At 71.6% G+C, this 49,298-nt stretch carries 41 protein-coding genes and 3 rRNA genes; 14 read left to right on the top strand and 30 right to left on the bottom strand.

The window, feature by feature from the left end:
• Positions 1–6 precede the first annotated feature (6 nt).
• The 5 genes from rrf to RB614_RS40995 all read right to left on the bottom strand — a co-directional run bounded on the left by rrf (position 7) and on the right by RB614_RS40995 (position 8,000).
• Positions 7–123, bottom strand: a 5S ribosomal RNA gene (gene rrf, locus RB614_RS41015).
• A gap of 94 nt (positions 124–217) precedes the next feature.
• Positions 218–3,337: ribosomal RNA gene (locus RB614_RS41010) — 23S ribosomal RNA — on the bottom strand.
• Positions 3,338–3,722: 385 nt separating this feature from the next.
• Positions 3,723–5,237: ribosomal RNA gene (locus RB614_RS41005) — 16S ribosomal RNA — on the bottom strand.
• The 16S, 23S and 5S rRNA genes sit together here, the layout of an rRNA operon.
• Positions 5,238–5,751: 514 nt before the next feature.
• The gene (tyrS, locus tag RB614_RS41000) at positions 5,752–7,011 is read right to left on the bottom strand and encodes a tyrosine--tRNA ligase (RefSeq protein ID WP_308718131.1); all 1,260 of its coding nucleotides are present in this window, start codon (positions 7,009–7,011) and stop codon (positions 5,752–5,754) included.
• 44 nt (positions 7,012–7,055) lie between these two features.
• Entirely contained in the window at positions 7,056–8,000 is a 945-nt protein-coding gene (locus tag RB614_RS40995) for an alpha/beta hydrolase (protein WP_308718130.1), read from the bottom strand.
• A gap of 160 nt (positions 8,001–8,160) precedes the next feature.
• Here RB614_RS40995 and RB614_RS40990 point away from each other — a divergent pair, with 160 nt between their 5' ends.
• Both RB614_RS40990 and RB614_RS40985 read left to right on the top strand, forming a co-directional pair.
• Positions 8,161–9,390: an aminotransferase-like domain-containing protein gene (locus RB614_RS40990; protein WP_308718134.1), complete on the top strand. Its 1,230-nt coding sequence runs from the start codon at positions 8,161–8,163 to the stop codon at positions 9,388–9,390.
• 72 nt (positions 9,391–9,462) lie between these two features.
• Complete coding sequence (locus RB614_RS40985) at positions 9,463–10,617, top strand: right-handed parallel beta-helix repeat-containing protein (RefSeq protein ID WP_308718129.1); 1,155 nt, start codon at positions 9,463–9,465, stop codon at positions 10,615–10,617.
• A gap of 62 nt (positions 10,618–10,679) precedes the next feature.
• Here the strand turns inward: RB614_RS40985 and RB614_RS40980 are convergent, their stop codons facing one another.
• Positions 10,680–11,750 (bottom strand): alpha-hydroxy acid oxidase, encoded by a 1,071-nt coding sequence (locus RB614_RS40980; protein ID WP_308718128.1) that lies wholly within the window; start codon positions 11,748–11,750, stop codon positions 10,680–10,682.
• Positions 11,751–11,796: 46 nt separating this feature from the next.
• On the opposite strand from RB614_RS40980, the gene RB614_RS40975 reads away from it, so the two are divergent.
• Positions 11,797–12,432, top strand: coding sequence for a 4'-phosphopantetheinyl transferase family protein (locus RB614_RS40975; protein WP_308718127.1), 636 nt, complete (start codon positions 11,797–11,799; stop codon positions 12,430–12,432).
• Here the strand turns inward: RB614_RS40975 and RB614_RS40970 are convergent.
• The gene (locus RB614_RS40970; RefSeq protein WP_308718126.1) at positions 12,418–13,368 is read right to left on the bottom strand and encodes an ATP-binding cassette domain-containing protein; all 951 of its coding nucleotides are present in this window, start codon (positions 13,366–13,368) and stop codon (positions 12,418–12,420) included. The two genes, RB614_RS40975 and RB614_RS40970, sit on opposite strands and share 15 nt — an antisense overlap.
• Before the next feature lie 94 nt (positions 13,369–13,462).
• Between RB614_RS40970 and RB614_RS40965 the strand changes: the two genes are divergently transcribed.
• Positions 13,463–13,717 carry a hypothetical protein gene (locus RB614_RS40965; RefSeq protein ID WP_308718125.1) on the top strand — a complete coding sequence of 85 codons (255 nt, stop codon included), beginning with the start codon at positions 13,463–13,465 and terminating at the stop codon, positions 13,715–13,717.
• Positions 13,714–14,910 carry a glycosyltransferase gene (locus RB614_RS40960; RefSeq protein ID WP_308718124.1) on the top strand — a complete coding sequence of 399 codons (1,197 nt, stop codon included), beginning with the start codon at positions 13,714–13,716 and terminating at the stop codon, positions 14,908–14,910. The genes RB614_RS40965 and RB614_RS40960 overlap by 4 nt, the downstream gene beginning before the upstream one ends.
• An 82-nt stretch (positions 14,911–14,992) precedes the next feature.
• On the opposite strand, the gene RB614_RS40955 is transcribed toward RB614_RS40960, so the two are convergent.
• From RB614_RS40955 to RB614_RS40905, 11 genes are all read right to left on the bottom strand, one after another.
• A complete protein-coding gene (locus RB614_RS40955; RefSeq protein ID WP_308718123.1) occupies positions 14,993–15,961 on the bottom strand; it encodes an alpha-ketoacid dehydrogenase subunit beta in 969 nt (322 codons plus the stop codon).
• Positions 15,954–16,994, bottom strand: a complete 1,041-nt coding sequence (locus RB614_RS40950; RefSeq protein WP_308718122.1) for a thiamine pyrophosphate-dependent dehydrogenase E1 component subunit alpha — start codon at positions 16,992–16,994, stop codon at positions 15,954–15,956. The genes RB614_RS40955 and RB614_RS40950 overlap by 8 nt, the downstream gene beginning before the upstream one ends.
• Positions 16,995–16,999: 5 nt before the next feature.
• Complete coding sequence (locus RB614_RS40945) at positions 17,000–17,788, bottom strand: DUF3050 domain-containing protein (RefSeq protein ID WP_308718121.1); 789 nt, start codon at positions 17,786–17,788, stop codon at positions 17,000–17,002.
• A 12-nt stretch (positions 17,789–17,800) separates the two neighbouring features.
• Positions 17,801–18,697 carry a phytanoyl-CoA dioxygenase family protein gene (locus tag RB614_RS40940; protein WP_308718120.1) on the bottom strand — a complete coding sequence of 299 codons (897 nt, stop codon included), beginning with the start codon at positions 18,695–18,697 and terminating at the stop codon, positions 17,801–17,803.
• 18 nt (positions 18,698–18,715) lie between these two features.
• Positions 18,716–19,780 carry a 4-hydroxyphenylpyruvate dioxygenase gene (gene hppD, locus RB614_RS40935; RefSeq protein WP_308718119.1) on the bottom strand — a complete coding sequence of 355 codons (1,065 nt, stop codon included), beginning with the start codon at positions 19,778–19,780 and terminating at the stop codon, positions 18,716–18,718.
• Positions 19,781–19,827: 47 nt separating this feature from the next.
• Positions 19,828–21,093 (bottom strand): beta-ketoacyl-[acyl-carrier-protein] synthase family protein, encoded by a 1,266-nt coding sequence (locus tag RB614_RS40930; RefSeq protein WP_308718118.1) that lies wholly within the window; start codon positions 21,091–21,093, stop codon positions 19,828–19,830.
• Entirely contained in the window at positions 21,090–21,365 is a 276-nt protein-coding gene (locus RB614_RS40925) for a phosphopantetheine-binding protein (protein ID WP_308718117.1), read from the bottom strand. Before RB614_RS40925 ends, RB614_RS40930 begins: the two co-directional genes overlap by 4 nt.
• Positions 21,366–21,380: 15 nt before the next feature.
• Positions 21,381–22,802, bottom strand: a complete 1,422-nt coding sequence (locus tag RB614_RS40920) for a class I adenylate-forming enzyme family protein (protein ID WP_428983211.1) — start codon at positions 22,800–22,802, stop codon at positions 21,381–21,383.
• Positions 22,803–23,128: 326 nt separating this feature from the next.
• Entirely contained in the window at positions 23,129–23,968 is an 840-nt protein-coding gene (locus RB614_RS40915) for an AfsR/SARP family transcriptional regulator (protein ID WP_308718116.1), read from the bottom strand.
• A 345-nt stretch (positions 23,969–24,313) separates the two neighbouring features.
• Positions 24,314–25,942: a class I adenylate-forming enzyme family protein gene (locus RB614_RS40910; protein ID WP_308718115.1), complete on the bottom strand. Its 1,629-nt coding sequence runs from the start codon at positions 25,940–25,942 to the stop codon at positions 24,314–24,316.
• A 142-nt stretch (positions 25,943–26,084) separates the two neighbouring features.
• The gene (locus RB614_RS40905) at positions 26,085–26,849 is read right to left on the bottom strand and encodes an ABC transporter permease (protein ID WP_308718114.1); all 765 of its coding nucleotides are present in this window, start codon (positions 26,847–26,849) and stop codon (positions 26,085–26,087) included.
• A 116-nt stretch (positions 26,850–26,965) separates the two neighbouring features.
• Between RB614_RS40905 and RB614_RS40900 the strand changes: the two genes are divergently transcribed.
• The 9 genes from RB614_RS40900 (at position 26,966) to RB614_RS40860 (ending at position 35,164) form a co-directional block, all read left to right on the top strand.
• Positions 26,966–27,109, top strand: coding sequence for a hypothetical protein (locus RB614_RS40900; protein ID WP_308718113.1), 144 nt, complete (start codon positions 26,966–26,968; stop codon positions 27,107–27,109).
• Between the two features lie 17 nt (positions 27,110–27,126).
• A complete protein-coding gene (locus tag RB614_RS40895) occupies positions 27,127–28,473 on the top strand; it encodes a condensation domain-containing protein (RefSeq protein WP_308718112.1) in 1,347 nt (448 codons plus the stop codon).
• Positions 28,470–29,813: a condensation domain-containing protein gene (locus RB614_RS40890; protein WP_308718111.1), complete on the top strand. Its 1,344-nt coding sequence runs from the start codon at positions 28,470–28,472 to the stop codon at positions 29,811–29,813. Before RB614_RS40895 ends, RB614_RS40890 begins: the two co-directional genes overlap by 4 nt.
• Positions 29,810–30,736, top strand: coding sequence for a 3-oxoacyl-[acyl-carrier-protein] synthase III C-terminal domain-containing protein (locus RB614_RS40885; protein ID WP_308718110.1), 927 nt, complete (start codon positions 29,810–29,812; stop codon positions 30,734–30,736). The genes RB614_RS40890 and RB614_RS40885 overlap by 4 nt, the downstream gene beginning before the upstream one ends.
• Before the next feature lie 20 nt (positions 30,737–30,756).
• The gene (locus RB614_RS40880; RefSeq protein ID WP_308718109.1) at positions 30,757–31,032 is read left to right on the top strand and encodes a phosphopantetheine-binding protein; all 276 of its coding nucleotides are present in this window, start codon (positions 30,757–30,759) and stop codon (positions 31,030–31,032) included.
• A gap of 3 nt (positions 31,033–31,035) precedes the next feature.
• Positions 31,036–31,782: a hypothetical protein gene (locus RB614_RS40875; RefSeq protein ID WP_308718108.1), complete on the top strand. Its 747-nt coding sequence runs from the start codon at positions 31,036–31,038 to the stop codon at positions 31,780–31,782.
• Positions 31,754–32,515, top strand: coding sequence for a class I SAM-dependent methyltransferase (locus tag RB614_RS40870; protein WP_308718107.1), 762 nt, complete (start codon positions 31,754–31,756; stop codon positions 32,513–32,515). Before RB614_RS40875 ends, RB614_RS40870 begins: the two co-directional genes overlap by 29 nt.
• Positions 32,512–32,994 (top strand): cupin domain-containing protein, encoded by a 483-nt coding sequence (locus tag RB614_RS40865; RefSeq protein WP_308718106.1) that lies wholly within the window; start codon positions 32,512–32,514, stop codon positions 32,992–32,994. Before RB614_RS40870 ends, RB614_RS40865 begins: the two co-directional genes overlap by 4 nt.
• 1,615 nt (positions 32,995–34,609) lie before the next feature.
• Complete coding sequence (locus tag RB614_RS40860) at positions 34,610–35,164, top strand: hypothetical protein (RefSeq protein WP_308718105.1); 555 nt, start codon at positions 34,610–34,612, stop codon at positions 35,162–35,164.
• Between the two features lie 386 nt (positions 35,165–35,550).
• On the opposite strand, the gene RB614_RS40855 is transcribed toward RB614_RS40860, so the two are convergent.
• The 12 genes from RB614_RS40855 to RB614_RS40800 form a co-directional block, all read right to left on the bottom strand.
• Positions 35,551–36,189, bottom strand: coding sequence for a DNA-3-methyladenine glycosylase (locus tag RB614_RS40855; RefSeq protein WP_308718104.1), 639 nt, complete (start codon positions 36,187–36,189; stop codon positions 35,551–35,553).
• A complete protein-coding gene (gene argH / locus RB614_RS40850; protein WP_308718103.1) occupies positions 36,150–37,568 on the bottom strand; it encodes an argininosuccinate lyase in 1,419 nt (472 codons plus the stop codon). Before argH ends, RB614_RS40855 begins: the two co-directional genes overlap by 40 nt.
• Positions 37,569–37,574: 6 nt before the next feature.
• Entirely contained in the window at positions 37,575–38,774 is a 1,200-nt protein-coding gene (locus RB614_RS40845; RefSeq protein ID WP_308718102.1) for an argininosuccinate synthase, read from the bottom strand.
• Positions 38,771–39,283 carry an arginine repressor gene (locus tag RB614_RS40840; RefSeq protein ID WP_308718101.1) on the bottom strand — a complete coding sequence of 171 codons (513 nt, stop codon included), beginning with the start codon at positions 39,281–39,283 and terminating at the stop codon, positions 38,771–38,773. The genes RB614_RS40845 and RB614_RS40840 overlap by 4 nt, the downstream gene beginning before the upstream one ends.
• On the bottom strand, positions 39,280–40,215 hold the full coding sequence (argF, locus tag RB614_RS40835) for an ornithine carbamoyltransferase (protein WP_308718100.1): 936 nt from the start codon (positions 40,213–40,215) through the stop codon (positions 39,280–39,282). Before argF ends, RB614_RS40840 begins: the two co-directional genes overlap by 4 nt.
• Positions 40,212–41,453, bottom strand: coding sequence for an acetylornithine transaminase (locus tag RB614_RS40830; protein WP_308718099.1), 1,242 nt, complete (start codon positions 41,451–41,453; stop codon positions 40,212–40,214). The genes argF and RB614_RS40830 overlap by 4 nt, the downstream gene beginning before the upstream one ends.
• A gap of 76 nt (positions 41,454–41,529) precedes the next feature.
• Positions 41,530–42,420 carry an acetylglutamate kinase gene (gene argB / locus RB614_RS40825; protein ID WP_308718098.1) on the bottom strand — a complete coding sequence of 297 codons (891 nt, stop codon included), beginning with the start codon at positions 42,418–42,420 and terminating at the stop codon, positions 41,530–41,532.
• On the bottom strand, positions 42,417–43,550 hold the full coding sequence (argJ, locus tag RB614_RS40820; RefSeq protein WP_308718132.1) for a bifunctional glutamate N-acetyltransferase/amino-acid acetyltransferase ArgJ: 1,134 nt from the start codon (positions 43,548–43,550) through the stop codon (positions 42,417–42,419). Before argJ ends, argB begins: the two co-directional genes overlap by 4 nt.
• Before the next feature lie 113 nt (positions 43,551–43,663).
• The gene (gene argC, locus RB614_RS40815) at positions 43,664–44,665 is read right to left on the bottom strand and encodes an N-acetyl-gamma-glutamyl-phosphate reductase (RefSeq protein ID WP_308718097.1); all 1,002 of its coding nucleotides are present in this window, start codon (positions 44,663–44,665) and stop codon (positions 43,664–43,666) included.
• A 101-nt stretch (positions 44,666–44,766) separates the two neighbouring features.
• The gene (locus tag RB614_RS40810) at positions 44,767–45,993 is read right to left on the bottom strand and encodes a metal-dependent hydrolase family protein (RefSeq protein ID WP_308718096.1); all 1,227 of its coding nucleotides are present in this window, start codon (positions 45,991–45,993) and stop codon (positions 44,767–44,769) included.
• Between the two features lie 849 nt (positions 45,994–46,842).
• The gene (locus RB614_RS40805; protein WP_308718095.1) at positions 46,843–48,282 is read right to left on the bottom strand and encodes a hypothetical protein; all 1,440 of its coding nucleotides are present in this window, start codon (positions 48,280–48,282) and stop codon (positions 46,843–46,845) included.
• The coding region (locus tag RB614_RS40800; protein WP_308716901.1) for an NAD-dependent epimerase/dehydratase family protein at positions 48,279–49,298 on the bottom strand (1,020 nt) is incomplete at its 5' end. The genes RB614_RS40800 and RB614_RS40805, both read right to left, overlap by 4 nt.

Here is a 49,298-nt window from a genome sequence, read left to right as displayed (position 1 = left end):
TAAGAAGTCCGGCGGTGTCCTACTCTCCCACACCCTCCCGAGTGCAGTACCATCGGCGCTGGAAGGCTTAGCTTCCGGGTTCGGAATGTGACCGGGCGTTTCCCCTCCGCCATGACCGCCGTAACACTATAAACCTATCAACCCCGCACCCGACCCCGAACCATCCGGGTGGCTGGTTGTTGGTTCAGATTCGCATAGTGGACGCGTAGCAGCTTTGTAGGTCAAGTCCTCGGCCTATTAGTACCAGTCACCTCAACCAGTTACCTGGCTTACAGCTCTGGCCTATCAACCCAATCGTCTATTGGGGGCCTTAACCCACAAGGGTGGGATACCTCATCTCGAAGCAGGCTTCCCGCTTAGATGCTTTCAGCGGTTATCCCTTCCGAACGTAGCCAACCAGCCGTGCCCCTGGCGGGACAACTGGCACACCAGAGGTTCGTCCGTCCCGGTCCTCTCGTACTAGGGACAGCCCTTCTCAAGTATCCTACGCGCACGGCGGATAGGGACCGAACTGTCTCACGACGTTCTAAACCCAGCTCGCGTACCGCTTTAATGGGCGAACAGCCCAACCCTTGGGACCTGCTACAGCCCCAGGATGCGACGAGCCGACATCGAGGTGCCAAACCATCCCGTCGATATGGACTCTTGGGGAAGATCAGCCTGTTATCCCCGGGGTACCTTTTATCCGTTGAGCGACACCGCTTCCACACGCAAGTGCCGGATCACTAGTCCCGACTTTCGTCCCTGCTCGACCCGTCAGTCTCACAGTCAAGCTCCCTTGTGCACTTACACTCAACACCTGATTGCCAACCAGGCTGAGGGAACCTTTGGGCGCCTCCGTTACCCTTTAGGAGGCAACCGCCCCAGTTAAACTACCCACCAGACACTGTCCCCGACCCCGATCAGGAGCCCGGGTTAGATACCCAAACCCAACAGAGTGGTATTTCAACAACGACTCCACCAACACTGGCGTGCCAGCTTCACAGTCTCCCACCTATCCTACACAATCAAGTCCGAATACCAATGTCAAGCTATAGTAAAGGTCCCGGGGTCTTTCCGTCCTGCCGCGCGTAACGAGCATCTTTACTCGTAATGCAATTTCGCCGGGCCTGTGGTTGAGACAGTGGGGAAGTCGTTACGCCATTCGTGCAGGTCGGAACTTACCCGACAAGGAATTTCGCTACCTTAGGATGGTTATAGTTACCACCGCCGTTTACTGGCGCTTAAGTTCTCAGCCTCGCCCCCGAAAGAGCTAACCGGTCCCCTTAACGTTCCAGCACCGGGCAGGCGTCAGTCCATATACAGCGTCTTACGACTTCGCATGGACCTGTGTTTTTAGTAAACAGTCGCTTCCCCCTGCTCTCTGCGGCCATACCACGCTCCACCCGCAAAAGGGGCTTCACGCGTCCGGCCCCCCTTCTCCCTAAGTTACGGGGGCAATTTGCCGAGTTCCTTAACCACAGTTCACCCGAACGCCTCGGTATTCTCTACCTGACCACCTGTGTCGGTTTAGGGTACGGGCCGCTCGAAACTCGCTAGAGGCTTTTCTCGGCAGCATAGGATCACTGACTTCACCTGAATCGGCTCGGCATCACGCCTCACCCACATGCGCCACGGATTTACCTATGGCACGGGCTACACGCTTACCCCGGCACAACCACCGGCCGGGCTCAGCTACCTTCCTGCGTCACCCCATCGCTTGACTACTACCACCCAGGTTCCCACGCTCCCCACCTCAACCCGAAGGTCTCAGCGGCTCGGGCGGTTAGCACAGATAGGTTCATCATGGTCGCTCCTTCGCGGGTACGGGAATATCAACCCGTTATCCATCGACTACGCCTCTCGGCCTCGCCTTAGGCCCCGACTCACCCAGGGCGGAATAACCTGGCCCTGGAACCCTTGGTCATCCGGCGGAAGGGTTTCTCACCCTTCTCTCGCTACTCATGCCTGCATTCTCACTCGTACCACGTCCACGACTCCCTCACAGGGCCGCTTCACCCGTGGCACGACGCTCCCCTACCCATCCACACACCTGCACCCAAACCCATAAAGAATCCAGGCGAAGTCAAAATGTGAATGCCACAGCTTCGGCGGTGTACTTGAGCCCCGCTACATTGTCGGCGCGGAACCACTTGACCAGTGAGCTATTACGCACTCTTTAAAGGATGGCTGCTTCTAAGCCAACCTCCTGGTTGTCTAAGCGACCCCACATCCTTTTCCACTTAGCACACGCTTAGGGGCCTTAGCTGGTGATCTGGGCTGTTTCCCTCTCGACTACGAAGCTTATCCCCCGCAGTCTCACTGCCACGCTCTCACTTACCGGCATTCGGAGTTTAGCTGATTTCGGTAACCTTGTAGGGCCCCTAGACCATCCAGTGCTCTACCTCCGGCAAGAAACACGCAACGCTGCACCTAAATGCATTTCGGGGAGAACCAGCTATCACGGAGTTTGATTGGCCTTTCACCCCTAACCACAGGTCATCCCCCAACTTTTCAACGTTGGTGGGTTCGGCCCTCCACACGGTCTTACCCGCGCTTCAGCCTGCCCATGGCTAGATCACCCCGCTTCGGGTCTAGAACACGCGACTCAACGCCCTCTTCAGACTCGCTTTCGCTACGGCTACCCCACCCGGGTTAACCTCGCCACATGCCACTAACTCGCAGGCTCATTCTTCAAAAGGCACGCCGTCACCCCACACCCAAAAGATGCAAAGCTCCGACGGATTGTAGGCGAACGGTTTCAGGTACTATTTCACTCCCCTCCCGGGGTACTTTTCACCATTCCCTCACGGTACTCGTCCGCTATCGGTCACCAGGGAGTATTCAGGCTTACCAGGTGGTCCTGGCAGATTCACGGCACATTCCACGAGTGCGCCGCTACTCGGGAAAACCCACAGAAGGTTTGCTGCTTTCGCCTACCGGACTATCACCGTCTACGGTCAGCCTTTCCAGACCATTCAACTAGCAACAAACTTTGTAACTCCTCCGCCGTGTGTCAGCACGACAAGCGGGCTCCCACAACCCCGACCACGCAACCCCTGACAGGTATCACACGCAACCGGTTTAGCCTACATCCGCTTTCGCTCGCCACTACTCACGGAATCACAATTGTTTTCTCTTCCTGCAGGTACTGAGATGTTTCACTTCCCCACGTTCCCCCCTACACCCTATGCATTCAGATGCAGGTGACACCACACAACTAGTGCCGGGTTACCCCATTCGGACACCCTGGGATCACAGCTCGGTTGACAGCTCCCCCAGGCCTATCGCGGCCTCCCACGTCCTTCATCGGCTCCTGGTGCCAAGGCATCCACCGTCCGCCCTTGACAACTTGACCACAAAGATGCTCGCGTCCACTATGCAAATCTCAACAAACAACCAACCCACAACCCCACACCCCAACACCTCGCCACCACCGTGACCGGTATGTCAGAGCAGGCCATGCCTGGCACTTCTCCACCAAGAAAACCAAACCCCACCCCCAACCTTCCCGGGGGGCCGCAGTTTGTTCTCTCAGGACTCAACAGGGTGTCATGTGCCATCCCCCACCAGCCGCACCAACCCCAAACCGTTCCACGCGTGTCTTGCGACCGCAGTACTAGGTATGATCGGCCGTTGCCAGCAGAACATGTTCGCCAGTGTCTCCGCCAAATGAGCACCCCAACCCGACACTCGCGGGCCACGGGCTCCATACCGCCATTACAGCGAATGGTGCTCCTTAGAAAGGAGGTGATCCAGCCGCACCTTCCGGTACGGCTACCTTGTTACGACTTCGTCCCAATCGCCAGCCCCACCTTCGACGGCTCCCTCCACAAGGGTTGGGCCACCGGCTTCGGGTGTTGCCGACTTTCGTGACGTGACGGGCGGTGTGTACAAGGCCCGGGAACGTATTCACCGCAGCGTTGCTGATCTGCGATTACTAGCGACTCCGACTTCACGGGGTCGAGTTGCAGACCCCGATCCGAACTGAGACCGGCTTTTTGGGATTCGCTCCACCTCACGGTATCGCAGCCCTTTGTACCGGCCATTGTAGCATGCGTGAAGCCCTGGACATAAGGGGCATGATGACTTGACGTCATCCCCACCTTCCTCCGAGTTGACCCCGGCAGTCTTCGATGAGTCCCCGGCCGAACCGCTGGCAACATCGAACGAGGGTTGCGCTCGTTGCGGGACTTAACCCAACATCTCACGACACGAGCTGACGACAGCCATGCACCACCTGTCACCGCCCCCGAAGGACCCCGCATCTCTGCGAGATTTGCGATGATGTCAAACCCAGGTAAGGTTCTTCGCGTTGCATCGAATTAATCCGCATGCTCCGCCGCTTGTGCGGGCCCCCGTCAATTCCTTTGAGTTTTAGCCTTGCGGCCGTACTCCCCAGGCGGGGCGCTTAATGCGTTAGCTGCGGCACAGAGAACCGGAGAGGCCCCCCACACCTAGCGCCCAACGTTTACAGCGTGGACTACCAGGGTATCTAATCCTGTTCGCTCCCCACGCTTTCGCTCCTCAGCGTCAGTATCGGCCCAGAGACCCGCCTTCGCCACCGGTGTTCCTCCTGATATCTGCGCATTTCACCGCTACACCAGGAATTCCAGTCTCCCCTACCGAACTCTAGCCTGCCCGTATCGACTGCAGACCCGCAGTTGAGCCACGGGATTTCACAGTCGACGCGACAAGCCGCCTACGAGCTCTTTACGCCCAATAAATCCGGACAACGCTCGCGCCCTACGTCTTACCGCGGCTGCTGGCACGTAGTTGGCCGGCGCTTCTTCTGCAGGTACCGTCACTTACGCTTCGTCCCTGCTGAAAGAGGTTTACAACCCGAAGGCCGTCATCCCTCACGCGGCGTCGCTGCATCAGGCTTCCGCCCATTGTGCAATATTCCCCACTGCTGCCTCCCGTAGGAGTCTGGGCCGTGTCTCAGTCCCAGTGTGGCCGGTCGCCCTCTCAGGCCGGCTACCCGTCGTCGCCTTGGTAGGCCATCACCCCACCAACAAGCTGATAGGCCGCGAGCCCATCCCCAGCCGAAAAACTTTCCACACCCCACCATGCGACAGAATGTGAATATCCGGTATTAGCCCCCGTTTCCGAGGGTTATCCCAAAGCCAGAGGCAGGTTACTCACGTGTTACTCACCCGTTCGCCGCTCGAGTACCCCAAAGGGCCTTTCCGCTCGACTTGCATGTGTTAAGCACGCCGCCAGCGTTCGTCCTGAGCCAGGATCAAACTCTCCAACAAAAACTTGAAAAGCATCCCAGCAACAAAAGTTGCCAAAGGAACCATCACCCCAAAAAAAGGGGCAACGAGGTATAAACCAAACTTGGCACTGGCATATACAAACACCCTGTTGAGTTCTCAAAGAACAAACACACACCGCGACTTGGATCTCCTCCGAGGAGCTCCCCGCCGTGGGGCACTTGTTTTACTTTACCTGAGCGCTTCGTCCCCGTCAAACCGGTGTGTCCCGGTCTGTGGAGCTAACGACAGGTTTGTCCCGAAGTTACGCACAGCAAAGGATCACCGTGCCTGGCTCCTGGATTTGGCAGAACCGGCCGCTCGCGAGTGGTCTCGCGGCTCGCCCGGTGCCCTGCCGGTCGTCTACCTTACCCGGTCGGTTTCGCCTCGCCAAATCGGCGCCGCACCGCCCGTGGGCAGGGAGAAAGTTACGTGCGTGGAGGGGACGGCGTCAAATCGGCGCGCCTTGTTCCACGTCACACTGCGCAGAGTCACCGGACCGACGCAACTTGCCCGGTCACGCCTCGACCTCGACGCCGGCGAACGTGCGCTTGCCCCGCCGCAGCACCAGGTACCGCCCGTGCAGCAGCGCGTCCGCCGGCACGGTGGCCTCGGCGTCGGTCACCCGCTCGTTGTTGACGTAGGCACCGCCCTCGGCGATCGCCCGCCGGGCCTCGTTGAGGCTGCCCACCAGCCCCGCGTCGCGAAGCAGCGCCGCTACCGGGGGCAACTCACCGCGTACCCGATGCATGCCGGCCTCGACCAGGGCGGCCTGGAGGGTCGCCGGCATGAGTGAGTCCAGCGAACCTCGCCCGAACAGTGCCTGGCTCGCGGCGATGACGTCGTCGGTGACCTCGGGCCCGTGGACCAGGGTGGTGAGCTCGGCCGCCAGCGCGCGCTGCCCCGCCCGCGCGGCCGGGCGCTCGGCGATCTCCTTCTCCAGCGCGAGCAGCTCCTCGTGCGGCTTGAAGGAGAAGTACCGCAGGTAGCGGGCGATGTCCCGGTCGTCGGTGTTGAACCAGAACTGGTAGAACGCGTACGGGCTGGTCATCTCGGGGTCGAGCCAGATCGCCCCGCCCTCGCTCTTGCCGAACTTCGTGCCGTCGCTCTTGGTCACCAGCGGCGTGGTGAACGCGTGCACCGGCCCGGCCCCGCGGCGGCGGATGTAGTCGACGCCGGCGGTGATGTTGCCCCACTGGTCGGAGCCGCCGAACTGGAGCGCGCACCCGTACCGCCGGTGCAGCTCGAAGTAGTCGTTGGCCTGGAGCAGCTGGTAGCTGAACTCGGTGAAGCTGATGCCGGTCTCCAGCCGCGCCTTGACCACCTCGCGGGCGAGCATCCGGTTGACCGGGAAGTGCTTGCCGACGTCGCGGAGGAACTCGACCACCGACATCGGGCTGGTCCAGTCCAGGTTGTTGACGAGGGTGGCGGCGTTGTCGCCGGTGTACGTGACGAAGGGGGCGAGCTGGTCGCGGATCCGCTCGACCCAGCCGGCGACCACCTCGGGCGGGTTGAGCGTGCGCTCGCTGCTCTCCTTGGGGTCGCCGATCTGGCCGGTCGCGCCGCCGACGAGCAGCAGCGGGCGGTGCCCGGCCAGCTGCCAGCGGCGCGCGGTCAGCACCTGCATGAGGTGACCGACGTGCAGGCTGGCCGCGGTGGGGTCGAAGCCGACATAGTACGTCATCGGTCCGGCGGCCACGCGAGCGCGCAGCTCGTCGAGGTCGGTGGAGTCCTGGATGAGGCCCCGCCACTGCAGGTCGTCGATCAGATCCGTCACGGTCGGTATTGTCCCCCATCGCCCAGGGACCCCCGCCACCGGTTTCAGCTGGCGACGCTGAGGGCCTTGCGCAGGTACTCGGCGACCCGCGCGGTCGCCCCGCGGGCCGCGGCGAGCGTGCCGGTCATCGTGAGGAAGCCGTGCGCCATGCCGTCGTACCGGGCCAGCTCGACGGGTACCTCGGCGGCGCGGAGCCGCTCGGCGTACCGCTCGCCCTCGTCGCGCAGCGGGTCGTACTCGGCGGTGACCACCAGGGCCGGCGGGAGGCCGCTGAGGTCGGCGGCGCGCAGCGGGGAGGCGAGCGGGTCGGCGCCGTCGGCCGGGTCGGCGAGGTAGTGGCCCCAGTACCAGGCGACGGAGGTGCGGTTGAAGAAGTACGGATCGGTGTTGTCACGCATCGAGGGGGTGTCGGCGCCGTACGCGACGTTGGGGTAGACGAGCACCTGGGCGGCGAGCGGCGGACCGGACTCGCGGGCCTGGAGGGTGACCGCGGCGGCGAGGTTGCCGCCCGCGCTGTCGCCGGCCACGGCCAGCCGGGACGGGTCGCCGCCGAGCTCGGCCGCGTGCGCCGCCAGCCAGGTCACGGCGGCGTGGCAGTCGCGGGGCGCGGCCGGGAACGGGTGCTCGGGGGCGAGCCGGTAGGCCACCGAGACGACCAGGCAGCCGGTGCCGGCGCAGAGCCGGCGGCAGATGCCGTCGCTGGTCTCCAGGTTGCCGAGGACCCAGCCGCCGCCGAAGAAGTAGGCGAGGACGGGCAGCGGCCCGGCGGCGGGTGCGGCCGGGCGGTAGAGGCGGGCGTCGAGGTCGCCGGCGGGACCGGGTATGCGCAGTGGCACGACCTCGCCGACCGGGTGGGCGGTGCCGCGGTCGGCCTTGATGGACGCGAGGTCGGCGGCGCGGGCCTGCGCCAGCGACATCTCGTAGAGCGGGCGGGCACCGGTCGCGGCGCGGTGGGCGCGCATCAGCGCGAGTTGCGGGTGCAGGGGCATTCGGCTCTCCTCCTAGCCAGGCTCGACGGCTCCTGGAGGCGCCGCCGATACGGTGAGACGACCGAAAACCCAATACCCGCAACGAATCTTCGCATCGAGGTCTACCGACGTGCAACTCACCGACCTGCACGGCTCGTTGAGTGACCCCCTGCTCGACACGATGAACTTCCTCAACGAGGTGACCGCCCGCTTTCCCGGTGCGGTCTCGTTCGCGCCCGGGCGGCCGTACGACGAGCCGTTCGACCCGACGGTGGTGGCCGGCTACCTGGACGCCTACGCCAAGTACCTGGAGCGGGACCGCGGCCTGTCGCAGCGGCAGGTCGGCGCGGTGCTATTCCAGTATGGACGGACGAAGGGGCAGATCCACGAGCTCGTCGCCGCCACGGTCGCGGGCGACGAGGGCATCGAGGTGCCGGCGGAGTCCATTGTGGTCACCGTGGGCGCGCAGGAGGGGATGCTGCTCGCGCTCCGGGCACTGTTTCGCGACCCGGCGGACGTGCTGCTGGTCGCCTCCCCCTGCTACATCGGCATCACCGGCGCGGCCCGGCTGCTCGACGTCGCGGTCGAGCCGGTGCCGGAGGGTCCGTCCGGTGTGGACGCCGCGGGGGTGCGCGCGGCGGTGGCCCGGGTGCGGGCGGGTGGGCGCCGGCCGCGCGCCCTCTACGCGGTGCCCGACTTTGCCAACCCGTCCGGCACGAGCATGCCGGCGGCGGCGCGGCGGGAGCTGCTCGCGGTGGCCGCCGAGGAGGACCTGTTCGTGCTGGAGGACAACCCGTACGGGCTCTTCTCCCGCACCGGCCGGCGGGTGCCGACGCTCAAGCGCCTCGACGAGCACCGGCGGGTGGTCTATCTCGGCTCGTTCGCCAAGACGTGCTTTCCCGGGGCGCGGGTCGGCTACACGATCGCGGACCAGCCGGTGGTCGCGCCGGACGGCAGCGTCACGCTCCTCGCCGACCAGCTTTCCAAGATCAAGAGCATGACCACCGTGAACACGTCTCCGCTGGCCCAGGCGGTGGTCGGCGGGATGCTCGTCACGTACGGGTGCCGGCTGCGGGCCGGGGGCGAGGAGCGGATCCGGCGTTACCGCGAGCGGCTCGACGCGCTGCTCGCCGCGCTCGACCGCCACTTCGGGCGCGCGGCCGGGTTCGGCTGGAACGTGCCGGACGGCGGTTTCTTCCTGGTGCTGACCGTGCCGTTCGTCGCGGACGAGGCGGCGCTGACCCGCTCGGCGCGCGACCACGGGGTGCTCTGGACGCCGATGAGCTACTTCTACGCCGGTGCCGGCGGGGAGCGGCAGATCCGCCTCTCCTGCAGCTACCTGGATCCGGGCGAGATCGACGAAGGGGTGCGCAGGCTGCGGGAGTTCACCCGCACGCATAGACAACCTTGATTACATTGAAACGGTTCGATACGGTGCCGGGCACACCCGGAAAGCCCTTTCCGCTCTCGAAAGGCGGGCACCGTGAAACCACGATGGTTGGTCCTGCTCACCGCGGCCGCGCTGGTCGTACCCGGCGCCGCCTACGCCGCGACCACCCCCGGAGACGTCGGCACCCTCGCCGCCTGCGGTGACGGGTCGTTCAACGCCGAGGCCGTGCTCAGCGGCAGCACCTGGACCTCACGCAACGGCAGCCGCACCGTCTACACCGGCTCCGACCTGCGCGCCGCCGTCCAAGCCGCGCTCGACAGCCTCACCGCGGGCCGCACCTCGAAGCAGTCCGTGGTCGTACGCGGCTCGGGCACGATGAGCGCCGGCTCGCGCATCTCCGTGCCCAGCTACACGATCCTGGACGTCTGCGGCGCGATCACCGTCAACGGCTCGGGCTCCGGCGACAACGCGCCGATCTACTCCCGCGGCACCCGGGACATCGAGGTCCGCTACCTACAGGTGCGCGGCGCCCCGCTCTGCGGCATCTTTATGCGCAACGTCAACAACCTGGTGCTCGGCCAGATCGACATGCGCCTGTCCGGCGGGCTCGCGGTCCGGATCGACAACCACGGCGGCGACCGCGCGGTCAAGGTGCGCAACATCCGGATCGACAACGTGTACGTGCAGGGTGCGACGAACCAGGGCGTGGAGACGTACGGCGTCGACGGGCTGACCGTCGGCACAGTCACCGCCCGCGGTGTCGGCTACTCGGGGCTGCTGCTCAACGACACCATCAACGCCACCGTCGGTACCGTCGACGCGGAGAACACCGCGACCGGCACCGGCTACGCGGCGTTCCGGATGGCCAACCGCAACGGGCGGATCGGCAGCGGCTACCCCACCAACATCCGGGTCGGCAACGTCATCGCGCGCGGCGGCGGGCGCGGCATCTTCTGCGTCTCGGAGAGCGGCGGCGCGGTCATCGACCGGATCACGCTCAGCAACAACGGCAACAACTCGATCCTGGTGGAGAACTGCTACAACGTCACCATCGCGGCCCAGTCCGGCACGGTCTCCGGCGGCGGCGAGGTGCGGATCGCGGCCCGCACGGAGTTTCCCGCCTCGTCGGACATCACGTTCCAGAACCTGACCGTCAGCAACACGAACATCCGGTGGAGCCCCTGCACCGGCAGCAACAACGTGGTCCGCAACGTGACCCGCAACAGCTCCGACCTCTACTGGTGCTGAGCGCCCTTCTCGGTGATCGAAGCTCCCTTCACGTCGCTAGAACGACTTGACGGGAGCTTCGATCACGGGCGGGCCAGGAGCGACGGGTCCACATCGGAGAGTCGGGGGCGTCCGGAGAGGACCATCGCGTCCTCCAGCTCGGCGGCGATGACGTCGAGCACCGCCCGCGCCCCCGGCTCGCCGTCCACCGCGAGCCCCCACAGGGCGGGGCGGCCGACCAGCACCGCGCTCGCGCCGAGCGCCAGCGCGCGCAGCACGTCGGTGCCGGTGCGGACGCCGCCGTCCAGCAGCACCGGGCCGCGCCCGGCGACCGCGGCGGCCACCTCGGCGAGCGCGTCGACGCTGGCGACCGCGCCGTCGAGCTGCCGGCCGCCGTGGTTGGAGACCACCACCCCGGCCGCGCCGTGGGCCAGCGCCAGCTCCGCGTCCTCGGCGGTGAGCACACCCTTCACCAGTACCGGCAGGTCTGTCTGAGCGCACAGCCAGGCCAGGTCGGCCGGGCCCAGCGACGGGTCGAGCTGCTCGCGGGAGTGGCGTACCAGCGCGGACTCGCCGTCCACCGCCTCATGCGTACGCGCCATCACGGCCGCGTCCACATTGGCCGCCACGATCCCCGCCGGTATCGCGAAGCCGCGCCGCGCTTCCCGCAGCCGCCGCCCGACCCGCGGCGTGTCCACGGTGAGCACCAGCGCGCGGTAGCCGGCCGCCTCGGCCCGCCGGACCAACCCGGCGACCACCTCGCGGCGGCGGAACCAGTACAGCTGCAGCCACAGTGGACCGGCCGCGGCGGCCGCGATCTCTTCGAGGGTGCGGCTGGCGAAGGCGCTGACGACGAGGAACCCGGCGGCGCGCGCGGTGGCCACCTCCCCCTCCGGGTGTACCAGCCGGTGGTAGGCGACCGGAGCCACCCCGACCGGGGTACGCAGCCGGACGCCGAGCAGCTCGGTCGACAGGTCCGGCCGCGACACGTCCACGAGGCACCGGGGGCGCAGCGCGAGCCGGGCGAAGGCGTCCAGGTTGGCCGCGAGCGTCCGCTCCTGCCCGCTGCCGCCGGCGATGTAGTCCCAGATGCCCGCGGGCAGCCGGTCCCGGGCGGCCGCCTCGTACTCCGCCACGGTCAGCAGGGCGTCCACAGTGGTCTCCTAGCCGGTCTCGAGCGGGTGCGGAAAGGATGTGGGCGTGGACGAGGTGCGCGTGTGGCTGGTCCGCTCGCCACTGCCGCGGGCCGCCGCCGCCCGCCTGTCCGGGCTGCTCGACGAGCGGGAGCGGGCCCGCGCGGCGGCGCTCGACCCGGTGGGGCGGCTGCGGTTCGTCGCCGCGCACGGCGCCGCCCGGCTGCTCGCCGCCGCCTCGGCCGGCGTCGCTCCGCAGGCGCTGCGCTGGGCGTACGGGCCGCACGGCAAGCCCGAGGTCGACGGGGTGCGGGTGAGCCTGTCCCACTCCGGTGACCTGGCCGCGGTGGCGCTCACCCCGGCGCGGGCGGTGGGCGTCGACGTCCAGCGGCACACGCCCGGCCTCGACCCGCTCGCCATGTCGGCGCGGTACTTCCCGGCCGGCGAGGCCGGTCTGGTGGCGGCGAGCGGCGAGCGGGCCGCCGAGTTCGCCCGGCTGTGGGCGCGCAAGGAGGCGTGCGTGAAGGCGACCGGCGGGCGGCTCACCCAGGGGCTGGCACTGCCGGTGGCCGGCGGGCCGGTGGTGGCCGGGGCGTACCACGTGGTGGACGTGCCGGTGCCGGCCGGCTTCGCGGGGGCGGTGGCGCTGTGCGGGCCGGAGCCGTTTCGGGTCACCACCGCGTGGTGGTCAGTCACGGAGTGACCGGCCGGTCTTGGCCAGGAAGACGTCGTCGAGGCTGGGCCGGTGCAGCTGGATCGAGTCCAGGTCGAGGCGGGCACCGTCGAGGGCGCGCAGCACCTGCGGGATCGCGGTGGCGCCGTCGTCCACGTACAGCCGCAGGCCGGCCGCGTCGGTCTCCAGCTTGCGCACGTACGCGGCGCCGTCGAGCAGCGCGGCCGCCTTGGGGGTGGCGCCGTTCAGGCCGACCACGAGCACGTCGCCGGTGATCTCCCGCTTGAGCTGGTCCGGCGAGCCCTCGGTGACGATCTCGCCGTTGTCGATGATGGCGATCCGGTCGCAGAGCGCGTCGGCCTCGTCCAGGTAGTGCGTGGTGAGGAAGATGGTCATCCCGCCGTCGCGCAGCCGCCGGATCTCGTCCCACATGTGCGCGCGGCTCTGCGGGTCGAGCCCGGTGGTCGGCTCGTCCAGGAAGACCAGCCGGGGCCGGTGGATGATGCCCAGCGCGATGTCGACCCGGCGCCGCTGCCCGCCGGAGTAGGTGCGGCAGGGGCGGTCGGCGTACTCGCTCAGCTGGAACGCCGCCAGCGCGTCGGCGGCCCGGCGGCGCGCCTCGGCCTTGCTGAGCCCGTGCATCCGCGCGTGCAGCACCAGCTCTTCCCGCGCGGTGGAGTCGTCCCAGGTGCTGCCGCCCTGCGCCACGTACCCCACCCGGGCGCGCACCTCGGCCTGGTCGCGGAGCAGGTCGACGCCGGCGATGGTGGCCGCGCCGCCGTCCGGCTCGATGAGCGTGGTGAGCATCTGCAGGGTGGTGGTCTTGCCGGCGCCGTTCGGCCCGAGAAAGCCGAAGATCTCGCCCTCTTTGACGTCGAGGTCGACGCCGCGCACCGCCTCGACCACGGTGGCCTTGCGGCCGCGGCCGGACCGGTAGGACTTGCGCAGGCCCCTGGTCGCAATCATGGACCTCACTGTATGGGCCGGCTCTCGAAGACCCGTGGAAGTGGGCTAAAGGACGCTCCCGCCCTGCCCCGCAAACGGATACCGTGAGACCACTATGGACACGACTGTGCGGGAGCTGGCCGGTCTGCTGCGCGACGTGACCGGTGAGGACGAGCGGTGGGGCGCGGCGGTCACGGCGGCGAGCCGGCTCGAGGACGACCTGCGGCTGGAGAGCGTCGAGGTGGCCGCGCTGGGCGAGGCGCTGCGCGCGCGGTGGGGTGTGGACCTGCCGGCGTACCTGGCCGGTCTCGACCTCGACGAGCTGGTCGCGCTGACCGTCGGCGACATCGCGCGGCTGGTGTCCCGGTGAGCCGGTTCCTGTTCGTGGCGCCGCCGCTGGCCGGCCATGTGTACGCGGCCGGCGCCGTCGCGGCGGTGCTCGCCGAGCGGGGGCACGAGGTGGCCTGGGCCGGCCCGGAGACCGCGCTGCGCCGGATGCTCGGCGACGCCGTGACCGTCTTCCCCACCGGCATGCGCCCCTACCGGGGGCAGCGTGACCGCGGCTTGCGGGCGGTGCGGTCGCTGTGGGACGGGTTCGTGCTGCCGTACGCCCGCTTCACGCTGCCGGCGGTGGAGAAGGCGGTGGCGGCGTTCGCCCCGGATGTCGTGGCGGTGGACCAGCACGCGCTCGCCGGCGCCGTGGCCGCGCACCGCCACGGCGTGCGCTGGGCCAGCCTGGCGCCGCAGTCGATGGAGCTGACCCGCCCGTTCCGCGCACTGCCCAAAGTGGAGGAGTGGATCCGGCGCGGCATCGCCGGCGCGGGACTCTCCATCGGGGACGGTGCCGACCCGCGCTTCTCGCCGCACCTGGTGCTCGCGTTCACCAGCCCGGCCCTGACCGGCGCGCACGACTTCCCGGCGCACTACGCGCTCGTCGGCCCCGCACTCGGCGCCCGGGCCAGCGTGCCGGAGTTTCCGTGGGCGGCCCTCGACCCGGTTGCGGCGGCGTCCGGTCCGGGGAGCGCGGCGACGAGGACAGGCGGCGACGCTCCGGCGCGGCGGGCGGTGCTCGTCACGATGGGCACGCTCGCCGAAGACGTGGCCCGCGACTTCTATCCCCGGATGGTCGGCGCGCTGCGCGCGCTGGAAGGCCGCGTGCGGGCGGTCGTCGCCGCGCCACCCGGCGCGGTGCCGGACCCGCCGCCGGGCACGGTCGTGCTGCCCCAGGTGCCGGTGCTGGAGCTGCTGCCCCGGCTCTCGGCGGTGGTCTGCCACGCCGGGCTGAACACGGTGTGCGAGGCGCTCGCCCACGGGGTGCCGCTCGTGGTCGCGCCCATCAAGCACGACCAGCCGGTCACCGCCGCCCAGGTGGTCGCGGCCGGGGCGGGTGTGCGGGTGCGGTTCGGCCGCTCGGGCCCGGACGAGCTGGCGGCGGCGCTGGCCGCGGTGCTGGACGAGCCCGGGTACGCGGCGGCCGCCGGGCGGGTGCGGGACTCGTTCGCCGCGGCCGGGGGTGCCCCGGCCGCGGCGTCACACCTGGAACAGCTGGCGGCCCACTCCTGACGGGCCACCGCGCGCACGTCGACCGCCCAGGGTGGGCCACCCCGCGTTGGCGGGCGGCCCGGGATCGCGGCGGGCCAGGAGGTCAGCTCTTGACCACCGCCTGGATCGCCGCGACCAGTTGCGCCCGGCTGGGCTGCACCGCGAGGTCCAGCTCGGGCGCGCATCCCACCACCACCGCCGCGTCCGGCCGGGTGACCCGCTTGGGCGCGGCGGCGAGGCGCATCTCCTCGGCCGCGGTGGCGAGCACCTCCGCGCCGACGCCGCAGAACCGGTTGCCGTCGTCGAACACGACCAGCCGCCCGGTCCGCTCCACCGACGCGGCCAGGCCGGCCCAGTCGAACGGGTGCAGCGAGCGCGGGTCGAACACCTCCACCGACACCTCGCCGGCCAGCTCGTCGGCGACCGCGACCGCGTCGTGCACCAGGTGGCCGACGGCGAGCACGGTCACGTCGTCGCCGGGGCGGCACACCCGTCCCACGCCGAGCGGGATCGGCGCGAGGTCCACGTAGGACACGTCCTCGCGGAGGGCGAGCGCGGGCATCGGGCAGAACACGACCACCGGGTCGTCGTCGCGGATCGCGGACAGGAACAGGCCGTACGCGTCGGTGGGGGTGGCCGGGATCACCGTCTTGACGCCGAGGTGGGCGAAGACGCCGTACGGCTGGTCGGAGTGCTGGGCTCCCCACCCGGGGCGCCAGCCGGTGCCGGGCAGCAGGTACGTCACCGGCACCTTCACCTGGCCGCCGCTCATCAGCCGAAATTTGTTGGCCTGGTTGGCGATCTGCTCCAGCACGAGCAGCAGCAGGAACGGGATCTGGTACTCCACCACGGGCCGCTTGCCACCCATCGCCGCGCCGGTGGCGAAGTTGGTGAAACCCTGCTCGGACAGGGGTGTCTCGAGCACCCGGTCGGGAAACCGGTCGAGCAGGCCGGTGGTGACGTTGTTGAGCGCGAACCTGATGTCCTCGCCGAGCACGAAGACGTCCGGGTCGCGCTCCATCTCGTCGGTGAGCGCCCGGTTGAGCGCCTTGGCGTACGACAGCTTAGGCATGGGAGAAACCCCAGCGGAATTGTGGTCCGGCGCCGTCGGGGACGGCCGCGGCTCCCAGCGGAGCGAATAGTGAACCCCGGATACGTACCGGCGTGGCGTAGAGGTGGTCGGCGGCGTCGGCCGGGTCGGGGCGGGGGCTTTCCAGCGCGAACCGGACCGCCGCGTCGAGCACCTCCTCGATCTCCGCGTCGATCGCCTCGCGGACCGGCGGCGGCACCCGGGCGGCCTGGATGGCGAGCGGGTCGCGCTCGCGCCACCGGGCCACCTCGGCCTCCTCCCGGTAGGCCAGGCGCATCCGCCGCTCGAACGTGTGATGACCCTCGTACCGGTAGGTGGTGAACTCCACCAGCGACGGCCCGTCCCCGCCGCGGGCCCGGTCCACGGCGGCGGCCATCGCGTCGTACACCACCTCGGGGTCCTGTCCGTCCACGGTGGACGCCGGGATGCCGAAGGCGGCCGCCCGCCCGGCGACCGAGCCGGCGATCCCGGCCGGCGCCGGGAGCGTGGTGGCGTAGCCGTTGTTCTCGCAGACGAAGACCACCGGCACCCGCCACAGCGAGGCGAGGTTGAACGACTCCAGCAGCGCGCCCTGGCTCACCGCGCCGTCGCCGAAGACGCTCACCGCCACCCGGTCGCCGTCCCGGGCGAGCGCCCAGCCCAGGCCGGTGGCGATCGCCGCGCCGTGCCCGACCGTGCCGCTGGCGCCCCAGATGCCGGCCGACAGGTCGGACGGGTGGAACGAGCCGGCCCGCCCCCGGTCGACGCCGCCGACCCGGCCGGTGAGCTCGGCGAGGAACCGGCCCGGGTCGCTGCCCCGGGCCAGGAAGTGGCCGTGGCCGCGGTGGTTGCTCAGCAGGGCGTCGTCGGGGCGCAGCGCGGCGCATACGCCGGCGGCGACCCCCTCCTGGCCGACGCAGGGGTGGATGCCGCTGCCGATGTCGCCGGAGCGGACCAGGTCGACGCAGCGCTCCTCGAAGCGCCGGATCAGCCGGATCGTCCCGTAGAAGGCCGCCGCGGCGGGGCGAGCGCTCACCGTGCCTACCGGGCCTTGATGGCGGCGAGGATGCCGTCCCAGAACGCGTACCGGGCGGCGAGCGCGGCGTTGACGGTCTCGGCCGCTTCCCGCCACTTCGTCTCGTCGTCGCCGCACAGGTCGGTGACCATCCGCATGGCCATCGGGGTGTGCTCCTCGCCGTCGACCTCGATGTGCCGCTCCAGGTAGTCCACGAAGGTGTCCAGCTTGGCGCCGCGCTCCTTGACCGCGACCACCTGGGTGAACATGTCCGGGATCAGGTCCTCGCGGCCGAAGGCGAACGCCGCCGCCTGGCAGTGCACCGGCGCGCCCTCGATGAACCCCCACGTGGCGCGCACGAACTCGGCCGCCGGGGCCGGGACGCCCGCGGTACCCAGGGCCACCTTCGGGTGTACGCCGGAGCGGACCAGGTCGATGAACGCCGCCACGACCGAGGTGTCCGCGCCGGACTCCACCATCCCCTCGACGTAGAGCTCGAAGTGGCTGATGAACCCGCCGCGCAGCTCGTCGCTCTCCTCGACCAGCACGATGTCGTTGATGAGCCGGCGGCTGCCGGCCGGTCCGGTCGGCACCCACGGCACGCGTACGCAGGTGAGGTTGCGCTGCAACGACTTGAGCAGCGACATGAAGTCCCACACCGCGAAGACGTGGTGCTCCATGAACGTGACGATCGCCGGCTGGCTGTCGAGGTTGGCGTAGAGCGGGTGGGTGACGACCCGGGTGCGGGCCTCGTCGACGGCGCTCTCCAGGCGGGTGATGCCGGGGTGCGTCTGACCCCAGTCGTAGCGGGACATGCGGATGCCTCCTCAGGGCGCGGGCCAGAGCACGGGGCAGAAGACCGGGTCGGCGTAGTCGGGCGTACCCTGCGCCGTGCGGCGGACGAAGTGGTCGTGGTTGTACGTCACCGGCGTGCCGTCCGACAGCTCGTGTCGGCGGTACCGGTTGCCGCCGTCCTGCAGGTGCAGCGAGATCGCGCGGCGCGGCTGGCCGGAGCGGTTGGCGCCGCTGCCGTGGTAGGTGCGGCAGTGGTGGAAGCTCATGTGTCCCTTGGGAATCACCATCGGCACGGTGCGCAGCTCGGTGCCGTTGTGGCGGGCGTTGGCCCGGAGCAGCTCGTCGAGCTCGGCCGGGTCGCGGTGCGCGAAGTGCCGGCTGGTGCTGTCGCCGCCGCCGACCTCCTCCCACCGGTGGCTGCCGTCCACCATCGTGATGGTGCCCATCTGCTCGCCGCAGTCGTGGAACGGGATGAACGCGGTGAGCATCCGGTCGGAGGTACAGGTCTGCCAGTAGTGCCGGTCGAAGTGCCAGGGCACCAGGTTGCTCGGCTCGTCCGGGCGCGGCGGCTTGTAGATGAGCGTGGACTGGAACAGGCGGATCTGGCCCGCCCGCGCCAGCCGCGCGGCGACCGCGCCGACCACCGGCTTGCGGAGGATGGCCGCGATCTCGTCGCTCTCGTAGTGGACGTAGTCGTTGTGCCGCTGCACGGCGCCCTTGGACGGTTCCCAGTAGGCCAGTGTGGACGGTCGCTTGCCGAGCCGGCGGCTGCGGGCGCCGGCGTAGAACGCCTCACTCGCGGCGACCAGCGCGTCGACCTCGCCGTCGGTGAACAGCTTCTTGGACAGGTACCAGCCGTGCTCCTCGTACGACCGCACGTCGGCCTCGGAGGGCAGGAGGTCCTCCGCCACGGGGATCGTGGTCGTCATGTCAATCCCTTCCGGACCTCAGGCCCCCGCCTGCGCGGCGGCCCGTGCCCGCTCCTTGGCCTCGTAGAGGGCCTTGATGTTGTTGCTGCCGAAGGTGAGCGCGCCGTGCCTCTCGATGAGCTCGAAGAAGAACGTCCGGCGCTCCACACTGGACACGGTGAAGATCTGGAACATCTCGCCCCAGTGGTCCCGGTCGACCAGGATGTTGCCGGCGCGCAGCGCGGCGACGGAGAGGCTGACCTCACCGAGCCGCCGCTCGATCGCGTCGTAGTAGCTTGCCGGCGTCTTCAGGAAGTGCACCCCGCGCGCGCCCAGCGTGGCGACCGCGGCGGCGATGTCCCGGGTGCTGAGCGCCAGGTGCTGCACGCCGGCGCCGCCGTTGGCGCGCAGGAAGTCGTCGAGCTGGCCGGGGCGCAGCGCCGGGTCGGGCGCCACGATCGTGAACGTCACCTCGCCCGACCCGCTCTGCACCACCTTGGACTCCATCGCCTGGCCGCCGACCTCCACCCGCTCCTCGAAGATCTCCTTGAACTCGAAGACCTCGGTGTAGAAGCGGACCGCCTCGTCCAGCGCGCCGCCGGCCACGCAGAGCGCGGTGTGGTCGACCGTCTCCAGCAGGTCCGGTGTGGACGGCGCCGGGGCGGCTGGGAGCGGCTCGATGCCGCCGGGCAGGAACGGTCCCGCGGAGCCGCGCCGCTCGACCAGCCGGTGCGCGAGCGCGCCGGGCCCGCAGACCTCGGCGGTCACCACGTCCGTCCCCCAGGAGCGCGGCTCGGCGACCGGCGCCGCGCCCCGGCGGAGCGCCTGCGCGTACGCCTCGGCCGCGTCGGTCACCCGCAGCCCGATCCGGGCCACCCCGTCGCCGTGGCGCCGCACGTAGGCGGCGACCGGATGCGCCGGGTCGGTGGCGGCGGTGACCAGCACGCGGATGCCGCCCTGCCCGAGCAGGAGCGTGTGCTGGCCGGGCAGCCCCGGCCCGCCGTGGCCGAGGCGGCGGAAGCCGTACGCCTCCACGAGCAGCCGCGCCGTCCGCTCCGCGTCGCCGGCGTAGAACTCGACGTGGTCGACGGTCGTCACGTCCATTGTGGACCTCCGGGTTGGGCCGTCGGCGAGGCTCCCCCAAGTCGCTCTCACGACCTGGGTGGCGCCTCGACCGCGGCAGAGGGCGGGTGGGTGAAGGCGAGGCTGACGTTGTGCCCGCCGAACGCGAACGAGTTGGAGAGCGCGGCACCGGCGGCCACCTCGCGGGGCGCCTTGCGGACGTGGTCCAGGTCGCACTCGGGGTCGGGGTCGTCCAGGTTGTGGGTGGGCGGCAGCACGCCGCGGTGCAGCGCGAGTACGGTCGCGGCGGCCTCCACCGCCCCGGCGGCGGCGAGCGGGTGGCCGGTGACGCCCTTGACCGAGCTGACCGCCGGCGCGTGCGCGCCGAAGACGGCCCGGATCGCGCGGGCCTCGGCGGCGTCGCCGAGCTTGGTACCGGTGCCGTGCGCGTTGACGTAGCCGACCTCGGCCGGGGCCAGTCCGGCGTCGGCCAGGGCCAGCCGCATCGCGGCCGCGGCGCCGGTGCCGTCATCCCGCGGCGCGGTCGGGTGGTACGCGTCGGTGGCCACGCCCCAGCCGGCGACCTCCGCGTACCCGGGGCGGCCGCGGGCGGCGGCGTGCTCGGCCCGCTCCACGACGAGCACGCCGGCCCCCTCGCCGAGCACGAAGCCGTTGCGCCGCCGGTCGAACGGGCGGCTGGCCTCGGCCGGGTCGGCCCAGCCGCCGGCGAGCGCCCGCGAGTTGCGGAACGTGGTGGCGGCGGTGGGCAGCAGGGGTGCCTCGGCGCCGCCGCAGACCACCACGTCGGCGAGCCCGTCCCGGACGAGCCGGAGCGCCTCGGCGACCGCGTACGCGCCGGAGGCGCAGGCCGTGGAGATGGTCGAGCTGTAGCCGCGCACCCCGTGCCGGATGGCGATCCGGGCGGTGGCCATGTTGGGCAGCATCCCGGCCAGCAGGTACGGGCTGACCGCGGTGTGCCCGGCCGACTGCCGGGCCAGCGCCTCGGCCTCGAACATGCCGAGCCCGCCGAACGCGTTGGCCAGCACGACCGCGGTCCGCGCCGGGTCCACCTCCCGCCCGACCGCGACGCCCGCGTCCGCGAGGGCGGCGTCGGCGGCGGCCATGGCGAGCACCACGAAGCGGTCGACCCGGCGGGCCTCGGCGGGCGGGAGCACGGTGGCCGGGTCGACCCGCGGCGCGAAGCCGGCCGCGTCGAGGATCCCGGCGACCGGGTGGGTGTGCGCCGGGCGGCGTAGCCCGGACCGTCCGGCGCACACCGCGTCGAAGAACCCGGCGGCGCCGGCACCGAGCGGGGTCAGCAGCCCGATCCCGGTGACCACCGCGCGATTCCTCACTTCGCCGCACCGTCCAAAGCGGACGGAGCGGACGCGCGTGCCGAGACGTCGGCGGCGAACTCGCCGAGCGTCATGATGGCCAGCCGTTCCATGTCCTCCTCGCCGAACTTCACCCCGTACGCGTCCTCGACCCGCAGGGCCAGCTCGGCGACGGCGAGCGAGTCGAGGTCGACGCCGGCCGGCCCGAAGACCGTGTCACCGTCGGCGCCGTCGACGTCGAAGTTCATCTGGCGCAGGGACTCGATGGTGAACGCGACCACGTCAGCGGACATCGGCGGCGCCTCCTTTCAGGCGGTGGGTGATTGCTGTGCGGGGACCGCCGGCCGCAGCGGCGGAGCCGGGGAGGCCGCCGCGCGCAGGGCGGGAACGCTGCGCACGAGCTTGCCGGTGGCGGTGCGGGGCAGCCTCGGTACGAGGGTGAGGCGGCGGGGGCGCTTGTATCCGGCCAGCCGCTGGGCGAGCGCCTCCTTGAGCGCCGGCAGCCCGGCCGCGCCGTCCTCGTGCACCACGAACGCCTCGACCGCGCCGTCCCAGGCGACCACGGCCTCGACCACGCCGGGCAGGGTGGCGAGGGCCTGCTCGACCTCGGTCAGGTCGACCTTGAGCCCGCCGACGGAGACCTGCGAGTCGAGCCGGCCCCGGATCGTGACCAGCCCGGTCGCCGGGTCGACCTCGCCGGCGTCCCGGGTGTGCAGCCAGCCGTCCACCCAGCGGGCCGGGTCGCTCAGCCCCACGTACGGGCTGGCCTCCGCGGCGAGCAGCACCTCGCCGCCCTCGGCGCGCAGGGCCATGCCGGGCGCCGGGGCGAGGGCCGGCCGGTGCTCCCCGAAGAGGTCGGTGGCGATGACCCCGGCCTCGGTCATCCCGTACATGTTTCCCAGCGGTACCGGCCAGCGGGCGGCGAACGCCTCCCGGACGGCGGGGCGGACCAGCTCGCCGCCGACCGTCATCCGCTTGAGCTGCGGCAGGTGCCGGTCACGGCCGGCCGCGGCGAGGAACTCGATGTGGAACGGCACGCCGAGCACCGTGGCCGGCTCGGGTCCGGAGGCGATCGCGTCGAGGACCGCGCCGGTGGACAGGAAGGGCGGTACGACGAGCGTGGCCCCGGTGTGCAGGCCGTAGAGGAGGCCGCCGACCAGGCCGAGTACGTGCACGGTCGAGGCGAGCAGCACGATCCGCTCGCCCGGCTCGGGTACCCCGTCGACGAGCCGGTAACGATCCACCTCGGACACGAGGCTGGCGGCGGTCCGACCGATCACCTTGGACGGTCCGGTGGAGCCGGAGCTGAGCTGCAGCAGCGCGTGCGGCGTCCGGGCGGGGCGGCCCGGGTGCGGCGCGACGACCGGCGCACCGTCCGAGGTGGACACGACCAGCTGCGGGGCGATCCGGGCCAGGGCCCGGTCGACCTCGTGCTGGGTGAGCCGGTGGTCGAGGAGCGCCACCTGCGCGCCCACGGTCCAGGCGGCGAGCAGGCTCTCGGCGTACCCGATGCCGGGTGGCATCCGCAGCGCGACGGTGCCGCCCGCGCGCAGGCCCGCGGCGCGGAGGTCGGTGGCCCTTGCCGCGACGCGCCGGCGCAGGTCGCGGCGGGTGAGCGGCTCCCCCAGCCGGAGGCATTCCTGGTCGTCGCGCCCGGCGAGCAGATAGTCGCCCACCCATTCGCCGTCGAATGGGTCGACCGCGATGCCGGCCGGCGCGCCAGGAAACACAATGGCCCCCAAGAAAGAATTCACGCCGCGATATTTCGAAGTGGTTCGGCGGCGATCGGGGCGAACGCTAACAGCGCCTTTCCGGGCGGTCAACCAAGCCGAAAGGCCGTCCGGCGGCGACTCTTCGCGGTCGCCACCGAAGCGGCCTCACGGGACAATCTCCCAAGCTGCGAAAACGTGGCCGACTTCGTTGGCGGCCTGCTTACTGTTCGTATTAGTGATCCATTCCCGAGGCGACCACTACACAATCGCGAGAGGGGGTCTTCCCGGTTTCTAGCGATTGTCGACGTGGTCGCGAGACGGCGTTCGGGCGGGCGCGGGGCCACTCACCGGACGGTGATCTGGTCGAGCAGCTGCGCGAGCCCGTCGGTGCGGGGGGCGACCTCGAGTGCGGGGTCGTCGCTGAGGATGGCCTGCTGCAACAGGTGCAGCCGCTTGGACGGCTCCAGCCCGAGCTCCTCGGTCATGGTCGTGCGCAGCTGCTGGAAGACCCGCAGCGCCTCCTGCCGGCGGCCGCTGCGGTGCAGGGCCACCATGAACTGGGCGTGCAGGTTTTCGTGCAGCCGGTGCTCGGCCATCATGCCGGCCAGGTCGGAGAGCACCTCCTGGTGGCGGCCCAGCCGCAGCCGGGCCTCGATGCCCTGCTCGACGGTGGTGAGCCGGGACTCCTCCAGCCGTTTGACCTGCGGTTGCAGCAGCGGGCCGGCCCGCACGTCGGTGAGCGCCGGGCCGCGCCAGAGCGCCTGCGCCTGGGTCAGCCGTTCGGCCGCGAGCCCGTTCTGCCCGGCGGCGAGCGCTTTGCGCCCTTCGCTGGAGAGCCGTTCGTAGCGCGCCAGGTCGAAGTCGTCGGTGATGCCGCGGAAGAGGTATCCGCCGGGGGTGGTCACGAGGACGCACTTGGCGACCTCGGACGCGGGAATGGCCAGGGCGGCGCTGAACAGCTTGCGCAGGTGCAGCACGTACGTCTGGAGAGTGGTCAGGGCGCTGGCCGGGGGCTCGTGGCCCCACAGCTCCTGGATCAGGGCGGTCACCGGTACGGTCTGGTTCGTTTGCAGCAGCAGCAGCGCGAGTACCGAGCGCGGCTTGGGTGCGGTAGGGGTGGCCGAGGAATCACCACAGATGAGCATCAATGGTCCCAGGACCCGTATTTCCAGGTCCCTTCCCATGACATAAGACATTGATATGGACCTCCGGGGAAACGTGCGCGCGCTTGGGATGATCAGCAATCTACCCGAGCGCGGGCCCGTTTCTGCCAGAGTAGTGACCCCTCCATCCCGGAGAGTGGGCGCGTTTGTTTAGCTGATCGAGGGACTTCTACCTAACCACGCAGTGGTGGGCATCGATCACTAATGCCGGCGCGCCGTAGATATCCGGATTTAGGCTTCGATCACCAGTGATGGAGGTCTATGCCATGCCAACCGTGCAACATGCATCGTGGACTGTCTCCAGAAGACCGCGGATTGTCTGCGGAAGACCGGCCGGGCGGGTGATGACGCGTCGTCCGGTCAGCGTCAGGCGCTCGCCACCCCGGCGAGATGCCGCTGACGCATGAGGAACTTGCGCACCTTGCCGGTGGGGCCGACCACGATCTGGTCGTCCGGCACGGCCACGACCCGGCGCAGCGTCGCGCCGGCCGCCGGGCCGAGCGCCTCGCGCACCGCCCCGGTCCGGTCGGCGTCCGGGTCCGCGCCGGCGTCCAGCATCAGCAGTACGTCGGTGACGACCGCCCCGCCCTCCCGGCCGGCGACGACCGTGCAGTCGCGTACGTCCGGGCAGCGCACCAGGATCCGCTCCTCCGACTGCGCCGTGTAGAGCCAGGCGCCGCCGCCCAGGTCGACCGCGTCCACGGCCCGGTCCACGTGGTAGTAGTAGCCCTCCGCGTCCCGGTACATCAGGTCGCCGGTCAGGTAGTAGCCGCCGAACCGGGTGCGGTAGGTGGTCACCGAGTCGTTCCAGTAGCCGGGCGCGAGGGTGGGCGACCTCAGGCCGACGTGGCCGACCGCGCCCACCGGCACCTCCGTGCCGGTCGCCAGGTCCAGGAGGACGACCTCGGCGAACGGGTACGGGCGGCCGACGCAGCGCCCGTAGCGCTCGCTCTGCGCGGTGTGCGTGACGTGGAACGCCGAGTGCCCCATCTCGGTCGAGCCGATCCCGTCGATGAACCGGGAGCCGGGCACGGTGAGCGGACCGTCCGGTGTGTACCGCTGGTGGCTGCCGACCGCGACGAGCCGGCGGATGTGCGCCTCGTGCGCCGAGTCGCCGGTGTTGAACCACACCTTCACCGAGTCGAGGTCACGCGCGGCGAGGTCGTGGCGGGCAAGCTCGGCCCAGGTGACCGCGAACCCGAACACGCCGGTCGGGCGCCACCGCTCGATCGCGTCCAGCACGGCCGCGCCGCTGGAGGCGAACTCGCCACCCTGGGCGGAGAGGTAGAGCAGCTCGTACCGGTTGCAGAGCGCCTGGTTGACGGTGATGATCCCGGCGGCGTGCGCGGCCGGCAGCACGGACATCTCGCGTACCGGGTGGCTGGGGCGCGGCTCGACCAGCCGCACCCGGCGGATCGCGGCGAAGAGGCTGGCGTGCGAGTGCACGACGGCGGCCGGCACCCGCGTGGTACCCGAGGAGTGCGTGATGACGACCGGGTCGTCGGCGTGGTGCCGGTAGTACGGCGGCGCCGCGGCGGGGTCGCCGGTGCCGGTCTCGGCGGGGTCGACGACGGCCGTCCCGGGCAGCGCGCCGCGGTGGGCCCCGTCCGCGATCACGTACTCCGCCCGCAGCCGCTCCACGAAGCCGGGCGCGACCTCGGCCGGCATGTTGCCGTTCATCAGCGCCGGGATCGCGCCGATCCGGGCCAGGGCGAAGAAGTTCAGGAACACGTCGGCGGCCGAGGTGACGTACACGGCGACCGGGTCGCGCGGGCGCACGCCGTGCGCGTACAGCCAGGCGGCCCGGGCGGCGGCCCGCTCCTCCAGGGCGCCCAGGGTCAGCGGCTCGTACGCCGGGCGCCCGTCGACCGGGGTGTCGAACGTGATCCCCGGCCCCGCCGGGTCGGCACCGTGCTCGCGCAGCTTGGGCAGTACGTTGCCGGCGCCCAGCTCCGGGTCGGCGACGAGGGCGGCTCGGATGTTCTTCTCGCTCATTGCGTCCCCTTACCGGATCGTGCGGGCGTGCGAGCTTTTCGGCCCGCGTGGGATCGTGCGAGCTTTTCGGCCCGCTTGGAATCGTGCGGGCGCTCGGCCCGCGCGGGATCGGTGGGCGTGCGAGCTTGCGGCCCGTGCCCGGTCAGCGGATCGTGCGCGTGAAAAGCCTTGTGGACCAGGCGATGGCGACGGCGGCCAGGACGGTGACGCCGGCCAGCCCTTGCCAGATCGCGGTGTCGCCGGTGTTTCCCTCGAAGAGTGAACGCATACCGTTGGTGACCCAGTAGAACGGGTTCCAGTCGGCGACCGCCTGGATCCACGCCGGCGCCAGCGCGACCGGCAGCAGCACGCCGGCGAGGAGCGCGACCGGCTGCGCCACGGTGTTCATCACCGGGCCGAGCGCGCCCTCCTTGCGCACCAGCAGCGTCACCGCGTACGACAGCGAGGTCGTCATCAACGCGATGACGCACAGCAGCAGGTACGCCAGCAGCAGGTCGAGCACGCCGACGGAGAGCCCGAACGGCACCGCGATGGCGGTGATGATGAGCGCCTGCACCAGCAGCGAGGCCACGTCGCGCAGGGCCCGGCCGAGCAGCAGCGCGGAGCGGCTCACCGGCGTCACCCGGGCCCGTTCGATGATGCCGGCGCGCAGCTCGGCGAGCAGGCCGAAGCCGGTGAAGAGGCCGCCGTACAGGCACATCACGACGAGCAGGCCGGGAACGTAGACCCGGTAGGCGTCGCCGTAGCTGTCCGCGCCCATGGAGGCCAGCGCCGGCTTGAGCATCGGCGCGAACAGCACCAGGTAGGTGATCGGCTGGGCGAGGCCGAAGATGAGCCAGGTCCGGCTGCGCAGCATCAGGGACATCTGCCGCTGGAAGACCAGCCACGTGTCGCGGGCGAGTTTCACGGGTCGGACGGTATGGCCTTTCCGCGACCGGCGACAAGCGCCTTGACCGGACGTCGAGCCCACCTCCGCTCGCGCTTCGACCGGGAGTCAAGCTCCGTCTACTTAGACTCCTGCCGATGATGACGCATCGATCGCCGTTCCGCTTCGACCGCGGCTCCCTGTTTCGTGCCGAGGGCGGCTTTCCGCTGGGGTTCGAGAGCGGCACTCCGTCCCGTTCCGACGGCGGCTTTCCGCTGGGCTTCGAGGGCGGCTTCGGATGATGGCGCATCGCGTTCCCGTGCGGTTCGAAGGCGGCGGCAGCGGCGTCGAGGAGCTGTCGTGGGGCCAGCGCGAGCTGTGGGAGGCGATGCGGCGGCAGCTCACCTGGATGCCGATGGGATACGCGCTCCCGGTCCCGCCGGGGACCACAGTGGACGATGCGGTCGCCCAGCTGCGCTTCATGATGGGGCGCTACCAGTCGATGCGCACCCGGGTGCGCCGGGACCCGGACGGCCGGGACCGGCAGGTGGTCGCCGCCTCCGGCGAGATCGACCTGGAGGTCGTGGACGCCGCCGACGGCGAGGATCCGGCGGCCGTGGCCGAGTCGGTGCGCCAGCGCTTCTGCGCCGCCGACCACGACTTCGCCCGCGACTGGCCGGTGCGGATGGCGGTCGTGCGCCACCACGGCGTACCCACCCACCAGGTGGTGATCCTCTGCCATCTGGTGACCGACGGCTTCGGCGCGCTCGTCATCATGCGCGAGATCGGCGACCGTGACCTGGTGCACGGCCGCACGCCCGCCCCGCCGGTCACCACGCTGGAGCCGATGGCGCAGGCCCGCTGGGAGGCGTCGCCGGCCGGGCAGCGTGAACACGCGGCCGTGCTCCGGCGCTGGGAAGCGGTGCTGCGCACCATCCCGGCCCGCCGCTTTCCCGGCCCGGCCGACCCGCGCGAGCCACGCCACTGGCAGGTGCGGCTCGACTCCCCCGCGACCCTGCTCGCCGTCCGCGCGATCCGGGCACGCACCACAGTGGACACCTCCACCATCCTCCTCGCCCTCTTCGCCGCCGCCTGGGCCCGGGTCAGCGGCACCGACCCGGTCGTGACCCGGGTCGTGGCGCACAACCGCTTCCGGCGTGGGCTCGCCGAGACGGTCAGTCCGATCACGCACACCGGTCTTTGCGTCATCCCGCTCGACGGCGGCACGTTCGACGAGACACTGTCCACCGTGCACCGCCGGGCGATGGCCGCGTACCGGTACGCGTACTACGATCCCCGCGCCCTCGACACGCTCGTCGCCCGAGTGGCCGCCGAGCGGGGCGAGGAGCTCGACCTGTCCTGCTTCTTCAACGACCGCCGGCTGGTCACCCGCGACCTCACCGAGGCGCCGCCACCCGCCGACCCCGCCGAGGTGACCGCCGCGCTGAGCCGCAGCCGGCTGCGGTGGCACAGCCAGGACAAGCCGGTGGAACGGCTCTTCGCGACCATCAACGACGAACCCGACACGCTCGACTACGAGCTGCTCGCCGACAGCCACCACGTCGCGCCCGCCGACCTCGCGGCCTGCGTACGCGGCATGGAGGCACTCGCCGTCGCGGCGGCGTTCGACCCCTCCGTACGGGTCCTGGAGAAGGTGGCGACATGACGCGGATCACGGTGCCGTTCAAGGCCGATCCCCCCGACGGCGAGGCCGTCGAAGAGCTCTCCTGGGGGCAGCGCGAAATCTGGACCGCCATGGTGCGGCAGGAGTGGTGGCTGCCCATCGGGTACGCCCGCGCCGTGCCGCCGGGGACCACAGTGGAGGATCTGGCGGACGAGGTGCGGTACATGATGAGCCGCTACCCCACGCTCCGCACCACCCTCCGGTACGACCCGGACGGCCGCACCCGGCAGGTCGTGGCCGGCGCCGGCGAGATCGAGGTGGAGCTCGTCGACGCCGCCGACGACGAGGACCCGGAGCGGGTCGCCGACCAGGTACGGCAGCGGTACTGGGACGGCGACTACGACCTCGTACACGGCTGGCCGATCTGGGTCGCCGTCATCCGCCACCGCGGCGCCCCCACCCACCTCGTCACCGTGATGAGCCACCTGGTGCTGGACGCGTTCGGCGGGATCGTGATGCTGGAGGAGGTCGCCGCCCGCCCCGCCGAGCCCACCGCGATGCCCCCCGCCGAGCAGGTGCGCTGGCAGGCGTCCCCAGCCGGCCAGCGGCAGAACGCGGCCGCGCTGCGCTACTGGGAGAAGGTGCTCCGCGCGGTACCGGCCCGGCGCTTCCCGCACCGCCACGAGCCCCGCGCGCCCCGGCACTGGGAGGGGCGGTTCCGCTCCCCCGCCGCCCACCTGGCGCTGCGCGTGCTCGCCGCACGCACCAAAGTGGACGCCTCACCGCTGCTGCTCGCCACGTTCGCGATCGCGATGGCCCGGCACACCGGCATCAACCCCGTCGTGGTCCAGGTCGTCGTCAACAACCGCTTCCGGCCGGGCCTGGCCCGCTCGATGAGCCCGCTCAGCCAGACCGGCGTCTGCGCCATCGACCTCGCCGGGCTCAGCGTCGACGACGCGGTACGGCTCACCGCCCGGCAGGCGATCGCCGCGTACAAGCATGCCTACTACAACCCGTCCGATGTGGACGACCTCGTTGCCCGGCTGGCGCGGGAACGGGGCGAGGAGCTCGACCTCGCCTGCTTCTTCAACGACCGCCGCATCGAGGTCCGCACCCAGGCGCCCACCCCGCCACCGGCACCGTCCGAGGTGTACGCCGCCCTGCCCCGCTCGACGTTCGAGTGGACGCGGCGGCGGGACACGTCGTTCGAGCGGATGTTCGCGCACATCGAGGACGTGCCGGACGCGATGGCCATCACCGTCGCCGGCGACACCCACTACATGTCCCCGGACGACCTGGAGGCCGTCGTACGCGGCATGGAGGCGGTCGCGGTCGAGGCGGCGCTCGACCCGGCGGCCACGACCGGGGTACACCGGTCATGACCGCCCTGGAAGCCGTCGCCACGTACCTGCCGCAGCGGCGGGTGCCCCTCGAAGAGCTCGCCGGCGAGCTCGACCTGACCCCGATGCAGGTACGCCTGTTCCGCCGCTTCCACAAGCTCTCCGACGTGTGCCGGGCGCCCGGCGCGGCCCCGCTCGACCTGCTCCTCGCCGCCGTGTCCAAGCTGGACGATCTGCCGGCCGTGCGGCACCGCGTGCGGTACGTGCTCTGGGCCCGCACGTTCCCGGTCGTCGTGCCGTACCCGCTCAACCCGCTCGACACGATGTGCCGGCTGCTCGGGCTGGACCAGGCGGTCGCGTTCACGGTCACCCACCACGCCTGCGCGACCGGGCTGCTCGCCATCGACGTGGCCGGACGGCTGCTCGCCGGCTCGCCACCGGACGCGCTGGCCCTCGTGGTCGCCGGGGAGAAGGCGTTCACGCACGACGCCCGGGTGGTGCCGGAGACCTCCGTCTTCGGCGAGGGCGCCTCGGCCTGCCTGGTGCGGCACGACGGCCCGCGTGACCGGTTGCTCGCGTACGCGGTCAACCAGCGCGGTGACTTCGACGACGAGGTCACCACCGACACCGGCCGCTTCCAGGAGGAGTACCAGGCGTCGCTCATGGCCGCGATCCGGGCCGCCGTCGACCGGGCCGGCGTGGCGATCGACGACATCGCCCTGGTGCTGCCCCACAACGTCAACGTCGTGGCCTGGCAGCGGCTCTGCCGGCGGATCGGCTATCCGGTCGACCGGGTGCTGCTGGACAACGTACCGCTCACCGCGCACGTCTTCTGCGCCGACGCGTTCGTCAACTACCAGACCGCCCGCGCGCGCGGACTGCTGCGCCCGGGCGACCGGTACCTGGTCGCCGCCGCCGGTGCCGGGCGCGGGGCGACGTTCTCGGCGATGGTCTTCGCGCACTGATGGCATTGGGGGATTCCACTATGGAGCAGCTCGACACCGACCTGCGGCCGCGGGTCGTGGACAGCATCCGCACGCTGCTGCCGCGGGTGCTGCGCAAGGAAATGCCCGAGCCGACCGAGCAGAGCCGACTGATGGAGGACCTCGGCATGAGCTCGTCCAGCACGCTGGAGCTGATGCTGGAGCTGGAAGAGGACCTCGCGCTCCAGATCGACGTCGAAGACATCGACCGGGACGACTTCGCGACGGTCGGCACGCTCGCCGACTTCGTCGTACGGCACCTGATACCGGCGGAGTGAGCGATGCTCTGGCTGGCGCGGGCCACCCGCCGGGTCTTCGACGAGCCCGCCGCGCGGAGCGCGCACCCCTCACACGGGCCACACTTCGCCGGCTACCTCGCCGACCTGCTGGAGCCGTACGGCCTCGCACCCCGCCCGCCGGCCGGCGGCCAGTCGTACGGCGAGATGGCCGCCGCGCTCATCGCCGACCTGGTACGGCCGGACGAGCCAGTCGACCTGCTGGTGCTCGCGTTCGCGGTGCCGGACGTACGCCCGGGACGGGCCACCGCCACCTACCTGAGCCACGTCTGCCCCGGCGCGCCCCTGGCGTTCGCCGTCTGCGACCAGGGCGTGGCGGCCGGGTTCACCGCGCTGCGGATCGCCGAGGCGTACCCGGACCGCCGGCGCTCGCTGGTCGTCGTGGTCGAGCAGGCCACGCTCCACTACGACCTCCCCGCGCCCGCCCCGCTGCCGGCCCGCCACGCGGGTGTCGCCCTGCTGTGCGGCGACTCAGGCGTGGCCCGGGTCTCCTCCGTCGTCGTGCGGCGGGGCGAACCGGTGGCCGGCGATCTGCGGCCAGCCGCCGGCCAGCCGTACACCGGCGTGTGGTGGGCGCTCGCCGGCGAGCTGGCCGACCCGACGCCGCGGCGGGTGGTGGTCGCCGACCACGACCCGGTGCTCGGGTACGCCTGCTCCTCCACTGTGGACTTCGTGGCGCCGCGACGGAACGGGGGTGTCACGGGTGTCCGAGTGGGACTGGGGGCGGCCTGAGGAGCTGTCCGCGCGGATGGACGCGTTCCTCGTGGAGGGGGCGACCTGCGACAAGCTGGAGGAGGTCGCGTCCCCTCCGTACGACCGGGCCGCCCTGGACGGGCTCGGCGTCACCGGCGTGGAGTTCGCGGCGTGGAAGAGCCGGCACCCGGCGGCGCTCGCCTCCGACGTGGTGCCACTGCGCGCCCCGGACGGTGTGGCCGCGCCCGACCGGGTGTACCGGGTGGACGGTGAGGCCCTCTTCGCCGCGCTGGACATCCGCCGGCCGCTCCCCTTCGCCGACGGCTCGGTCGACTGGGTGTACGCCGAGCACCTCGTCGAGCACGTCTCGCTCAGCGACGCCATCGGCTGGCTCACCGAGGTCCGGCGGATCCTCGCACCGGGCGGGGTGCTCCGGCTCACCACACCCGACCTCGCGACCTATGTGGACGGTTACCGCCAGGGCAGCCCGTTCTTCCCCCGCCACCGGAGCCGCCTGCGCGCCGCCGGCCTGGGCCCGCCGATGCCGGCCCGGCGGGCGTTCATGTTCAACCAGCTCTTCTACCTGTACGGCCACCGCTGGCTCTACGACTTCGACGAGATGCGGTACGCGCTGTCGGCCGCCGGTTTCGCCCCCGACACGGTCGAGCGCCGCTCCTTCCGCGACGGGGTACGACCCGACGTCGCCGACCTGGACCGGGTGCTGCGCAACGACGAAAGCCTCTACGTCGAGGTGGTAAAACGGGACGCATGAGCTATCCACCCACGCTGTACACCGGCGAGAGCGGCGAGGCCACCGCCACCTACCGCCCCGACGGCCACGAGCCCGAGCTGACCTACCCGAAGACCGGCGGCACCGTCCACTACCTGGCGACACACGCCTCGACCGGCGGCCAGTTCGGCCTGTACCGCTGGGAGATGGGTCGCGCGCCGAGCGGCCCGGACCCGCACCTCCACCGGACCATCTCCGAGTCGTTCTACGTCCTCACCGGCACGATCCGCATCTACGACGGCAAGCGGTGGATCGACTGCACGCCCGGCGACTTCGTGCACGTGCCCGCGGGAGGCGTACACGGGTTTCGCAACGAGTCCGGCGAGCCGGCCTCCATGCTGCTGCACTTCGCGCCGGGCGCGCCGCGGGAAGGCTACTTCGAGGGGCTGCTCGACCTCGCGTCCAAGTCCGACGAGGAAAAGGCAGCCTTCTTCCTCGAACACGACACCTACTGGCTCTGACCCGCGACCGAGCCCGGTAAAGACCTCCGCGGAGGACGCGGCCGTTCTCGGTGGTCGGCGTGGTCTTGGAGAACGCCCATGTCGCAGCCTTGACCAAGTGGGTGGTGGTTGGCGTTGAGCCAGGCCGCGCTCGCGAAACTCACGTTTCGTGATCCGGCGGCCTCGCCCTCGGCGATTGGCATATATCCGTCCCGCAGGCGCCGCCTGCTCTCGATGGTTGTGAATCTAGAACGTTTAGGGCGGATATAGAGCCCTAAACGTTCTAGATCGGCTTCGGATCCGCTTCCGCCCGTGGCAAATGGAGCGGTGACCGCGACCAGGCGCGCAGGGGTGCGGGAGCGGCGGCGCGGTCCCGATGCCACTCACCGATCTTGGTCAAGATCGCGCGACCGACCGGGACGGTCCCATGATCGGCACTCCAAGATCAGCCCGAGGCGCAGAGTCCAGCAGACACCGCTCAAACAGCGGACCGTCCCAGCAGATCGTGGTACGAATCCGCCCGCCCGAGGGCACCTGCGTACCACGATCTCAACGCCCGCCTGGTGATCGCGGCCCGGCCCGCCCGGGCCAGGGCGACGGCCTGACGGTCCCGAGCGTGTCGAGCTCACGGCCTTGATCGAACTAGCGTGAGTGGCATTGGGTCCAGACCCCGGCTCCCGCGGCCTCACCCTCCGCGCTTGCCCACCCCTGTCCCCTCGACGTCTACGTGGCGCCTGCGGGACACCCGCCGACAAAATCCCTGACTTTGCTGCCTCAGCACGAGCCGGAAGCAGCAAAGTCAGGGATTTTGTCGCTTCCCGGCCGCGCCCTCGATCGTGGGGTGTCCGGCCGCGGTCGTCGGCGTCGGGAGTCGCATCTGTAACCGCCTGCACAACCCGTAGGCATCCTAGGAGGCTAGCTCGCCTCCTCTCGCCCGGGCGGCCGGGGCCGGTGCGTGGCCGCGCTGGGCGCAGTAGTGCGCCCAGCCCGGGAGCTTCGTCGACAGACACCCTGTCCGGAGCCCGCGCGGACCGCGCGGACGTCGCGACGAGCCAACACGAACTCCGCCGCAAGCCGACCCGGGCGTCACGGCGAGCCAACACGAACTCCGCCGCAAGCCGACCCGGACGGCGCGGCCAGCAAGCACGAACGGCGCGGACGACGCCGCGGACCAGCACAGACCTCGCTGCGAGGCAGCACGGACGGCGCGGACGGGCGGGACGGGCCAGCGCAGGCGGGACGGGCCAGCGCAGGCGGGACGGGCCAGCGCAGGGCAGGCGGGACGGGCCAGCGCAGGCGGGACGGGCCAGCGCAGGCGGGACGGACGGGGCCGGGAACGGACGGGACGGACGACGCCGCGGACCAGCACGGACTTCGCTGCGAAGCAGCATGGACGGCGCGGACGGGCAAGGCGGGCCAGCGCGGACGGGACGGGGCCGACGGAACAGGCGGGACGGGCCAGCGCGGACGGGACGGGCGGGGCGGACGGCGGCGCGGGCGAGGCGGTGGGGATGCGGCGCCGGCGGGCGAGTACGAGCGCGCCGCCGCCCGGGGTGGCGCGGGGCGGAAAGCGGGAGGCGTGGGCGACCGCGTGGCGGTGCGCTCCGTCCAGGTCGGGCGGCCGCAGACTGGGCGGATGGGCGAGATCGTGGGCGTGGCCGACCTCGATTACTACGTGGTCATGGAGGGCGGCGGGCGGGCGGCGGCGGTGGTCGTCGAGGAGTTCGTGCTGGCGGGGGATCACACCGCGGCGGGGCTGGCCAGCGCCGCTTGGACCGCCGGTGGTTGGGGGCCGTCGCTGAGCCGGCGGATGCGGTCGGACCCGGACCTGCGGGCGCGGGTGGTGTTCGCGACGCGGGTCGGTGCGGCGGAGGCGTTCCGGGTGCTGGGCGGGGGTGAGCTGCCCGGCGAGGCGGAGCTGCGGCGGCGGCTTCGGGACTACGACGCGCTGAACGCGGCGCCGCCGCTGCGGCTCGGGCTCACCGACACCCCGTACTACCGCATTCTCTTCGCCGGGGAGCCGGCCGACGAGAGCGCGCACCCCGGCCTGCGGCGGATCGGCAACGGGGTGGCCTGGTGCGTCGACATCACCGCGCCGGAGGGGACCAACGTCGGGTCGGAGCTCCGGGCGGCGCGCGACGCCATGCGCCGCAACGGGCTCATCCCCGTGACCGTCGAGCGGTTCTACTGAGCCCCGCTCAGGCCGCCAGCGGTCTGAGCCGCGCGCCGCCGGGCCGCAACCAGGCCGCCACGCCCGCACCGAGCCGCCGGGCCGCACCAGATCGCCACGCCCGCCCAGAGCGCCACGCCCGCACCAGACCGCGCCCGCACCGAGCCGCCGGGCCGCACCAGACCGCGATGCGCGCCAAGCCGCCACGCCCGCACCAAAGCACCACGGCCGCGCACCAAGCCCGCCGGGCCGCACGGGGCCACACGGGCCGCCATGAAGCGCCGGGCCGCCGTGGCCACGTAGGGCCGCCGCGGCCGCCGGAGGCTGCGTAGGGCAGCCGCAGCCAACGGGCCGCGCCGGGCCGCGGCGGGCTGAGTGGTGGGCCGGCGCGGCGGCTGAGTGGTGGGTCAGGAGCGGGTACGGGGGACGTGCCGGCGGTACGCGCTGACCGTGGGGTCGCCGGCGATCCAGAAGCGCCATTCGCGGTCGTGGGCGCCGGTCACGCCTACCCGCGGGCCGGCCGCGATCCGTGAACGCGGCACCGGGATGGCGGGCGGGCGCAGCCGCACCGGGGCGTCGGGGGCGAGCAGGTCGGTGCCGTAGGCGGTGCCGTCGATGCCGAGCGCCTGGCAGAGCCGGGCCGGGCCGCGGGCCAGGTCACGCTCCACAGTGGATCGCCGCCGGGCCGCGGCCAGCTCGGAGCCCGACACCACGGCGCCGGCGCGCAGCAGTACCGCCGACGCCTCGCCGGAAGGCCCCGTCACGACGTTGGCGCACCAGTGCATGCCGTACGTGAAGTACACGTAGAGGAAGCCGGCCGGCCCGAACATGATGGTGTTGCGCGGGGTCCGGCCGCGGTGGGCATGCGAGGCGGGGTCGCCGGCGGTACCCGCGTAGGCCTCGACCTCGGTGATGCGGACGGTGACGCCGCCGGCGGAGAGCTCGCACCCCAGCAGGCCGCGCGCCGCCGGCAGCACCGGGCCGGCGAGCAGGTCCCTCAGGAGAGTCAGCGGGGTACCACCCGTGCCGTCGCCCACTCCCGCCATCCGTCCAGTTTGTCGACGGCGGAGGCGAGCTGGTCGGCGACCGGGCCGGGGCCGGTGGAGCCGGGCGTGATCCGGGCGGCGAGCGCGGAGCGGACCGAGAGCACGTCCCGCACGCTCGGGTCGAGGTAGGGGCTGACCAGCGCCAGGTCGTCGTCGCTCACCTCGTCGAGCGCGCACTCGCGGGCCACGCAGAGCGCGACCAGCCGGCCGGTCACCTCGTGCGCCTCGCGGAACGGCACGCCCTTGCGGACCAGCCAGTCGGCGACCTCGGTGGCCAGCGTGTACCCGACCGGGGCGGCGGCGACGAGGCGGTCCACCCGTACCGTCATCGTGGAGACCATGCCGGCGAGCGCCGGGAGGACCAGTTCGAGCGTGTCGACCGCGTCGAAGGCCGGCTCCTTGTCCTCCTGCATGTCCCGGTCGTACGTGAGCGGCAGCCCCTTGAGCATGGTGAGCACGGTGACCAGGCCGCCGATGAGGCGGCCGGCCTTGCCGCGGGCCAGCTCGGCGATGTCCGCGTTCTTCTTCTGCGGCATGATCGACGATCCGGTGGCGAAGCCGTCGTCGAGCTCGACCCAGCCGAACTCCTGCGACGTCCAGAGCACCACCTCCTCCCCCAGCCGGGACAGGTGCACGCCGACCAGCGCGGTGACGAAGAGGAACTCGGCCACGAAGTCGCGGTCGGCGACCGCATCCATCGAGTTGGCCGCCGACCCCTCGAAGCCGAGTTCGCGCGCCACCCGCACCGGGTCGAGGGGCAGCGACGAGCCGGCCAGCGCGCCGGCGCCGAGCGGGCTGATCGCGGCGCGGGCGTCCCAGTCGCGGAGGCGTTCGAGGTCGCGCAGCAGCGGCTGTACGTGCGCGAGCAGCCAGTGCCCGAACGTCACCGGCTGCGCGTGCTGCACATGGGTCATGCCCGGCGCGGGCGTGTCGACGTGCCGCTCGGCCTGCTCGACCAGGGCGTCGGCGAGCTGCACCAGGTCGGTGGCGACGCCGCGGGCGTGGTCGCGCAGATAGAGGCGCAGGTCGGTGGCGACCTGGTCGTTGCGGGAACGGCCGGCGCGCAGCTTGCCGCCGAGCGTGCCGAGCCGTTCGAGCAGGCCGCGTTCGAGCGCGGTGTGTACGTCCTCGTCGTCGACCGTGGGTCGGAACGCCCCGGAGGCGCAGGCGGCCTCCAGGTCGTCCAGGGCGGCGAGCATCTGGCCCAGCTCGTCGGCGTCGAGCAGCCCGGCCCCGGCGAGCACGCGGGCGTGCGCGCGGGAGGCGGCTATGTCGTAGGGCGCGAGGCGCCAGTCGAACTGCACGCTGACGGAGAGCCGGGCCAGGGCCTCGGCGGGGCCGCCGGCGAACCGGCCGCCCCAAAGCGAAGTACGAGACACAAACAGCTACCGTATCCGGGCGTCGCGGGCCGCCGCGATCCGGCTCGGCAGGCCCCACAGCTGCACGAAGCCCTTGGCCAGGGACTGGTCGAAGGTGTCGCCGGTGTCGTAGGTGGCGAGGTTGAAGTCGTACAGGCTGGCCTCGGAACGCCGCCCGGTGACCACCGCGCGGCCGCCGTGGAGGGTGAGCCGGATGTCGCCGGAGACGTACTTCTGGGTGTCCGCCACGAACGCGTCGAGCGCGTACCGCAGCGGCGAGAACCACAGTCCGTCGTAGACGAGCTCGGCCCAGCGCTGGTCGACGCCCTTCTTGAAGCGGGCCACGTCGCGCTCGACGGTCACGTTCTCCAGCTCCTGGTGGGCGGTGATCAGCGCGATGGCGCCGGGCGCCTCGTACACCTCGCGGCTCTTGATCCCCACGAGCCGGTCCTCGACCATGTCGAGCCGGCCGACGCCCTGCGCCCCGGCCCGCCGGTTGAGTTCGGCGATCGCCTGGTACGGGGTGACGGTCTGGCCGTCGATCGCGACCGGCACGCCACCCTCGAACGTGATCACGACCTCGTCGGCGTCGCGCGGCTGCGCCGGGTTGGCGGTGTAGCTGTACAGGTCCTCGATCGGCGCGTTCCAGATGTCTTCCAGGAAGCCGGTCTCGACCGCGCGGCCCCACAGGTTCTGGTCGATCGAGTACGGCGACTTGTGGCTGACGTCGATCGGCAGCCCCTTCTCCTCGGCGAGCGCGATCGCCTTGTCCCGGGTCCACGCGAAGTCCCGGGCCGGCGCCACGACCTTCAGGTCGGGGGCGAGCGCGCCGATGCCGACCTCGAACCGCACCTGGTCGTTGCCCTTGCCGGTGCAGCCGTGCGAGACGACCGTGCCGCCGTGCCGCTTGGCGGCCTCGACGAGATGCTTGACGATCAGCGGCCGGCTGAGCGAGGAGAGCAGCGGGTAGCGGTCCATGTAGAGCGCGTTCGACTTGACCGCCGGCAGGCAGTAGTCGGCGGCGAACTCGTCCTTGGCGTCGATCACCTCGGACTCCACGGCGCCGCAGTCGAGCGCGCGCTGGCGGATGACGGCCATGTCCTCGCCGCCCTGCCCGAGGTCGACCGCGACCGCGATCACCTCGGCGCCCATCTTGTCCGCCAGGTACGGGATGGCGACCGACGTGTCCAGGCCGCCGGAGTACGCCAGAACGACGCGCTCAGTCATGAGATCTCCTTGGTTGTTTCGTCGCGCCCAGCCCAGGCGCTCAGCTTTTCGGCGAGTCCCGCGCCGCTGAGCGGCTCGCGGGCCACCACGAAGATGGTGTCGTCGCCGGCGATCGTGCCGACGACCTCCGGGAGCCCGGCGCGGTCGAGCGCGCTGGCCAGGAACTGCGCGGCGCCCGGCGGGGTGCGCAGCACGGCGAGGTTGCCGCTGGCGTCGGTGCCGGTGAGCAGCTCGCGCAGCAGCCGGACGAGGCGGGCCGGCGCCTGCTCGGCGGGGCGGGGGCGGGGCAGCCCGTCCTCCGGGATCACGTAGACGGCCGGGCCGCCGTCCGCGCCGCGTACCTTGTAGGCGCCCAGCTCCTCCAGGTCGCGGGAGAGCGTGGCCTGGGTGACCTGCACGCCGTCCGCGCCGAGGAGCTCGGCGAGCTCGGTCTGCGACCGTACCCCCCGGTCCCGGATGAGGTCGACGATGCGCGCGTGGCGCGCGGTGCGGGTGCCGGGTCCGGTCATCGTGTCTCCGTCGCTGAGATCAGCCAGGTCAGGAGCGCCTTCTGGGCGTGCAGGCGGTTTTCCGCCTGGTCGAAGACGGCGCTCCGCGCGCCGTCCATCACCTCGTCGGTGATCTCCTCGCCGCGGTGCGCGGGCAGGCAGTGCAGCACGATCGCGCCGGGCGCGGCCACCGCGAGAAGGTCCTTGTTGACCTGGTACGGCCAGAACGGGGTACGCCGGTCGCGGCCGTCCTTCTCCTGTCCCATCGAGGTCCACGCGTCGGTGGCCACCACGTCCGCGCCGTCGACCGCCTCGCGCGGGTCGCGCAGCACCTGCGTCGAGCCGCCGGTCCACGCGGCGATCTCGTCGGCCCGGGCGACCACCGCGGGCGACGGGTCGTACCCGGGCGGCCCGGCGACCCGCACGTGCATGCCGGCGGTGACCCCGGCGAGCAGGTACGAGTGGGCCATGTTGTTGGCGGCGTCGCCCACGTACGCGAGGGTGCGCCCGGCCGTACCGCCGCACCGCTCGCGGACCGTGAGCAGGTCGGCGAGGAGCTGGCAGGGGTGGAAGCCGTCGGTGAGCGCGTTGACCACCGGCACGGTCGCCCCGGCCGCGACCTCGGCGAGCCGCTCGTCGCCGAAGGTGCGCATGACGATCGCGCTCACGTACCGGGAGAGGACCCGCGCGGCGTCGGCGAGCGTCTCGCCCCGGCCGAAGTGGGTGCCCTGGGTGTCGACCACGATCGGGTGGCCGCCGAGCTCGGCGATGCCGACGTCGAACGAGAACCGGGTGCGCAGGCTCTGCTTGTCGAAGAGCACCGCGACCGCCTTCGGCCCGGCCAGCGGCCGGTGCCCGAACCGGTCGGCCTTCATCGCGGCGGCGAGGTCGAGCACCTCCCCCTGCTCCGCGGGGCTGAGGTCGTCGTCCCTCAGGAGATGCCGCACCGTCATGACGCGGCGTCCAGCGCGATCGGCAGGACGGTGAGGAACGCGTCGACCTGGTCGGCGCTGAGGATCAGCGGCGGCGCGAGGCGGATCACGTCGGGCTGCACCGGGTTGGTCAGGAAGCCGTGGTCGCGCAGCACGCCGGCGACCGCGCCGGAGGCGGGCGCGCCGAGCACCACGCCGAGCAGCAGCCCGGCGCCGCGCACCTCGCGTACGAGCGGGTGGCCGAGCGCCTCGACGCCGGTCTTGAGCCGCTCGCCGATCCGCTTGACGTGGTCGAGCAGCCCCTCGTTGGCGATCGTGGAGATGACCGCGAGCGCGGCCGCGCAGCTGATCGGGTTGCCGCCGAACGTGCTGCCGTGGCTGCCCGGCCCGAACAGGTCGGCCGCCGCCCCGAACGCCAGGCAGGCGCCGATCGGCAGCCCCCCGCCGAGCCCCTTGGCGAGCGTGACCAGGTCGGGCTCGATGCCGTCGGCCTGGTGCGCGAACCAGTGCCCGGTGCGCCCCACACCGGTCTGCACCTCGTCGAGCGCGAGCAGCACGCCCCGGGCCGCGGTGATCTCGCGGGCGGCGGCGAGGTAGCCGGCCGGCGGCACGACCACGCCGGCCTCGCCCTGGATCGGCTCCAGGATGACCATCGCGGTCTCCGCGGTGACCGCGGCGTCGAGGGCGGCCACATCGCCGTACGGCACGTGGGTGACGTCGCCGGGCAGCGGGCGGAACGGGTCGGCCTTGGTCGGCTGCCCGGTCAGCGCGAGGCTCCCCATCGTGCGGCCGTGGAAGCCGCCGTGGGTGGCGACCACGCCGGTGCGCCCGGTCAGCCGGGAGAGCTTGAACGCCGCCTCGACCGCCTCCGCGCCGGAGTTGCCGAAGAAGACCCGCCCCTGCCGGCCGGCGAGCGCGAGCAGCAGCTCGGCTAGCGCCACCGGCGGCTCGGCGACGAAGAGGTTGGAGACGTGGCCGAGCGTGCCGATCTGCTTGGTGACGGCGGCCACGACGGCCGGGTGGGCGTGGCCGAGCACGTTGACCGCGATGCCGCCCAGCAGGTCCACATAGGAGCGGCCGGCCTCGTCGTACACCACCGCGCCCTCGCCGCGGACGAGCGCCAGCGGCGGGGTGCCGTAGTTGTCCATCATGGACTGCGCCCAGCGGTCGACGAGACTCGTCTGCGCCCGTCGACGCTCCGTCGCTCGGCGCTCATCCGCCGTCGTGGTCCAGGCCGCAGCCTCGCGACTCCCGCTCATGGCCGTCCTCGCTTCGCTGCGGGCGGCCATGAGGCTCCAAGCGCACTGCGCCTAATGATTCGCTCGCTACGCCCGCTCATCTCCCCTCCCCAGGGATGACCATCGTCCCGAACCCTTCCGATGTGAAGACCTCGAGCAGGATGGAGTGTGCCATCCGCCCGTCCACCACGTGCGCCGCCGGCACGCCGCCCAGCACCGCCCGCAGGCAGGCTTCCATCTTCGGTACCATGCCGGACTCGAGCCGCGGCAGCAGCGCGGCCAGGTCGTCCGTGGTGATCCGCCGCACCAGGCTGGTCGTGTCGGGCCAGTCGGTGTAGAGGCCCGCCACGTCGGTGAGCACGACGAGCTTGCGGGCGCCGAGCGCCACGGCGAGGGCCGCGGCGGCGGTGTCGGCGTTGAGGTTGTGCAGCACGCCGTCGGCGTCCGGCGCGACCGTCGAGATGACCGGGATGCGGCCGGCGGCGATGAGGTCGGTGACCGCCGAGGCGTTGACGACCTCGACGTCGCCCACCTGCCCGACGTCGACCGGCTGGCCGTCCACATAGGCCGGACGCCGGACGGCGGTGAAGAGGTGGGCGTCCTCGCCGGAGAGCCCCACGGCGAACGGGCCGTGGGCGTTGACGAGCCCGACCAGCTCGCGCCCGACCTGGCCGACGAGCACCATGCGGACGACGTCCATCGCCTCGGGCGTGGTGACCCGCAGGCCGCCGCGGAACTCGCTCGCGATGCCGAGCCGCCCCAGCATCGCCGAGATCTGCGGGCCGCCGCCGTGCACGACGACCGGCTTGAGACCGGCGTACCGCAGGAAGACCATGTCTTCGGCGAACGCCTTCTTCAGCTCGGGGTCGATCATCGCGTTGCCGCCGTACTTGACCACGACGGTGGCGCCGTGGAAGCGGGCCAGCCAGGGCAGCGCCTCGATGAGGGTGGCCGCCTTTTCCTGAGCGCTGAGGAGCGTGTCGGTCATGTGGAGTAGGCCGAGTTCTCGTGTACGTACGCGTGGGAGAGGTCGTTGGTCCAGATGGTGGCCTCTTCGGCGCCGGCGTGCAGGTCGATCCGGATCGCCACCGCCCGGCCGGAGAGGTCCACTGTAGAGCGGTCTTCGGCCGCGGCGCCGCCCTTGCACACCCAGACGCCGTTGACCGCGACGTCGAGCGCGTCCGGCTCGAAGGCGGCGGCCGTGGTGCCGACCGCGGCGAGGATGCGGCCCCAGTTGGGGTCGTTGCCGAATAGGGCGGTCTTGACCAGGTTGTTGCGGGCGACCGAGCGGCCCACCTCGACCGCGTCGTCCTCCGTGGCCGCGCCGACGACCTCGATGGCGACCTCCTTGGTGGCACCCTCCGCGTCGGCGATCAGCTGCTGGGCCAGGTCGTGGCAGGCGGCGGTGACCGCGGCGGTCAGCTCCTCGGCGCTCGGCTCGACACCGGAGGCGCCGCTGGCCAGCAGCAGCACGGTGTCGTTCGTGGACATGCAGCCGTCGGAGTCGATCCGGTCGAACGAGACCCGGGTGGCCGCCCGCAGCGCCGCGTCGAGCACCTCGGGCTCGGCGACCGCGTCGGTGGTGAGGACGCTGAGCATCGTCGCCATGCCGGGGGCGAGCATGCCGGCGCCCTTGGCCATGCCGCCGACGCTCCAGCCCGGCTTCCGGACGACCGTGGTCTTCGGCCGGGTGTCGGTGGTCATGATGGCCTCGGCCGCGGCCGGGCCACCGTCGGCGGCGAGCGCGCCGGCGGCCGCGTCGACCCCGAGCAGCAGCCTCTCCATCGGCAGCGGCTCGCCGATCAGGCCGGTGGAGCAGACCGCGACGTCGCCGGCGCCGATCCCGCCGAGCGCGGCGGCGGTGTGCTCGGCGGTGGCGTGGGTGTCCTGAAAGCCCCGCGGGCCGGTGCAGGCGTTGGCGCCGCCGGAGTTGAGCACGACCGCCCGGACGAGGCCGGCGCGGAGCACCTGCTGGCTCCAGAGCACGGGCGCGGCCTTGACCCGGTTGGCGGTGAAGACCCCGGCGGCGGAGGCCAGCGGCCCGTCGTTGACGACGAGGGCGACGTCGAGGCCGCTCGTCTTGAGCCCGGCGGCCACGCCGCTGGCCCGGAAGCCCAAGGGGGCGGTGACGCCCTGCTCGCCCGCCTTTTCCCCGCCGGCGGCCGGCTTTTCGGCGCCGGTGCTCGGCTTTTCGGCGTCCGGACTTTCGGCGCCGGCGCCTGCCGCGGCGCTCACGGGGCCACCCCGTGCACGGGGAGGCCGGCCGTCTCGGGGAAGTCGAGCATCAGGTTGGCGCACTGGATCGCCTGGGCCGCCGCGCCCTTGCCGAGGTTGTCGATCGCGCTGGTCACGATCACCCGGCCGGAGTCGACGTCGACGGCCGCCTGGAGGTGGCAGGAGTTGGAGCCGAGCGTGGCGGCCGTGTGCGGCCAGGCCCCCTCGGGGAGCACGTGCACGAAGGGGGCGTCCGCGTAGGCCTCGGCGAGCACCTGGCGCGGGTCGCCCGTCGACTTCGGCAGGGCGGTCACCGTGGCGAGGATCCCGCGCGGCATCGGCGCGAGCACCGGCGTGAACGACAGGCTCCGCGCGCCGGTGGCCTGCTTGATCTCGGGCACGTGCTGGTGCCGGCCCACCTTGTAGGGCGTGAGGTCGCCCATCACCTCGCTGCCGAGCAGGTGCGCCTTGGCCCCCCGGCCCGCGCCGGACGTGCCACTCGCGGCCACCACCACGACGTCGTCGGCGCAGACCACGCCGGCCGTGACCAGCGGGGCGAGCGCGAGGGAGATCGCCGTGGCGTAGCAGCCGGGGGCGGCCACCCGGGTGGCGATCGAGATCTCGCCCCGCTGGCCGGGAAGCTCGGGCAACCCGTACGTCCACGGGCCGGCGTGCTCGCCGCCGTAGTAGCGCATCCACGCGTCAGGATCGCGCAGGCGGTGGTCGGCCCCGAGGTCGACCACCTTGACGCCACCGGGGAGAGCGGCGGCGAGCGCGCCCGACTCACCATGCGGGAGGGCGAGGAAGACAAGGTCGGCGTCGGCGAGCACGTCCGGACCGGTGGCGCCGAGCGTGACGTCGAGGCCGGTCAGGTGCGGGTGCACCGCGGCGAGCGCCGCGCCCGCCTGGGTGTGCGCGGTCGCCGCGACCAGGTCGAGCTCCGGGTGGGTGGCGATCAGGCGCAGCAGCTCGCCACCGGCGTAGCCACTCGCCCCCGCCACGGCAACCCGGATCCCCATGTCCACCTCCGCATGTCTATGCAGAGAACGGTATCACCTTGCCCCACACCCCTGCAAGGTCATGCGGTCAGGTGAATAGCGAATCATGCGCCCCTCACGCATCAGCCCTTCACCCGGCGACCGGCGAGCCAGACGCCGGTCACGTGGGTCGGGTCGGCCAGGACGGTGAGGTCGGCGAGCGGGTCGGCGTCGAGGGTGAGCACGTCGGCGTCGTACCCGGGAAGGAGCTGGCCGGAGCGCGGCGCGCGCGGGCCCAGCGTGGCTGGACCCGCCGCGGTGGCCGCCTCGATCGCCTCCAGCGGGGTGAGGCCGCACCCGGCGAGCAGCGGGAGCTCGCGGCCGTGCCGTCCCCACGACGCGGGGCGGCCGGCGCCGCTGACCATGATGTCGGTGCCGGCGGCGAGGGTGACGCCGGCCTCGTGGGCCAGCGCGATCGCGGCGATCTGGCGGTCGCGGAGGGCGTCGAACTTGGCGAGCGCGTACGCCGGGGCCGACCGGCTCGCCATCACGTCGTGCGGCGCGGTGCGGGTGGTGACCATGATGGCGCCGCTCTCCCGCATGGCCGCGGCGGACTCCTCGTCGAGGAAGGTGGCGTGCTCGATCGTGCGTACGCCGGCGGCGAGCGCGGCCATGATGCCCGGCTTGCCGTGGCAGTGCGCGGCCACCGCCCGCTCGGCGAGGCCGGCCACTTCGACGATCGCGCGCAGTTCGGCGCCGGTGAACTGCTGGTGGATCGGATGGTCCACTTCGGACACCACGCCGCCGGAGGCGCAGACCTTGATGACCTGGGCGTCGCGGCGCAGCTGCTCGCGTACCGCCTTGGCGCACTCGGCCGGCCCGTCGCACAGCCGCAGCTCCCCGGTGGTGGCGGCGATATCGTGTACCCAGGGCAGGGGGAAGCCGTGGATGTCACCATGGCCGCCGGTGGTGGAGAGGATCGCGCCGGCCGCGTAGATCCGTGGACCGTCCACTGTGCCCTCGGCGACCGCCCGGGCCAGCTGGACGCCCAACCCGCCCAGCTCGCGGACGCTCGTCACGCCGGCGTCGAGCGCGGCGCGCAGGTCCACGGTGGACCGGGCGCCCCGCAGGGCGAGCGGCTCGCGCGGGATCTGTCCACTGTCGACGCCGGGGAGGCCGAGCAGGTGGGTGTGGCAGTCCCAGAGGCCCGGCATCACGGTGGTCGCGCGCACCGTCTCGGCGCCCGGCGTGGGCGGGGCGGTGGCGGCCGGTCCGGCGTACCCGACGAGGTCGCCGTCGACCACCACGGCGCCGTCCCTGACCGGCTCACCGCGCCCGGGTATCAGCAGGTCGGCCTCGATCCGCAGCATCGCTCCCCCGTCTCGTCGTCGGCAGGCCACGCTCCCCCGCCGCGGTGGCCGCCGCCCGGTGGCGGTGGCGCGCCCGCGGCGGTGGCGGGCTCGCGGCAGGCGCGGTCCGTGATCCAGTGGTAGCCAAGGTACGTCACCGGCGTGAGCGACGTGGCCGGCCGCATTGGCGCGCGAACCCACGACGGGCGGCGTCCCCCGCGGGGCCGCAGGGCTCGCCGGGGCACCGGGCCGCAGGGCCTGCCGGGCCTGCCGGGCCGCAGGGCCTGCCGGGTCCATCAGGTCACCGCAGGCCGCCGCGACCGCCGTCCTCTGCCGGCGCGGCCGGCCCACCCCCTCGGCATCACTGCCAAACCCGCGCCGTCGGGGCCGCGCCTCCGAGCCGGGCCGCCGGGCGGAGCTGGGGCGCCGCCTCAGAGCCGCTGGCCCGCGCCGGGCGCCCTCGGTGCCGGGACCGCCCGCGCCGGGCGGCAGGATTCGCGCAGAAACCTGGTTTCTGCTGTTAAAACCTGCGGCGGTTACCGCAGAAACCTGGTTTCTGCTGCCATCGGCGGTGCCGAATGGGCAGTGTCCCCGACATTGCCCACTGGCGGCGGCTGGAGTGGGCGATGTCCGGGACATTGCCCACTCTGGACACGACCGGGAAGGGCTGGCCGGCCTCGCTGGCGAGGTCGCGCCGATCGAGGACAACCTCGCGCGCGGGTGAGCTGGGGATACGGCCCGCGCGTTTGTCCTTGATCGGCGGGAGGGGGAGGCAGCCCTCCAGGAGGGCAGGCAGGCCTGCGGAGGAGGAGGCAGCCGCGGGCGAGGCAGGCCCCCGCCGGGCGGAGCGGGGGCGGGAAGCGGGGGGCGTCAGCGGAGGCGGCTGCAGGGTACGGCGAAGGAGCCCCACATGCGCTTGCTGGCCGGGCCCGAGCGGAACACGACCGCCTTCAGGTCGGGGTCGGCCCTGCAGAGCGCCGCGTTCGCGGTGACCTGCTTGCTCCAGCTCGGCACGCTCGTCGTACGCCAGATGTGGTCGTGCCGGTAGTTGGCGATCGCGACCACCGTCAGGAGGGTGGCCAGCGCCACGATCGGTACCGTGCCGAAGCCCTCCGGGCCCCACCACGACGTACCGCCGGTCCAGGACCTGGGGCGCAGCAGCGCCACCGTCCCCGCGACCAGCAGGAGCAGCGACGGGAGCAGGTAGCGGCCGGGTACGCCGCCGCGCATGGCGATCTGGAGGGCGAAGAGGCCGACCGCGTGTACGGCGGCGACGCCGGCCAGGAGCCAGGCGGGGCGGGTGCGGCGCCACACGGCCAGGCCGACCGCGGTGAGCAGGATGGCCCAGGCCAGCAGCACCAGCGCCCGGTGCTCGCTGGTGTGCACGATCTGGACCCGGATCCACGACTCGCCGAGGTACGTGACCGGGACCTGGAGCTCGGCGAACTGCTTGAGGTTCCACAGTGGATCGTAGTTGGGCACCATGCCCACGATCTCGCGCTCGGCCTCGCCGCTGAGGTACGTGTACAGCTGGACGCCGACGCCGAGCGCCATCGCCGCCGCCATCAGGATCCCGGCGCGGTCGCGGCGCAGCCCGGCGCGGACCAGGGCGAGTGGCAGCAGCGTGATCGTGAGCGTGGTGGAGAGCGCCACGACCAGCGCGAAGACGGGCGCGGCGAGCTTTCCCACCCGGCGTGCCTGTACGGCGAGGAGCACCCAGAAGAGCGTGTACAGCGCCGGGAACTGCAGTGTCGCCACGTTGTCGACGATCTCGCCGTTGGCGGCCCACTGGGCGACGACGGGCACGGCGACGAGCAGGCGCAGCACCGGGTGGCGCAGGTGGGCGCCGCTGGCCGCGTACACGATCAGGGCCAGGCCGGCCGTGGTGAGCGCGGCGAGGGTGGCGTTGCAGGCCGCCCACGCGGAGACCGGCAGGAGCGTGGTGATCTCGGCGAGGAAGCGGGGGAAGAAGTGGTAGTAGCCGTTCAGCGGGGTGGTGAACGCGTCGTACGGCGTCATGTTGGCCGCGTCGTGCAGGAAGTTGGCGCCGTCTTCGGCCCACACGGTGTCGAGCGCGCCGGCGCCCGGACCGCGTACCCGGCCGAGGGAGTAGACGACGCCGAAGCCGACGAACGCGGCGGCGACGGCGATCCGGCGAGGGGTTACCGGGGTGGTCGGCGCTTCGGGGAAGAGCGCGTCGCGCAACCGACCCGGCCAGCCCGCCGGCCGCCGCGGTGCGTGCTCGCCGGGAACGGGTGCCCCGTCCACGTCGGGCTGCTGGGGCACCGCGGCGCCGACGGCCGTGGTCACAACCGGCCGTCGTGTACGGCTTGGGTCACCCAGGGGACGACCTCGTCGAGCATGGTGTCCAGACTGGTCGTGGCTTCGAAGCCGAGGACCTGCTTGGCCTTGGTCACGTCCGGGACCCGCTTTTGCACGTCGTACTCGAACGGATCATCCGACACGTACCGGAACGGCACCTCCGGGCCCTTGATCTTGCCCCAGATCACCTGCGCCAGCTCCAGCACCGTGGTCGACTCCGCGGTGGACAGGTTGAAATCCTCGTTCACCGCCGCCGGGTGCTCCATCGCGGTCACGATCCCAGCCGCCAGGTCACCACCGTAGGTGTAATGCCGCACCTGGTTTCCCTCACCCAGGATGTGCAACGGGTCCTGACCCTTCACGATCTTCTGCACCAGGTCCGGCACCACATGCGACATGGCCAGCTTCACATTCCCGGACAACACCTCGGCCTCACCCAACGCCCGGCCCTCACCCACCCCGACACAGTTGAACGGCCGCACGATCGTGTACGGCAACCGGTACTGCTCCCACGCCGCCCGCGCGTAATACTCCACCGCCAACTTCTGAAACCCGTACGACGACAACGGCGGCGGGACCCGACGCTCATCACCCTCCCTGGACGGCCAACGCTCGGTCGACTCGAACACCATCGACGACGACATATAGGTCACCTTCCGCAGCCGGCCGTCGCGGTGCGCCGCGATCGCCGCGTCACACGACGCCGCCATGATCCGCTCGTTCGTCGCGAGCAGGTCGTAGGCGTAGGCGTGGAAATAGGAGATCCCACCGATCATCGCCGCCCCCGCGATGAAATGATCACAATCCGCGGCCAGCTCGGTGACCAGAGCGGTGTCCCGGGCATCACCCTCCACAAACCGATACCCAGGATGATCATCGTAGCTGTGCGTGACCGGCCCGTACTTCGAGTAGTTGTCCAACCCGACCACCTCGTGGCCACGCCCGAGCAGCTCCTCGACCACATAACCGCCGATGAACCCGGCCGAACCGGTAACCAAGACCTT

This window comes from Phytohabitans maris, assembly GCF_031085175.1.
GTDB lineage: Bacteria > Actinomycetota > Actinomycetes > Mycobacteriales > Micromonosporaceae > Phytohabitans > Phytohabitans maris.
Note: the sequence above shows the minus strand (reverse complement) of the source record. Positions and strands in the feature narration are given on the sequence as shown.

Excerpts from the sequence above, each read along its gene's own strand:
- RB614_RS40925 (WP_308718117.1), bottom strand. The coding sequence starts at position 21,365 with ATGTCCGCTGACGTGGTCGCGTTCACCATCGAGTCCCTGCGCCAGATG.
- RB614_RS40860 (WP_308718105.1), top strand. The coding sequence starts at position 34,610 with ATGGGCGAGATCGTGGGCGTGGCCGACCTCGATTACTACGTGGTCATG.
- argB (WP_308718098.1), bottom strand. The coding sequence starts at position 42,420 with ATGACCGACACGCTCCTCAGCGCTCAGGAAAAGGCGGCCACCCTCATC.
- RB614_RS40945 (WP_308718121.1), bottom strand. The coding sequence starts at position 17,788 with ATGTCCCGCTACGACTGGGGTCAGACGCACCCCGGCATCACCCGCCTG.
- RB614_RS40965 (WP_308718125.1), top strand. The coding sequence starts at position 13,463 with ATGGACACGACTGTGCGGGAGCTGGCCGGTCTGCTGCGCGACGTGACC.
- RB614_RS40955 (WP_308718123.1), bottom strand. The coding sequence starts at position 15,961 with ATGCCTAAGCTGTCGTACGCCAAGGCGCTCAACCGGGCGCTCACCGAC.
- RB614_RS40865 (WP_308718106.1), top strand. The coding sequence starts at position 32,512 with ATGAGCTATCCACCCACGCTGTACACCGGCGAGAGCGGCGAGGCCACC.
- RB614_RS40910 (WP_308718115.1), bottom strand. The coding sequence starts at position 25,942 with ATGAGCGAGAAGAACATCCGAGCCGCCCTCGTCGCCGACCCGGAGCTG.
- RB614_RS40915 (WP_308718116.1), bottom strand. The coding sequence starts at position 23,968 with ATGGGAAGGGACCTGGAAATACGGGTCCTGGGACCATTGATGCTCATC.
- RB614_RS40830 (WP_308718099.1), bottom strand. The coding sequence starts at position 41,453 with ATGAGCGGGAGTCGCGAGGCTGCGGCCTGGACCACGACGGCGGATGAG.
- RB614_RS40855 (WP_308718104.1), bottom strand. The coding sequence starts at position 36,189 with ATGGCGGGAGTGGGCGACGGCACGGGTGGTACCCCGCTGACTCTCCTG.
- RB614_RS40885 (WP_308718110.1), top strand. The coding sequence starts at position 29,810 with ATGACCGCCCTGGAAGCCGTCGCCACGTACCTGCCGCAGCGGCGGGTG.
- RB614_RS40940 (WP_308718120.1), bottom strand. The coding sequence starts at position 18,697 with ATGACGACCACGATCCCCGTGGCGGAGGACCTCCTGCCCTCCGAGGCC.
- RB614_RS40845 (WP_308718102.1), bottom strand. The coding sequence starts at position 38,774 with ATGACTGAGCGCGTCGTTCTGGCGTACTCCGGCGGCCTGGACACGTCG.
- RB614_RS40890 (WP_308718111.1), top strand. The coding sequence starts at position 28,470 with ATGACGCGGATCACGGTGCCGTTCAAGGCCGATCCCCCCGACGGCGAG.
- RB614_RS40880 (WP_308718109.1), top strand. The coding sequence starts at position 30,757 with ATGGAGCAGCTCGACACCGACCTGCGGCCGCGGGTCGTGGACAGCATC.
- RB614_RS40900 (WP_308718113.1), top strand. The coding sequence starts at position 26,966 with ATGATGACGCATCGATCGCCGTTCCGCTTCGACCGCGGCTCCCTGTTT.
- RB614_RS40995 (WP_308718130.1), bottom strand. The coding sequence starts at position 8,000 with ATGCCCCTGCACCCGCAACTCGCGCTGATGCGCGCCCACCGCGCCGCG.
- RB614_RS40990 (WP_308718134.1), top strand. The coding sequence starts at position 8,161 with ATGAACTTCCTCAACGAGGTGACCGCCCGCTTTCCCGGTGCGGTCTCG.
- argC (WP_308718097.1), bottom strand. The coding sequence starts at position 44,665 with ATGGGGATCCGGGTTGCCGTGGCGGGGGCGAGTGGCTACGCCGGTGGC.
- RB614_RS40840 (WP_308718101.1), bottom strand. The coding sequence starts at position 39,283 with ATGACCGGACCCGGCACCCGCACCGCGCGCCACGCGCGCATCGTCGAC.
- argF (WP_308718100.1), bottom strand. The coding sequence starts at position 40,215 with ATGACGGTGCGGCATCTCCTGAGGGACGACGACCTCAGCCCCGCGGAG.
- RB614_RS40970 (WP_308718126.1), bottom strand. The coding sequence starts at position 13,368 with ATGATTGCGACCAGGGGCCTGCGCAAGTCCTACCGGTCCGGCCGCGGC.
- RB614_RS40875 (WP_308718108.1), top strand. The coding sequence starts at position 31,036 with ATGCTCTGGCTGGCGCGGGCCACCCGCCGGGTCTTCGACGAGCCCGCC.
- hppD (WP_308718119.1), bottom strand. The coding sequence starts at position 19,780 with ATGGACGTGACGACCGTCGACCACGTCGAGTTCTACGCCGGCGACGCG.
- RB614_RS40810 (WP_308718096.1), bottom strand. The coding sequence starts at position 45,993 with ATGCTGCGGATCGAGGCCGACCTGCTGATACCCGGGCGCGGTGAGCCG.